General features: G+C 66.1%; 59 protein-coding genes and 3 pseudogenes. 33 read left to right on the top strand and 29 right to left on the bottom strand.

The window, feature by feature from the left end:
- From sufB to fdxA, 6 genes are all read left to right on the top strand, one after another.
- Positions 1–1,326 (top strand): Fe-S cluster assembly protein SufB (gene sufB / locus E3T25_RS08545; RefSeq protein ID WP_134371451.1); only part of this gene is annotated, 1,326 nt, incomplete at its 5' end.
- Entirely contained in the window at positions 1,327–2,559 is a 1,233-nt protein-coding gene (gene sufD, locus E3T25_RS08550; protein ID WP_420898238.1) for a Fe-S cluster assembly protein SufD, read from the top strand.
- A 279-nt stretch (positions 2,560–2,838) separates the two neighbouring features.
- Positions 2,839–3,165: a non-heme iron oxygenase ferredoxin subunit gene (locus tag E3T25_RS08560; protein WP_134373658.1), complete on the top strand. Its 327-nt coding sequence runs from the start codon at positions 2,839–2,841 to the stop codon at positions 3,163–3,165.
- 76 nt (positions 3,166–3,241) lie between these two features.
- A complete protein-coding gene (gene sufC / locus E3T25_RS08565; RefSeq protein ID WP_104193716.1) occupies positions 3,242–4,006 on the top strand; it encodes a Fe-S cluster assembly ATPase SufC in 765 nt (254 codons plus the stop codon).
- Positions 4,003–4,362: a metal-sulfur cluster assembly factor gene (locus E3T25_RS08570; protein ID WP_104193717.1), complete on the top strand. Its 360-nt coding sequence runs from the start codon at positions 4,003–4,005 to the stop codon at positions 4,360–4,362. Before sufC ends, E3T25_RS08570 begins: the two co-directional genes overlap by 4 nt.
- A 45-nt stretch (positions 4,363–4,407) precedes the next feature.
- Entirely contained in the window at positions 4,408–4,731 is a 324-nt protein-coding gene (gene fdxA, locus E3T25_RS08575; RefSeq protein ID WP_104100575.1) for a ferredoxin, read from the top strand.
- A 34-nt stretch (positions 4,732–4,765) separates the two neighbouring features.
- On the opposite strand, the gene E3T25_RS08580 is transcribed toward fdxA, so the two are convergent.
- From E3T25_RS08580 to E3T25_RS17950, 3 genes and pseudogenes are all read right to left on the bottom strand, one after another.
- Positions 4,766–5,260 carry an aldehyde dehydrogenase family protein gene (locus E3T25_RS08580; protein ID WP_134373660.1) on the bottom strand — a complete coding sequence of 165 codons (495 nt, stop codon included), beginning with the start codon at positions 5,258–5,260 and terminating at the stop codon, positions 4,766–4,768.
- A 157-nt stretch (positions 5,261–5,417) separates the two neighbouring features.
- Positions 5,418–5,906 (bottom strand): annotated as a pseudogene (locus E3T25_RS17945) (IclR family transcriptional regulator); the annotation flags it as partial.
- Positions 5,907–5,949: 43 nt separating this feature from the next.
- Positions 5,950–6,279 (bottom strand): annotated as a pseudogene (locus tag E3T25_RS17950) (hypothetical protein); the annotation flags it as partial.
- Here E3T25_RS17950 and E3T25_RS17430 point away from each other — a divergent pair.
- Positions 6,170–6,979 (top strand): MFS transporter, encoded by an 810-nt coding sequence (locus E3T25_RS17430; protein ID WP_478213430.1) that lies wholly within the window; start codon positions 6,170–6,172, stop codon positions 6,977–6,979. The pseudogene E3T25_RS17950 and the gene E3T25_RS17430 overlap by 110 nt on opposite strands.
- Positions 6,898–7,167, top strand: a complete 270-nt coding sequence (locus E3T25_RS08595; RefSeq protein WP_241980754.1) for a metal-sulfur cluster assembly factor — start codon at positions 6,898–6,900, stop codon at positions 7,165–7,167. The genes E3T25_RS17430 and E3T25_RS08595 overlap by 82 nt, the downstream gene beginning before the upstream one ends.
- Positions 7,168–7,227: 60 nt before the next feature.
- Here E3T25_RS08595 and E3T25_RS08600 read toward each other — a convergent pair whose 3' ends face one another.
- Together E3T25_RS08600 and E3T25_RS17435 are read right to left on the bottom strand one after the other, a co-directional pair.
- Positions 7,228–8,907 carry a molybdopterin-dependent oxidoreductase gene (locus tag E3T25_RS08600; RefSeq protein WP_241980756.1) on the bottom strand — a complete coding sequence of 560 codons (1,680 nt, stop codon included), beginning with the start codon at positions 8,905–8,907 and terminating at the stop codon, positions 7,228–7,230.
- 829 nt (positions 8,908–9,736) lie between these two features.
- Positions 9,737–10,060 (bottom strand): OsmC family protein, encoded by a 324-nt coding sequence (locus E3T25_RS17435; RefSeq protein WP_241980758.1) that lies wholly within the window; start codon positions 10,058–10,060, stop codon positions 9,737–9,739.
- Positions 10,061–10,444: 384 nt separating this feature from the next.
- Between E3T25_RS17435 and E3T25_RS08610 the strand changes: the two genes are divergently transcribed.
- Both E3T25_RS08610 and E3T25_RS08615 read left to right on the top strand, forming a co-directional pair.
- The gene (locus E3T25_RS08610) at positions 10,445–11,095 is read left to right on the top strand and encodes a TetR/AcrR family transcriptional regulator (protein ID WP_134373666.1); all 651 of its coding nucleotides are present in this window, start codon (positions 10,445–10,447) and stop codon (positions 11,093–11,095) included.
- 59 nt (positions 11,096–11,154) lie between these two features.
- On the top strand, positions 11,155–12,753 hold the full coding sequence (locus E3T25_RS08615) for an ABC-F family ATP-binding cassette domain-containing protein (protein ID WP_104102190.1): 1,599 nt from the start codon (positions 11,155–11,157) through the stop codon (positions 12,751–12,753).
- 77 nt (positions 12,754–12,830) lie between these two features.
- Here the strand turns inward: E3T25_RS08615 and E3T25_RS08620 are convergent, their stop codons facing one another.
- From E3T25_RS08620 to E3T25_RS08630, 3 genes are read right to left on the bottom strand one after another with little or no spacing between them, the layout of a single operon-like run.
- A complete protein-coding gene (locus tag E3T25_RS08620; protein WP_134373668.1) occupies positions 12,831–13,670 on the bottom strand; it encodes an SURF1 family cytochrome oxidase biogenesis protein in 840 nt (279 codons plus the stop codon).
- The gene (locus E3T25_RS08625) at positions 13,667–13,915 is read right to left on the bottom strand and encodes a hypothetical protein (protein ID WP_104102184.1); all 249 of its coding nucleotides are present in this window, start codon (positions 13,913–13,915) and stop codon (positions 13,667–13,669) included. The genes E3T25_RS08620 and E3T25_RS08625 overlap by 4 nt, the downstream gene beginning before the upstream one ends.
- Positions 13,912–14,208: a DUF3099 domain-containing protein gene (locus tag E3T25_RS08630; RefSeq protein ID WP_104169946.1), complete on the bottom strand. Its 297-nt coding sequence runs from the start codon at positions 14,206–14,208 to the stop codon at positions 13,912–13,914. The genes E3T25_RS08625 and E3T25_RS08630 overlap by 4 nt, the downstream gene beginning before the upstream one ends.
- Before the next feature lie 138 nt (positions 14,209–14,346).
- Here E3T25_RS08630 and fabG point away from each other — a divergent pair, with 138 nt between their 5' ends.
- On the top strand, positions 14,347–15,057 hold the full coding sequence (gene fabG, locus E3T25_RS08635) for a 3-oxoacyl-ACP reductase FabG (protein WP_104102181.1): 711 nt from the start codon (positions 14,347–14,349) through the stop codon (positions 15,055–15,057).
- On the opposite strand, the gene serB is transcribed toward fabG, so the two are convergent.
- Together serB and glgC are read right to left on the bottom strand one after the other, a co-directional pair.
- Positions 15,054–15,701 carry a phosphoserine phosphatase SerB gene (serB, locus tag E3T25_RS08640; RefSeq protein WP_134373670.1) on the bottom strand — a complete coding sequence of 216 codons (648 nt, stop codon included), beginning with the start codon at positions 15,699–15,701 and terminating at the stop codon, positions 15,054–15,056. The genes fabG and serB overlap by 4 nt on opposite strands.
- Positions 15,698–16,942 carry a glucose-1-phosphate adenylyltransferase gene (gene glgC / locus E3T25_RS08645; RefSeq protein ID WP_104102176.1) on the bottom strand — a complete coding sequence of 415 codons (1,245 nt, stop codon included), beginning with the start codon at positions 16,940–16,942 and terminating at the stop codon, positions 15,698–15,700. Before glgC ends, serB begins: the two co-directional genes overlap by 4 nt.
- Positions 16,943–17,022: 80 nt before the next feature.
- On the opposite strand from glgC, the gene glgA reads away from it, so the two are divergent.
- The 3 genes from glgA to E3T25_RS08660 all read left to right on the top strand — a co-directional run bounded on the left by glgA (position 17,023) and on the right by E3T25_RS08660 (position 19,484).
- Entirely contained in the window at positions 17,023–18,204 is a 1,182-nt protein-coding gene (gene glgA, locus E3T25_RS08650; RefSeq protein ID WP_134373672.1) for a glycogen synthase, read from the top strand.
- Positions 18,205–18,300: 96 nt separating this feature from the next.
- Positions 18,301–19,083, top strand: a complete 783-nt coding sequence (locus E3T25_RS08655; RefSeq protein WP_104102172.1) for an ABC transporter ATP-binding protein — start codon at positions 18,301–18,303, stop codon at positions 19,081–19,083.
- A 149-nt stretch (positions 19,084–19,232) separates the two neighbouring features.
- Positions 19,233–19,484, top strand: coding sequence for a type B 50S ribosomal protein L31 (locus E3T25_RS08660; protein WP_104102169.1), 252 nt, complete (start codon positions 19,233–19,235; stop codon positions 19,482–19,484).
- A gap of 114 nt (positions 19,485–19,598) precedes the next feature.
- Here E3T25_RS08660 and E3T25_RS08665 read toward each other — a convergent pair whose 3' ends face one another.
- Positions 19,599–20,285, bottom strand: coding sequence for a 3'-5' exonuclease (locus E3T25_RS08665; RefSeq protein ID WP_104102165.1), 687 nt, complete (start codon positions 20,283–20,285; stop codon positions 19,599–19,601).
- A gap of 405 nt (positions 20,286–20,690) precedes the next feature.
- Here E3T25_RS08665 and E3T25_RS08670 point away from each other — a divergent pair, with 405 nt between their 5' ends.
- Positions 20,691–21,590 (top strand): alpha/beta fold hydrolase, encoded by a 900-nt coding sequence (locus tag E3T25_RS08670; RefSeq protein ID WP_134373674.1) that lies wholly within the window; start codon positions 20,691–20,693, stop codon positions 21,588–21,590.
- Positions 21,587–22,723 carry a glycosyltransferase family 4 protein gene (locus E3T25_RS08675; protein ID WP_104102160.1) on the top strand — a complete coding sequence of 379 codons (1,137 nt, stop codon included), beginning with the start codon at positions 21,587–21,589 and terminating at the stop codon, positions 22,721–22,723. The genes E3T25_RS08670 and E3T25_RS08675 overlap by 4 nt, the downstream gene beginning before the upstream one ends.
- Here the strand turns inward: E3T25_RS08675 and E3T25_RS08680 are convergent.
- The gene (locus E3T25_RS08680; RefSeq protein ID WP_134342867.1) at positions 22,711–23,310 is read right to left on the bottom strand and encodes a histidine phosphatase family protein; all 600 of its coding nucleotides are present in this window, start codon (positions 23,308–23,310) and stop codon (positions 22,711–22,713) included. The genes E3T25_RS08675 and E3T25_RS08680 overlap by 13 nt on opposite strands.
- Before the next feature lie 52 nt (positions 23,311–23,362).
- A complete protein-coding gene (locus E3T25_RS08685; RefSeq protein WP_104194042.1) occupies positions 23,363–24,223 on the bottom strand; it encodes a Sir2 family NAD-dependent protein deacetylase in 861 nt (286 codons plus the stop codon).
- Between the two features lie 101 nt (positions 24,224–24,324).
- On the opposite strand from E3T25_RS08685, the gene E3T25_RS08690 reads away from it, so the two are divergent.
- Both E3T25_RS08690 and E3T25_RS08695 read left to right on the top strand, forming a co-directional pair.
- On the top strand, positions 24,325–25,128 hold the full coding sequence (locus tag E3T25_RS08690; protein WP_104102152.1) for a TrmH family RNA methyltransferase: 804 nt from the start codon (positions 24,325–24,327) through the stop codon (positions 25,126–25,128).
- Positions 25,129–25,154: 26 nt separating this feature from the next.
- Positions 25,155–26,387 (top strand): D-alanyl-D-alanine carboxypeptidase family protein, encoded by a 1,233-nt coding sequence (locus E3T25_RS08695; RefSeq protein ID WP_134373676.1) that lies wholly within the window; start codon positions 25,155–25,157, stop codon positions 26,385–26,387.
- 395 nt (positions 26,388–26,782) lie between these two features.
- Here E3T25_RS08695 and E3T25_RS08700 read toward each other — a convergent pair whose 3' ends face one another.
- Positions 26,783–27,571: an SGNH/GDSL hydrolase family protein gene (locus tag E3T25_RS08700; protein WP_134373678.1), complete on the bottom strand. Its 789-nt coding sequence runs from the start codon at positions 27,569–27,571 to the stop codon at positions 26,783–26,785.
- 56 nt (positions 27,572–27,627) lie between these two features.
- Here E3T25_RS08700 and E3T25_RS08705 point away from each other — a divergent pair, with 56 nt between their 5' ends.
- Positions 27,628–29,442, top strand: coding sequence for a DEAD/DEAH box helicase (locus E3T25_RS08705; protein WP_134373680.1), 1,815 nt, complete (start codon positions 27,628–27,630; stop codon positions 29,440–29,442).
- A gap of 89 nt (positions 29,443–29,531) precedes the next feature.
- Here E3T25_RS08705 and E3T25_RS08710 read toward each other — a convergent pair whose 3' ends face one another.
- On the bottom strand, positions 29,532–30,830 hold the full coding sequence (locus E3T25_RS08710; RefSeq protein WP_134373682.1) for a trans-sulfuration enzyme family protein: 1,299 nt from the start codon (positions 30,828–30,830) through the stop codon (positions 29,532–29,534).
- A 106-nt stretch (positions 30,831–30,936) separates the two neighbouring features.
- Here E3T25_RS08710 and E3T25_RS08715 point away from each other — a divergent pair, with 106 nt between their 5' ends.
- A complete protein-coding gene (locus E3T25_RS08715; RefSeq protein ID WP_104102139.1) occupies positions 30,937–31,416 on the top strand; it encodes an Lrp/AsnC family transcriptional regulator in 480 nt (159 codons plus the stop codon).
- Between the two features lie 103 nt (positions 31,417–31,519).
- On the opposite strand, the gene cspE is transcribed toward E3T25_RS08715, so the two are convergent.
- Positions 31,520–31,723 (bottom strand): transcription antiterminator/RNA stability regulator CspE, encoded by a 204-nt coding sequence (gene cspE / locus E3T25_RS08720; RefSeq protein ID WP_035840308.1) that lies wholly within the window; start codon positions 31,721–31,723, stop codon positions 31,520–31,522.
- A gap of 248 nt (positions 31,724–31,971) precedes the next feature.
- Complete coding sequence (locus E3T25_RS08725) at positions 31,972–32,808, bottom strand: DUF3097 domain-containing protein (protein ID WP_104102232.1); 837 nt, start codon at positions 32,806–32,808, stop codon at positions 31,972–31,974.
- Positions 32,809–32,937: 129 nt separating this feature from the next.
- On the opposite strand from E3T25_RS08725, the gene E3T25_RS08730 reads away from it, so the two are divergent.
- The 3 genes from E3T25_RS08730 to E3T25_RS08735 all read left to right on the top strand — a co-directional run bounded on the left by E3T25_RS08730 (position 32,938) and on the right by E3T25_RS08735 (position 34,217).
- Positions 32,938–33,651, top strand: a complete 714-nt coding sequence (locus E3T25_RS08730; protein ID WP_134373684.1) for an SOS response-associated peptidase — start codon at positions 32,938–32,940, stop codon at positions 33,649–33,651.
- Positions 33,652–33,720: 69 nt separating this feature from the next.
- Positions 33,721–33,885 carry a hypothetical protein gene (locus E3T25_RS16745; RefSeq protein WP_158250294.1) on the top strand — a complete coding sequence of 55 codons (165 nt, stop codon included), beginning with the start codon at positions 33,721–33,723 and terminating at the stop codon, positions 33,883–33,885.
- A gap of 26 nt (positions 33,886–33,911) precedes the next feature.
- A complete protein-coding gene (locus E3T25_RS08735; RefSeq protein ID WP_134373686.1) occupies positions 33,912–34,217 on the top strand; it encodes an SMP-30/gluconolactonase/LRE family protein in 306 nt (101 codons plus the stop codon).
- A gap of 9 nt (positions 34,218–34,226) precedes the next feature.
- Here E3T25_RS08735 and E3T25_RS08740 read toward each other — a convergent pair whose 3' ends face one another.
- The gene (locus E3T25_RS08740; RefSeq protein WP_241980759.1) at positions 34,227–34,874 is read right to left on the bottom strand and encodes a DUF1345 domain-containing protein; all 648 of its coding nucleotides are present in this window, start codon (positions 34,872–34,874) and stop codon (positions 34,227–34,229) included.
- Positions 34,875–35,019: 145 nt separating this feature from the next.
- On the opposite strand from E3T25_RS08740, the gene E3T25_RS08745 reads away from it, so the two are divergent.
- Positions 35,020–35,955 carry a DnaJ domain-containing protein gene (locus tag E3T25_RS08745; RefSeq protein WP_104102128.1) on the top strand — a complete coding sequence of 312 codons (936 nt, stop codon included), beginning with the start codon at positions 35,020–35,022 and terminating at the stop codon, positions 35,953–35,955.
- Here the strand turns inward: E3T25_RS08745 and E3T25_RS08750 are convergent.
- Entirely contained in the window at positions 35,942–36,850 is a 909-nt protein-coding gene (locus tag E3T25_RS08750) for a hypothetical protein (RefSeq protein WP_233191465.1), read from the bottom strand. The genes E3T25_RS08745 and E3T25_RS08750 overlap by 14 nt on opposite strands.
- 19 nt (positions 36,851–36,869) lie before the next feature.
- Complete coding sequence (locus E3T25_RS16750) at positions 36,870–37,022, bottom strand: hypothetical protein (protein WP_166785976.1); 153 nt, start codon at positions 37,020–37,022, stop codon at positions 36,870–36,872.
- A 125-nt stretch (positions 37,023–37,147) separates the two neighbouring features.
- Here E3T25_RS16750 and E3T25_RS08755 point away from each other — a divergent pair, with 125 nt between their 5' ends.
- Positions 37,148–37,510 (top strand): hypothetical protein, encoded by a 363-nt coding sequence (locus E3T25_RS08755; protein WP_134373688.1) that lies wholly within the window; start codon positions 37,148–37,150, stop codon positions 37,508–37,510.
- Between the two features lie 348 nt (positions 37,511–37,858).
- On the top strand, positions 37,859–40,087 hold the full coding sequence (locus E3T25_RS08760) for an MMPL family transporter (RefSeq protein WP_134373690.1): 2,229 nt from the start codon (positions 37,859–37,861) through the stop codon (positions 40,085–40,087).
- 8 nt (positions 40,088–40,095) lie between these two features.
- Here E3T25_RS08760 and E3T25_RS08765 read toward each other — a convergent pair whose 3' ends face one another.
- The 5 genes and pseudogenes from E3T25_RS08765 to E3T25_RS08785 form a co-directional block, all read right to left on the bottom strand.
- Positions 40,096–41,238, bottom strand: a complete 1,143-nt coding sequence (locus E3T25_RS08765) for an XdhC family protein (protein WP_134373692.1) — start codon at positions 41,236–41,238, stop codon at positions 40,096–40,098.
- A gap of 34 nt (positions 41,239–41,272) precedes the next feature.
- Positions 41,273–42,010, bottom strand: coding sequence for an SRPBCC family protein (locus E3T25_RS08770; protein WP_134373818.1), 738 nt, complete (start codon positions 42,008–42,010; stop codon positions 41,273–41,275).
- Positions 42,010–42,807: a VWA domain-containing protein gene (locus E3T25_RS08775; protein WP_241980760.1), complete on the bottom strand. Its 798-nt coding sequence runs from the start codon at positions 42,805–42,807 to the stop codon at positions 42,010–42,012. Before E3T25_RS08775 ends, E3T25_RS08770 begins: the two co-directional genes overlap by 1 nt.
- Before the next feature lie 52 nt (positions 42,808–42,859).
- Positions 42,860–42,967: pseudogene (locus E3T25_RS08780) on the bottom strand (FAD binding domain-containing protein); the annotation flags it as partial.
- Between the two features lie 248 nt (positions 42,968–43,215).
- On the bottom strand, positions 43,216–43,902 hold the full coding sequence (locus tag E3T25_RS08785; protein ID WP_134373694.1) for a TetR/AcrR family transcriptional regulator: 687 nt from the start codon (positions 43,900–43,902) through the stop codon (positions 43,216–43,218).
- Between the two features lie 74 nt (positions 43,903–43,976).
- Here E3T25_RS08785 and E3T25_RS08790 point away from each other — a divergent pair, with 74 nt between their 5' ends.
- The 4 genes from E3T25_RS08790 to E3T25_RS08805 all read left to right on the top strand — a co-directional run bounded on the left by E3T25_RS08790 (position 43,977) and on the right by E3T25_RS08805 (position 47,339).
- Positions 43,977–44,969: a nitrilase-related carbon-nitrogen hydrolase gene (locus E3T25_RS08790; RefSeq protein WP_134373696.1), complete on the top strand. Its 993-nt coding sequence runs from the start codon at positions 43,977–43,979 to the stop codon at positions 44,967–44,969.
- Positions 44,966–45,991: an agmatine deiminase family protein gene (locus tag E3T25_RS08795; RefSeq protein ID WP_134373698.1), complete on the top strand. Its 1,026-nt coding sequence runs from the start codon at positions 44,966–44,968 to the stop codon at positions 45,989–45,991. Before E3T25_RS08790 ends, E3T25_RS08795 begins: the two co-directional genes overlap by 4 nt.
- A 134-nt stretch (positions 45,992–46,125) precedes the next feature.
- Positions 46,126–46,626, top strand: coding sequence for a CarD family transcriptional regulator (locus E3T25_RS08800; protein ID WP_104102105.1), 501 nt, complete (start codon positions 46,126–46,128; stop codon positions 46,624–46,626).
- A 404-nt stretch (positions 46,627–47,030) separates the two neighbouring features.
- Complete coding sequence (locus tag E3T25_RS08805) at positions 47,031–47,339, top strand: hypothetical protein (protein WP_104102102.1); 309 nt, start codon at positions 47,031–47,033, stop codon at positions 47,337–47,339.
- Positions 47,340–47,978: 639 nt separating this feature from the next.
- Here E3T25_RS08805 and E3T25_RS08810 read toward each other — a convergent pair.
- The 3 genes from E3T25_RS08810 to E3T25_RS08820 all read right to left on the bottom strand — a co-directional run bounded on the left by E3T25_RS08810 (position 47,979) and on the right by E3T25_RS08820 (position 51,465).
- A complete protein-coding gene (locus tag E3T25_RS08810) occupies positions 47,979–49,382 on the bottom strand; it encodes a ComEC/Rec2 family competence protein (protein WP_134373700.1) in 1,404 nt (467 codons plus the stop codon).
- 341 nt (positions 49,383–49,723) lie between these two features.
- A complete protein-coding gene (locus tag E3T25_RS08815; protein WP_134373702.1) occupies positions 49,724–50,668 on the bottom strand; it encodes a hypothetical protein in 945 nt (314 codons plus the stop codon).
- 278 nt (positions 50,669–50,946) lie between these two features.
- Entirely contained in the window at positions 50,947–51,465 is a 519-nt protein-coding gene (locus E3T25_RS08820) for a hypothetical protein (protein ID WP_134373704.1), read from the bottom strand.
- Positions 51,466–51,899: 434 nt separating this feature from the next.
- Here E3T25_RS08820 and E3T25_RS08825 point away from each other — a divergent pair, with 434 nt between their 5' ends.
- On the top strand, positions 51,900–52,409 hold the full coding sequence (locus E3T25_RS08825) for a hypothetical protein (protein WP_134373706.1): 510 nt from the start codon (positions 51,900–51,902) through the stop codon (positions 52,407–52,409).
- A 101-nt stretch (positions 52,410–52,510) separates the two neighbouring features.
- Here E3T25_RS08825 and E3T25_RS08830 read toward each other — a convergent pair whose 3' ends face one another.
- Positions 52,511–53,086 (bottom strand): hypothetical protein, encoded by a 576-nt coding sequence (locus E3T25_RS08830; protein ID WP_134373708.1) that lies wholly within the window; start codon positions 53,084–53,086, stop codon positions 52,511–52,513.
- A gap of 679 nt (positions 53,087–53,765) precedes the next feature.
- Here E3T25_RS08830 and E3T25_RS08835 point away from each other — a divergent pair.
- Positions 53,766–54,362 (top strand): hypothetical protein, encoded by a 597-nt coding sequence (locus E3T25_RS08835; protein ID WP_134373710.1) that lies wholly within the window; start codon positions 53,766–53,768, stop codon positions 54,360–54,362.
- A 160-nt stretch (positions 54,363–54,522) separates the two neighbouring features.
- A complete protein-coding gene (locus E3T25_RS08840; RefSeq protein WP_134373712.1) occupies positions 54,523–54,768 on the top strand; it encodes a hypothetical protein in 246 nt (81 codons plus the stop codon).
- Positions 54,769–55,294: the final 526 nt, after the last annotated feature.

Below are 55,294 nucleotides of genomic sequence, written 5' to 3' on the forward strand. Positions count from 1 at the left end.
CGCCGCGGGATTTCGCCGGAGGTGGTGACCGATATCTCCAATCTCAAGGGCGAGCCTGAGTGGATGCTGCAGCGTCGCCTCAAGGCCCTCGAGTTGTTTGAGCGCAAGCCGATGCCGACTTGGGGTGCTGACCTGTCGGGCATCGATTTCGACAACATCAAGTACTTCGTGCGTTCCACGGAGAAGCAGGCCCAGACTTGGGACGACCTGCCCGAGGACATCAAGAGCACCTATGAGAAGCTCGGCATTCCCGAGGCCGAGCGTCAGCGTCTTGTCTCCGGCGTCGCGGCCCAGTATGAGTCCGAGGTGGTCTATCACCAGATCAACGAAGAATTGGCTGCGCAGGGTGTCATCTTCATGGATACCGACACGGCGTTGAGGGAGCATCCGGAGTTCTTCGAGGAGTATTTCGGCACGATCATTCCCTCCGGCGACAACAAGTTCGCGGCGCTGAACACCTCGGTGTGGTCGGGCGGCTCTTTCGTTTATGTGCCGCCGGGTGTGCACGTGGAGATCCCGCTGCAGGCCTACTTCCGCATCAATACGGAGAATATGGGGCAGTTTGAGCGCACCCTGATCATCGCCGACGAGGGCAGCTACGTGCACTACATCGAGGGGTGCACGGCCCCGATCTACTCGTCCGATTCTCTGCACTCTGCGGTGGTCGAGATTGTTGTGAAGAAGAATGCCCGCGTTCGCTACACGACTATCCAGAACTGGTCCACGAACGTCTACAACCTGGTCACGAAGCGTGCGACGGCTGCGGAGGGTGCCACGATGGAGTGGATCGACGGCAATATCGGTTCCAAGGTCACGATGAAGTACCCGTCGATTTATCTGATGGGTGAGCACGCTAAGGGGGAGACCCTGTCGGTGGCGTTCGCGGGTCCCGGTCAGCATCAGGATGCGGGCGCGAAGATGATCCACATGGCGCCGTATACGCAGTCTTCGATCGTGTCGAAGTCCATTGCCCGGGGTGGTGGCCGGTCTGGTTACCGCGGTGAGGTGCGGGTGGATGCCACGGCGCACCACTCCGCGAACACGGTGCGCTGTGACGCGTTGCTGGTGGACACGAAATCGCGTTCGGACACGTATCCATCGATCGATATCCGGGTCGATGATGTGCAGTTGGGCCATGAGGCCACGGTGTCGCGGGTCAGCGAGGAGCAGCTGTTCTACTTGATGAGCCGGGGGATGCCCGAAGATGAGGCGATGGCCATGATCGTGCGCGGCTTCATCGAGCCGATTGCCCGGGAGCTGCCGATGGAGTACGCCCTTGAACTCAACAAGCTCATTGAAATGGGCATGGAAGGATCCGTCGGCTAAATGTCCGCCGTCTCTGCACAACTCAATTCCCCACCAACCACCCCGGCATCCACAACGGATGCCATGCCTACTGCGGAGCAGCACGGCATCAAGGAGCACTCGGACGGCCGTTTCGGTTATGTGCCGGTGCAGACCCGGTCGGACCGGTTCGCGAGCGTGAACGTGGCCGACTTCGGTCCCGTCACGGGTCGTGAAGCGGTCTGGAAGCTATCGCCGGTGAAGAAGTTCACCGACCTGACCGCGGGTGTGCTCGACGGGTCGGAGTACCCGGTCGAGTCTTCACGCGTCGCCGGGGTCAGCGTCGCCTGGGTCGATCGCACCGACCCGCGGATCGGTTCGGCCGGGGCGCCCGAGGAACGCGCGTCGGCGAACGCGTGGTCGAGTTTCGAGAAGGCTCTCGCGATCACGATCAGCGGCGAGGAGGCCAAGGAGGTCACGGTCACCCGTGCCGGCCTGGGTTCCGGCGCGCGCGGCGCGCACACCATCATCGAGGCCAAGCCGTTCAGCCAAGCCATCCTGATCCTGGAGAACACGGGTGCGGCCCGGCTGAGCGAGAACGTCGAGATCATCCTGGGCGAGTCCGCGAACCTGACCGTGGTCAGTCTGCAGGAATGGGGCGACACGGCCGTGCACCTGACGAACCACTTCGCCACCATCGGCCGCGACGCACGGTTGAAGCACATCGTGGTGAGCCTGGGCGGCAGCATCGTGCGGGTGAACCCGTCGGTGCGTCTAGCCGGGATCGGTTCGGACACGGAGCTGCTCGGCCTGTACTTCGCCGACGCCGGCCAGCACCTCGAGCAGCAGGTATTCGTGAACCATGTCGCGCCGAACAGTCGCAGCCGCGTCACCTACAAGGGTGCGTTGCAGGGTCAAGGTGCCCGCACCGTGTGGATCGGCGACGTCCTGATCGGGCGGGATGCGGCCGGGACCGACAGCTACGAACAGAACCGTAACCTCGTGCTCACCGAAGGCACCCGGGCAGACTCGATCCCGAACCTCGAGATCGAGACCGGCGACATCAAGGGGGCCGGGCACGCGAGCGCGACCGGCCGCTTCGACGACGAGCAGCTGTTCTACCTGCAGTCCCGCGGCATCAGCGAAGACGAGGCCCGGCGCCTCGTCGTACGCGGCTTCCTCAGCGAGATCGTGCAACAAATCGGCTCCCCCCTGCTCGAAGAACGCCTCCAGGCGGCCATCGAAGCAGAACTCACCGCAACAAAGGACAACTGACATGGCATCCACCAAGATCTGTGGCTTCGACGAACTCGGCGTCAACGAGGCANATGAGCGACCCGAGCTAAGCATCCGCCGCCGGATATCCGGCTCCCCAGGTCGACCAATCGGCCACTCCCCCATTCACCTGCGAAGTCACCGGCGTACGCCGGAGAACGAAAGAGAATTCCATGTCAGTTCTACAGATCATCGACCTGCACGTCAGCGTCTGGACCGACCAGGGCACCAAGCAGATCCTGCACGGGGTGAACCTGACNGCAACAAAGGACAACTGACATGGCATCCACCAAGATCTGTGGCTTCGACGAACTCGGCGTCAACGAGGCAGTCAAAGTCGAAATCGATGGCGTCCCCATCGTTGTCGTCCGCGACGCCGCCGGAGACGTCTTCGCCATCGGCGACACCTGTACCCACGGCGACATCTCCCTGTCCGAAGGTTTCGTCGAGGGCGACACCGTCGAATGCTGGGCCCACGGCTCCAAGTTCTCCCTGAAGACCGGCAAGCCGCTCAACCTCCCGGCCTACGAGCCGGTCCCGGTCTACCAGGTCGACCTGGTCGACGGCGTGGTCTACATCGACCCAGCCGTCACCGTAGCCGTCTGACGCGGGCCCAGTCCCGCACCGGCCGATCGGCCACCCAACTTGTCGGCGTACGCGCCGGAGAACGAAAGAGAATTCCATGTCAGTTCTACAGATCATCGACCTGCACGTCAGCGTCTGGACCGACCAGGGCACCAAGCAGATCCTGCACGGGGTGAACCTGACCATCAACGAGGGCGAGATCCACGCCATCATGGGCCCGAACGGGTCCGGCAAGTCCACCCTCGCCTATACGATCGCCGGTCACCCGAAATACACCGTCGACAGTGGCTCGATCCTGCTCGACGGCGAAGAGGTCACCACGATGACCGTGGACCAGCGCGCCCGCGCGGGCCTGTTCCTGGCCATGCAGTACCCGGTGGAGATTCCCGGCGTCACGGTGACGAACTTCCTCCGCACCGCGAAGACCGCGATCGACGGCAGCGCGCCGCCCATCCGCAGCTGGATCAAGGATGTGCGCGAGTCGATGAAGCAGCTCCGCATGGACAAGTCCTTCGCCGAACGCAACGTGAACGAGGGCTTCTCCGGCGGTGAGAAGAAGCGCAACGAGATCCTGCAGCTCGAACTGCTGAAGCCCCGCTTCGCGGTGCTCGACGAGACCGACTCCGGCCTCGACGTCGACGCGCTCAAGATCGTGTCGGAGGGTGTGAACCGGGCCAAGGAGCACACCGGCCTGGGTCTGCTGCTGATCACGCACTACACCCGCATCCTGCGCTACATCAAGCCGGACTTCGTGCACGTCTTCGTCGACGGCCGGATCGCCGAACAGGGCGGCCCCGAACTCGCCGACCGCCTCGAAGACGAGGGCTACGATCGCTTCCAGAGCGCCGACGTCGCCCGATGAGCCTCGGGACAACCGCACTGCAGTCGGCGGAATCGACCCTGGGCGCGGCGCGGTTCGATGCCGTCCAGGAGGCTCTCAAGGATGTGATCGACCCGGAACTCGGCATCAACATCGTCGACCTCGGCCTGATCTACGATCTGGGCTGGGACGATGAAAACGATGCCCTGATCATTCACATGACCCTGACCTCGGCCGGCTGCCCGTTGACCGAGGTGCTCGAGCAGGAGATCGGCGTCAACCTGGACGGCATCGTCGACCAGTTCCGCATCAACTGGGTCTGGATGCCGCCGTGGGGCATCGACAAGATCACCGACGACGGCCGGGAGATGATGAGCGCTCTTGGATTCAACATCTAGCCAGCCCGTTGCCCCGATTCGGCTGAGTCTGACCGGGGCGTGCCGATGACCTATGTGATCGCCCTGCCCTGCGTCGACGTGAAGGACCGTGCCTGCGTCGACGAGTGCCCGGTCGACTGCATCTACGAGGGTGAGCGCTCGCTCTACATCCACCCCGACGAATGCATCGACTGCGGCGCCTGCGAGCCGGTCTGCCCGGTCGAGGCCATCTACTACGAGGACGACGTGCCCGAGAAGTGGGCCGAGTACTACAAGGCCAATGTCGAGTTCTTCGACGACATCGGCTCGCCCGGCGGGGCGGCGAAATCCGGCGTGTTCCAGAAGGACCACCCGATCATCGCCGCCCTGCCCCCGCAGGTGCGGCCCTGATCCTGCCGCGATCCTGAGCGCACCGCTGTGCCGGCTACGAGCGGATGCGGCGGTGCACCGACTGCGGCTTGAGGTAGACGTGCAGACCCTCCAGGCCGAATTCGACGCCGAGCCCTGAGCCAAGCCGCGCCGCGAACGGGGCGGCATGGCTTGCGGCGAAGAATTTTATCCCGATCGAGCCCGTGTCCACCCGCGAAGCCACCGCGAGGGCGGCATCCTCGTCTGCGGAGAAGACCGTTCCTCCGAGGCCGAAATCCGTGTTGTTGGCGATCCCGATGGCCTCCTCGAGGCGGTCGTAGCGCAAAATCGACAGCACCGGCCCGAAGACTTCCTCCCGGGCGATCCGCATGCCGGGCGTCACGTCGGCGAACACGGTCGGCGTGACGGAGAAGCCCCGGTCGAACCCGCTGGGCACGTCGCCGCCGGTCGTGGCGCGGGCACCCTCCGCCAGGCCCGACCGGATGTAACCAAGCACCGTGTCCCCCTGCGCGGCGGTCGCGCTCGGCCCGAACACGGTTGCCGGATCCATCGGTTCTCAGATCGCGACGGGGTCGATCACCGGGGTGGTTTGCGGGCGCGGGCGGCGGGCTGCAGCGCCGAGTGGGGAGTTGCGCGATTCCGGCCTGGATGCGCTCGGCCGTGCCGAGCAGGATCGGCAGGTTGCGTTCGAGCTGGTGGGCGCGGCTGGTCGGCAGCACGATGCCGAGCCCGCCGACGACGCGGCCGTCAGCCTGGAAGTCCGGAACCGCCAGGGAGCAGGAGCCGAGGCGAACCTCCTCCGAGGCGAGCGCGAACCCCTGCACGCGGATCTTCTCGATCTCCCGGCGGAGCTGCTCGTGGTCGGTCTTCGTGAAGGCGGTGCGGGCGATCAGCGTGCCGCCGAGCACGGCGTCCTGCACCCAGTCCTCCTCGAATGCCAGGATGGCGCGCCCCATGGCGGTGGCGTGCATGGGCAGCCGGCCGCCGACCCGGGGGGCCTGCGGCACACGCCGGGTGCCGTAGACGCGGTCGATGTAAAGTACGTCGGCCCCGTCGCGGATGGCCAGATGCGCGGTCTCCTGGGTGAGGCCGGAGAGGTCCTGCAGGTAGGGGGCGGGCCACGTCGCGCAGCTGCCGCCCCGCGTGCTGGCCGAGTTCCCAGAGGCGCAGGCCGATCTGGTTGCGGCCGCGGGCATCCCGCTGCACGGCGCCCCACTCTTCGAGCTCGCCGAGCAGGCGGCGCACGGTGCTCTGTGGCAGCCCGCTCTCGGCGCAGATCTCGGAGAGCGACCGCGGTGCGGCGGGGTGCGGCACCCCCGTTCTGTTGCCCCCTGAAGTCCCCCCACGTGCGGCAGATTGCGTTTCGGATAACGTGGAGGGTGTGACCCACACCGCTCGCGACCTCGGAATCTCCGCCACTCCAGCCGCCCGGCCCGGGCTGCACGCCTGGCGGAACGCCGTGTTCGCACTCTTCTTCATTGCCGGACTCGCACTGGCCACCTGGATGTCCCGCATCCCGGCCGTGCGAGACGGCCTCGAGCTCTCGACCGCGCAGGTGGGCATTGTCATCTTCGGCCTCTCGGCCGGGTCGGTGATCGGCCTGGTGGCGGCGGTCGGGCTGCTCGCCCGCCTCGGCGCCCGGCGCGCCGTGGTGCTCGGCGTCGCGATCTCCTCGGCCGGGCTCATCACGGCCGGGGTCGGCACGAGCCTGCTGGGGTCCACCGAGCTGGTCTTCGCCGGGCTGGCCCTGGTCGGTTTCGGGATGGGCTCGGTCGACGTCATGATGAACGTCGAGGGGGCGGCGGTTGAGCGGGCGATCGGCAAGACGCTGATGCCGCTGATGCACGCCTGCTTCAGCCTCGGCACCGTGGTCGGCGCACTGGCGGGCGCGGGGGCATCCTTCGTTTCGTTGCCGGTGTTCTGGCACCTGGCCGGGGTTGCGCTTCTCGTGCTCGCCACGGCCGTCGCCGGGGTGCGGTATATCCCGGTGCGAGCGGAGCTCGGCGACGAGCCGGCGACGGCGTCGGCGTCGGGCGCGGAGCCGGGCGTCGCGCCGGGAACGGCGGAGGCCGGGCCGCGCCCTGCGCCGCCGTGGCGNTCTCACCGAATCGAACGTAGGTTAGGCGCATGGTTTCCACGCTGCCCCCGGCGCGCTTCGATGAAATCGAAGAGGCGCTCAAAGACGTCATGGACCCGGAACTCGGTATCAACGTGGTCGACCTCGGGCTCATCTACGACCTGGGCTGGGACGATGAGAACGATGCCCTGATCATCCACATGACCCTGACCTCGGCCGGCTGCCCGCTGACCGATGTCCTCGAGGAGCAGACCGCCGAGGCGTTGGACGGCGTCGTCGACCAGTTCCGCATCAACTGGGTCTGGATGCCGCCGTGGGGTCCCGAGAAGATTACGGACGACGGCCGCGACATGATGCGGGCCCTCGGCTTTTCTATCTGAACTTCCCCTAACGCACGCGAAAACCCCGATCTTCTCCGGAAATCGGGGTTTTCGCGTGCGTTAGATGGACTGCCGATAGCCGAAGAACTCATGGTCGTTGTGGTACCCACCAAACCCCGCACCGATCTCAGAGAAGTCCTCAACGAACTCGATTCCCTTGATCCACTTCACCATCTTGAAACCCAGCTGCGTTTCGTTGCGCAACCGAAGCGGTGCTCCATGCCCGAAAGATAGGGTCTGCCCGTTGAGGTCATAGGCGAGCATGGTCAGTTTGTAGCTCATCTGCTCGATGGGTTGGGCGTCGTAGTACGTGCCACCGTCCGGACCCGCCGCGAAGGAATAGAAAATGACCCATTTCGCCTCGGGTTTCGGCTGCACCAGATCCAGGATCGTCTGCATTGAGATTCCGCCCCACTTCGCGACCCCTGACCACCCCTGAATACAGAAGTGCTGGGTGATTTGATCGTGATGGGGGAGACCCTGCAACTGTGCGAGGTTCAAATCGACGGGGTTCTCGACGAGCCCGTTGACCCGCAGTGTGTAGTCCGCGAAGTTGCCCGCTCGAAGCGCCTGGTATTCCTCGGAGTCCGGGTATTTGCCGTTATGCCAGAAGTACGGTGAAATGTCCTTCTCCGTGTACTGGCCGGGGTTCGCGTCGATGTGTTCAAATAGGCGCTGCGCGCGACCGATCAGCGCGAAACCGACCTTCTGCACCACACGAGGATGCCGATAGGTGAAAGGCGTGGCTGCGAGCCATCCTCCGATGACGACGACCATCGAAGCCGCGAAGATCCCGATGCCGGCCCACGATTCACTGTCCTGAGACGCATACATGTGGTTGAGGTTGCGCAGGGCCCCTGTGGTCATCACCAGGGTGACGTGCACAACGATGAACATGACGAACCAGCAGAGCACGAAGAAGTGCAGCGAACGGGCCACCTGGATGCTGAACACCGAGCTGATTTTGCGGAAGCGGGTCGACAGTGCGGGGGACATGCCGAGGCCGGTGACCAGGGCGAGAGGCGCCGCAATGAAAATGGTGATGAAGTAGGCGATCAGCTGCAGACTGTTGTAGTTGGTCCACCCGCTCTCGGCCGGCCAGTCCAAAGACAGGTACTGAAGGGCGGCCGACGCGGCGTTGGGGACGACGTCCCAGCTCAGCGGGACCACGCGCATCCACTGCCCCGTCGCAAAGATAAGAACACCGAAGATGATTCCGTTGAGCAGCCAGACCGTATCGACGCCGAGGTGCCACCACCGTGCGAGACCGATGGAGTGACGGCGCCCCGGCAGCCCGACACCATCGGGCAAGGTGATTGAGTCCTCCTTCGCCGTGTAGAGCGGATCGCTCGGCACCGGCTTCTGCATGCGAAACCAGTCCTTACCCGGTGTCGAGTGCCGGGTCCAGTACAGCCGCGGATGGTCCGCCATGATGCTGACACCGGACCGGATGATGAAGATCATCATGAAGAGGTTCAGGAAGTGTTGCCAACCGACCCACGCCGGGAACCCGACCGGGGCGTTGTCGGGCAGTGCAGTCGCTCCCGGATACTGGCTCATGAAGTCCTGCACCGCGGGCATCTCCCGCAGCCCCTTGGCAAGGGCGATCCCCACGATCAGCAGGACCAGTCCAATGGGTATCAACCACAGCAGATTGAACCACTTGTCCGTGCCGATCCGCACCCGCGGGGCAACGCCGTACTGGGCAGGGACCCGGCCGGCCCAGTGGTCATCCACCACGTGGTACCGCTTCGTGTCCAGTTCCTCCCGAAAACTTCTCCGCGTCCCCCCTGCTCCAATGTCTGTTGCAGGAATATTTCGATCAATCGAGTTTGTATCCATACCGTCCCCATTTGAGAAGCAGGACGCCTCCCCAACCGTGTCGGGAGTGCGATCTACAGCACCGATATGCCCATCTCCTGCTTGCTGCCTGCAAGTATCCTCCTATTAAACGGAATATATTCCGCATTAATCCGGTTAAGCCCCCGGAGGAGTCGATCCGTGCCCTCGGCTTCTTCATTTGATCCACTCCTGATCCACTCCTGATCCAGTCACGTCGAAGGGGCACCGGCCATCTGGCCGGCGCCCCTTCGACGTGTCCTGGGCGGTGATCCGATCCTGGTCACTCGTCCGATGTATTCTTATTCGTGCCCATTTCCCGAGCGCCCGTCTCAGCGGACGACGCCAACTCAGACGGCTCCCAATTCTCCAAATCGATCAGGGACGGGTGCGGCCAGACGTCGGTCTCACCCTCCTCGAACATGTCGCCCGCAGGGCTGATGGTTTCCTGTTCCTCATCTGAGCCGGACGGGGGAGACCCGTCCGGGTTCGGTTGGGGGTGGTGCGGCTGATTCGTGGTCCATCGTCGACCTCCTCACATTCGTGCAGCGACCGCTGCGGCTGCAGCTGCAGCCGACGGTAGGCCTCCGCCCTGTTCGCCGCGAGACGAGTGGGTGACTGCTTCACGGCGCACGTCGTGGAAGCCGGCGGATGGCCTATCGTGCGCCAGCTTCCACACGGTGCGCCGCGGGACGCGACAGGCCTGACCACCGGTCGGCATCGGATGCGGCTACGCCTTCGTGACGATGACGGACGCGGGAGTGGGGTTCGCGAACAGGTCGAGAACCGGGCAGTGCGCGTCGACGGTTGCCCGCAGCTCCTGGTAGCGCTCATCGGATTCGGGACCGGTGATGGTGATGTGGAGGCGGATCGCTGAGAAGCCGGCCCGCACGTCCTCGCTTATGCCGAACGGTCTCCGCACGTCGAGGTCGCCCTCCGCGGCAATCTCGATCTCGTCGACCTGGATGCCCAGCACCTGGGCGTTGAGGCGGTAGACGACCACCTGGCATGAGAGCAGGGCGCCGAGCGCAATCTCGACCGGGCTGGCTGCCACAGCGTCTCCGGCCAGGGTTCCGGGCTCGTCGGCGGGGAAGACATGCTTGCCGGCCGTGATGCGGGTGGCGACCGAGCCCTCGCCGGCGGCCGTGACCCGGTAGGTCAGTTTCTATTTCGACGCGTCAGCGCTGATGCGCTCACTCCAAGCGGTTCCGGCGGCGCTGAGGCGGCCAGCACGATCTTCGGCACGGGGGGAGAGTGCGGCGGGCGTCTGCACGAGTGTCATGTCTAACCATAGGAGACCAGTCTGGCCAAAGCACCCCGCCCGGTCACACAACGTTATGGCCGAGCGCTTCCGCATGGTTCCCGGGCCGAAATGCACCCCACTAGAACTTCATTCCAGTGTGTAGAATGAAATTCTAAGGAGAAGGGTGAAGTCCTGATGAGCATCAAATCCCGCCGGGAGGCTCAGTCGCGCGAGACCCGCACCTTGATCGTGCGGGCCGCGCTCCAGCTGATGCTCGAGCGAGGATACATTTCCACCACTCTCGGCTCGATCGCCGCCGAGGCAGGCGTCGCGGTGCAGACCATCTACAACTCGGTCGGTGGCAAAGCCGCCGTTCTCTCCGCCGTGCTCGACCGCGTGGCCGCACGTGCACACGAACCGGAAGCCGGCCCCCCACCGCTGCGCAGTCAGATCGCCGAAGCGCGCACGGCCGCCGAGATCGTCCGAATCCTGACCGGCTGGATCGTCGACCTGAACGCCCAGACGTCCGGGGTGCACCGCGTGATTGCCCAAGCGGCCGGAGTCGATGCAGACATCGCGGAGCTGGAGATGCGGCGTTCCGCCCAGCGACTTCTCCAGTACGGCGAGGTCGCGACCGCGCTGCGCTCACGGCACAGCCTGCGCGGGGGAGTGAGCGACCACGAGGCGGCGGCAACGGTGTGGGCGCTCGGGCATCCACAGGCCTACCGGTCTCTGGTCCTCGACCTCGGCTGGTCGGATGCCGCTTACCGGGACTGGCTGGCGAAGGCGCTCCAGGGGGCACTTTCGCTTCCCGGCGCACACCGAGGCGCAACCGATCAAATATAGTGGATAGTTGGCCCGCTTCGGCCAGAAAATTCTACGACTCCCCTGAACGGACTGTTGCTGTGCTGAGTGTGCAAAATCTCGAAATCCGAGTTGGGGCGCGCGTGCTCATGGAAGACGTCAGTTTCCGCGTTTCCGCCGGTGACAAGATCGGCCTGGTCGGCCGCAACGGGGCTGGTAAGACGACACTGACGAAGACTCTGGCGGGTGAGACAGTTCCGACCAACGGCTCGATCGACCGCACCGGTGAGATCGGCTATCTGCCCCAGGACCCCCGCTCGGGCGACCCGGACATGCTCGCTCGGACCCGAATCCTGGATGCCCGTGGCCTCGGCACGATCTCCCTGGGTCTTGCCCAGGCCGGTATCGACATGGGCAGCGACGACCCCAAGACCAGCGCCAAGGCCATGCGCACCTACGGCAACCTCACGGATGAGTTCAACGCGCTCGGCGGCTACGCGGCCGAGGCGGAAGCCGCGTCGATCGCCAGCAACCTGAACCTTCCCGACCGCATCCTCGACCAGCAGCTGCGAACCCTGTCCGGCGGACAGCGCCGCCGCATCGAACTCGCCCGTATCCTGTTCTCGGCCGCGGAAACGATGATCCTCGACGAGCCCACCAACCACCTCGACGCCGACTCCGTGGTCTGGCTGCGGGAGTTCGTCAAGAACTATCGCGGCGGATGCATCATCATCAGCCACGACATCGAGCTGGTCGGCGACACGGTGAACCGGGTGTTCTACCTCGACGCCAACCGCATGGTCATCGACATCTACAACATGAACTGGAGGAACTACCAGCGGCAGCGCGTGGCCGACGCGGACCGTCGTAAGAAAGAACGCGCCAACGCCGAGAAGAAGGCGTCGACCCTCCAGCTGCAGGCCGCGAAGTTCGGCGCCAAGGCGAGCAAGGCTGCCGCCGCCCACCAGATGGTGGCGCGCGCCGAGAAGCTCCTGTCCGGACTGGACGCCGTGCGGGCAGTCGACCGCGTCGCCAAACTGCGCTTCCCCGAGCCCGCCCCGTGTGGGCGCACCCCGCTGATGGCCACCGACCTTTCCAAGAGCTACGGCTCGCTGGAGATCTTCGCGGCCGTGGATCTGGCCATCGACCGCGGCTCGAAAGTGGTCATCCTCGGCCTCAATGGTGCGGGCAAGACCACACTGCTGCGCATGCTCGCGGGCGTGGATAAGCCGGACACCGGAGAGATCGTGCCCGGCCACGGCCTTCGGATCGGCTACTACGCGCAAGAGCACGAGACGATCGACGTCAAGCGCAGCGTGCTAGAGAATATGGTGTCCTCCTCGCCCAACATCACTGAGATGGAGGCGCGCCGGGTTCTGGGCTCGTTCCTCTTCACCGGCGACGACTCGCACAAGCCCGCCGGGGTTCTGTCCGGTGGCGAGAAGACCCGGCTGGCCCTGGCCATGATCGTGGTGTCGGGCGCCAACGTTTTGCTGCTCGATGAACCGACTAACAACCTCGACCCGGCCAGCCGCGAGGAAATCCTCGACGCCCTGGCGCACTATGCCGGGGCTGTCGTCCTCGTGAGCCACGACGAGGGCGCTGTCGAGGCGCTGAACCCCGAGCGCGTGTTGATCATGCCCGATGGCACTGAGGATCACTGGAACAAGGACTACCTTGATCTGATCATGCTCGCCTGATCACCCTTCCTGAGCACAGCACTGCCCGGGCCGACTGGCCCGGACGTTCGTGTCTCCGTGTCCTTCTGACCTGCCGATCATCTGCCGTCGATGAGCTCGTCCTCGATCTCCGAGTCGCTGCGCGGTTTGGCAGCCTGACGGCGGGCTCGCTCGGCGGCGCGAACGCGCTCGTCCGGGTCGTCGAAGTTCACGGCTCGGTACTCCTGCCGGATAGCCCAGCCCAGACCGACGAAGCCCATCAGGGCGAACACGAACCATTGGAATGCGTAGGACAGGTGAGGCCCCTCGTCTTTGACCGGGCGGGTGACCGCCACGGGACGTTCGTCCGGCGTTGGTTGCTCGGAAGCCATCAGCCCGTACGCGCCGGTGTACGTCGGAAGGTCCAGCCGGGTGGACACCTCGTCGAGGTTGATCGTCGCGATCTGGTCGCCCGTGGCCGATCTCCCGGCCAACGAAGGCTCACCGGCCTTGAGCCGGGCGGTGACGGTGACAACCCCCGAGGGGGCGGTTGGCACGGATGCCGGGGCGTCGGGGGTCTGCCCGGTCGGCAACCAGCCCCGGTTCACGATAAAGACCGAGCCGTCGGCGAGTAGCAGGGGAGTGAGAACCTCGAAACCCGGGTTGATATTGAGCGGGCGGTTACGCACGATCAGCTCGTCGTCCGTCAAATACGTGCCGGTCATGACAACGGGCAGCCACTTCTGAGACGCGGAGAACGCGTCCAGACCAGGCAGAGCCTCGGCCAAGGGAACCGGGTCCGCCGCATAGTTGGTCTCCACTTTGTCCATTTCGGAAAGTGCGTCGGAGCGGCGCGCGAGCTGCCAGAGACCGAGCCCGGAGCAGACGGCCGCAAAGAGGATGGTCAGCGCAAGGTATCCGGCCCAGCGCCGGGTGAACGCAAATTTCCAGCCGATCACGCCGGCCCGGCTTCCGGCTCTACAGCCTCAAGGGAGACCGGCAGAGGCGAGACGGCTAATGGGAAGTCTCGGCTGGCCAGGAAATCGCGGAGGTAATCGACGTGAAGGTCGCAGGCCAGCCAGGTCTTCACGCGGTCTTGAGCGTGAATACGGGGATTGCGCCAGTCCAACCGCCAGTCGGCGTTCTCACGACAGCCGGCGCGCGAGCAGTTCGTCGTTTCGAGATCGGCGCCGAGGCCGATCACGTTCCGCTCTCGTCATTGTCCGGTCCACGAGGCGGCGCCCGGAACACCTGCACGGCTCCCGGTCGGACGACCGTGGACGCCACGGCGCTGCCCTGAACGTTCGCGAAGACGACCGCGAAGTAGGGAAGGGCGATCGCGCCGATGGCGCAGACGAGCAGCCACCAGCCCTGGACGAAGAGCATCAGCACGATGCAGACCATCCGGATGCCCATGGCGATCGAGTATTTGATCATCCGGGCACGACGCAGCTCCTCGGGTGATGGGGGGAGCGAGGTGATCGACTGCTGCTTCATGGATGCCATCGATTCGGTCAGTCGGGGGAGTTTTCCCTGTAAATTCTACGTCTCGTCGGACTCAAACGTAGACGCCCTAAACTGGAAAACACGTGCGTACGGCTGTTCGTTCGCTGAGAAAAAGAGATTGGACCCAGCATGACGACTGGCAGAACTGTCCTTGTCACCGGAGGAAACCGCGGCATCGGATTCTCTATCGCGGAGGAGTTCATCAGGCAGGGACACCGCGTCGCGGTCACCGCCCGCTCCGGGGACGGCCCCAGCGGCAGCCTGACGGTGCGCGCGGATGTGACGGACGCCGCATCCATCGACGCCGCGTTCACCGAGATCGAGGCGGCGCTTGGCCCCGTCGAGGTGGTTGTCGCCAACGCGGGCATCACCAGGGACATGCTGCTGATGCGCATGAGCGAAGACGACTTCACCTCGGTCATCGACACCAACCTCAGCGGCGCCTTCCGAGTCGTGAAGCGTGCGTCCAAGGGGATGCTCAAGGCCCGGTTCGGCCGCATCGTGCTGATTTCCAGCGTGGTCGGCCTGTACGGCTCCGCGGGACAGGTCAACTACTCCGCCTCGAAGAGCGGTCTGATCGGCCTCGCCCGTTCGGTGACCCGTGAGCTGGGCGGGAGGGGCATCACGGCCAACGTCGTCGCACCGGGTTTCATCGAAACCGATATGACCGCAAAACTCTCCGAGTCGCAGCAGGCCGACTACAAGCGCAGCATCCCGGCGGGACGATTCGCGACTCCGGTCGAGGTGGCTCGGGTTGTCACCTGGCTTGCCGGGGACGACGCCGGGTACATCTCCGGCGCGGTCATCCCCGTCGACGGCGGACTGGGGATGGGGCACTAACCGCGCAGACCGAGTATCGGCAGGACCTGGCTCAGGTCGCGGGTATCCAGGGCCAGGTCCGCCTGCGCCCTCACGATCGGTTGCGCGTTGAAAGCGATACCCAGACCGGCTGCCCGCATCATCGTGAGGTCGTTTGCTCCGTCGCCGACGGCGACGGTCTGGGGCAGGGCTACGCCCTCGAGGGCGGCCCACTCCCGCAGGGCCGCGGCCTTGGCGGCGGCGTCGATGACGGGTCCGACCAGGCCGCCGGTGAGGCGACCGTCGGCCACCTCCAGCCGGTTCGCCCGCCAGTGATCGAGGCCGAAGGCGGCAGCGAGCGGGTCGAGCACCTCGTGGAAGCCGCCCGATACCACCCCGATTCTGCTGCCCCGGGCGTGCAGGCCGTCGATGAGTTCCTGCACCCCGGGAGTCGGGCGGACGAGCCGCCCGACCTCCGCGAAAACATCCGTGGACAGTCCGGCCAGAGTCTTGACCCGGAGCCGTAGACTCTGCGCGAAATCGATCTCGCCGCGCATGGCCTGCTCGGTCACCTCGGCGACGAGGGCCAGCGAGCCGGCCGCATCCGCGAGCAGCTCAATGACCTCGTCTTCGATCAGGGTGGAATCGGCGTCCAGGACGACGAGGAAACGAACGAACTCGGTCACGGGTGGACGTGGACTCCCTTGCCGACGACGGTGATGCCGGACTCGGTGACGCTGAAGCCCCGTGCGCGGTCCCGCTCACGATCAATGCCGACTTCCGCTCCGGCGGCGACCACCACGTCCTTGTCCAGAATCGCCCGACGCACGGTCGCACCCGGTTTGATCTGCACCCGGTCGAAAACGATCGAGTCCACCACCTGGGCGCCGGAATCGATGGCGGCCCAGGGGCCGAGAACGCTGCGTTCGATGTGCGCTCCCGAAATGACGCAGCCGAGGGAAACGATCGAGTCGATCATGGTGCCGAGGAAGCCGCGTCCGTCCCGGACGAACTTCGCCGGCGGAGAGTTGAGCTGCTGGCTGAAGATGGGCCACTTCTGGTTGTAGAGGTTGAAAACGGGCAGTGCGCTGATCAGGTCCTGGTGTGCCTCGAAGAAGGAGTCGATGGTACCCACGTCGCGCCAGTAGTCGCAGTCGCGGTCGGTGGATCCGGGGACGTCATTGAGCTTGAGGTCGTAGACGCCGGCCTCACCGCGGGACACGAAGTCGGGAATGATGTCGCCACCCATGTCGTGGCTCGAGTCGGCGCGTTCGCCGTCGCGCAGGACGGCCTCGATCAGCGCCTCCGTGTTGAAAACGTAGTTGCCCATGGACGCGAAGACCTCGTGCGGGGCATCGGCGAGGCCGACGGCATCCTTCGGCTTCTCGCGGAAATCACGGATGCGGTCCGGCGTCGCCGCGTCGACCTCGATGACGCCGAACTGGTCGGCCAGACCGATCGGCTGACGGATGGCCGCGACGGTTGCGGCGGCTCCGGAGGCGATGTGAGCCTCGATCATCTGACTGAAGTCCATCCGGTAGACGTGGTCGGCTCCGACGACGACGACGATGTCGGGCTTCTCGTCATGGATCAGGTTGAGGCTCTGCAGGATCGCGTCCGCGGATCCGCTGAACCAGCGCTTGCCGAGGCGCTGCTGCGCCGGCACCGATGCGATATAAGAGTTGAACAGGCCACCAGAAACGTGCCAGGTCTGGGAGACGTGACGGTCAAGGCTGTGGGACTTGTACTGGGTGAGAACCACGATCTGGGTGAGGCCCGAATTGATCAAATTCGACAGCGCGAAGTCGATCAGCCGGTAATGACCCCCGAAAGGAACGGCCGGTTTCGCACGGTCCTCCGTCAACGGCATGAGCCGTTTTCCTTCTCCGCCGGCGAGCACGATTCCAAAGATCTTCTTTGACTGCATGTCTTTACAGTAGGGCCATTCGTCACGTCGATCCAGCACGAGTGGGTGTGCCTCCGGCCAGCCTGCGCTAGCTTTGCCTCATGCGAGTGGATCTGTTGACCAAGGAATACCCCCCGGAGATTTATGGCGGAGCAGGCGTGCATGTGGCGGAGCTTGTGAAGGCCCTTCGCACCGACATCGACGTCTCCGTGCGATGTTTCGGCGCGCTCCGCGACGCCGTCGACACCCACGCGTATGAGGTGCCGGCGGAACTGGCCGGCGCGAATGCGACGCTGGCCACGCTCGGCGTCGACCTCCAGATGGCGCAGGACGTGCAGGGCGCCGACATCGTGCACTCCCACACCTGGTACGCCAACGGCGCCGGTCACCTCGCGAAGCTCCTGCACGGGATTCCGCACGTTGTGACCGCGCACAGCCTCGAGCCGCTCCGCCCGTGGAAGGCCGAGCAGCTCGGCGGAGGCTACCGGGTCTCCAGCTGGATCGAACGCACCGCCTTCGAAGCCGCGGATGCCGTCATCGCCGTCAGCGGTGGGATGCGCCGCGACATCCTGCGCAGCTATCCAGCACTTGACGCTGCTCGGGTGCACGTCGTCTACAACGGCATCGACCTCAAACGGTGGAAGCCCACGGACGACCGGGACACCGTGCGGGCACTGGGCATCGACCCGGATCGACCGGTCGTGGTCTTCGTGGGCCGCATCACCCGGCAGAAGGGGCTTCCCTACCTGCTCCGCGCGGCAGCCCTGCTGCCACCGGAGGTGCAGCTGGTGCTCTGCGCCGGCGCCCCCGACACCCCGGGCATCCTGGCCGAGGTCACGGCCGGGGTCGAGGCCCTCCAGCGCGAACGCTCCGGCGTGGTCTGGATCGATCGCCTCCTGTCGCAGCACGACCTGGCCGCCGTGCTCACTGCCGGCACCGTCTTCGTTTGTCCGTCGGTCTACGAACCGCTCGGCATCGTCAATCTGGAGGCTATGGCCTGCGGGCTGCCGGTCGTCGGGACGGCCACCGGGGGCATCCCCGAGGTGGTCGCCGACGGCGTGACCGGCCGGCTCGTGCCCATCGACCAGGCCACCGACGGAACCGGAACTCCCATCGATGCCGACCTTTTCGTCTCAGACCTGTCGCGCACCCTGATCGAGGTCCTCGCCGACCCGGCCAACGCCGCCGCGATGGGCCGAGCCGGCCGGGTCAGGGCCGAGCAGATGTTCAGCTGGACCCAAATCGCCACCCGCACCCGGGAGATCTACGCCTCACTACTCTGAGTAGGGCTCCGACTAACCGCCCAAACGGGTGCTGCAGGAATGCCCGGCACCCGTTTCGCGTGTCTGGGCATCGGCGGCGGCAGATAACATGGCTTTATGGTCAACGTTCTCCACTTCACCGACGTCTCCGTCGTCCGGGATGGCACACCCATCCTCGACTCAGTGAACTGGAGTGTTGATGACGACCAGCGCTGGGTGATCCTGGGCCCGAACGGCGCCGGCAAGACCACGCTGCTGCAGATCGCCGCCGCCCTCATCCACCCGTCGAGCGGAAGTGCCGTGGTTCTTGACGAACCGATCGGACGCACCGACCTCTTCGAGCTGCGGCCGCGGATCGGGTTCGCCTCGACGGCGATGGCCCGCCGGGTCCCCGCGAACGAGAAGGTCCTCGATGTGGTGATGACGGCCGCGTACTCCGTCACCGGGCGCTGGACCGAAGAGTACGAAGCCATCGATGAGCGCCGCGCCCAGCGGGTGCTGGGCGAGTGGAAGCTCGATACTCTGTCCGACCGTAAGTTCGGCACGCTGAGCGACGGCGAGCAGAAGCGGGTGCAGATCGCGCGGTCCATCATGACCGACCCCGAGGTTCTGCTTCTGGATGAGCCGGCCGCCAGCCTCGACCTCGGCGCGCGCGAGGAACTGCTGCAGCTCCTCGGCGGCTACGCGAGCGAGTCGGGGTCGCCGGCGATCATCATGGTCACCCACCACGTCGAGGAAATCCCCCTCGGCTTCACGCACGTCCTGCTCCTGTCCAACGGCCGCATCGTCAGCGCCGGGCCCATCGCCGACGCGCTGACCGCGGAGTCACTGACCGAGGCGTTCGGTCTGTCCATCGAGTTGCACGAGACCGACGGACGTTTCAGCGCCCGCGCGATCTGACCGCCACCGGATGGCGGTCACAGCCAGTGGATTCTGCTAAACTCGACAGTCGGTCCTTGGGCCGCACGGTTTTTCCTGCCGCACTTGGCGAGTCTGTACTCGCTAATCGAAGCGCAACTCACCAATCGAACAGCAATAAGGAAGTCTTCATGAAGTCTGACATTCACCCCACGTACGCTCCCGTGGTTTTCCGCGACCTCGCGTCGGGTGCGACGTTCCTTACCCGTTCGACGGTCTCCAGCTCCAAGACCATCGAGTGGACCGACGGAACCACGTACCCGGTCATCGACGTTGAGATCTCGTCGGAGTCGCACCCGTTCTACACCGGCAAGCAGCGGATCATGGACTCCGCCGGCCGCGTCGAGAAGTTCAACTCGCGTTACAAGGGCTTCGGCAAGTAGAACCGCGCCATACCGCGGCATCCTGCACATCGAAAGGGCGACCAGCTTCGGCTGGCCGCCCTTTCGATGTTGCTGCTCTGGGTCTGGTGTCGCTGTTGCTCGGGTGCTGCCGGGTCAGCGTTCGGGCCAGCCGCCCGCCGCGACGAACGCGGGGTCGCGTTCGCGGCGCATGTAGGCCTGGAAGCTTTCCGCCTGCTGTACGGACCACTGTGCCTGGAGCAGGTGCAGCTCGCCGACTGTGACCGGCAGGGTCTTCAGATGCGCCCGGGCGATGGCCTGGGCTACTCGGCCGGCCGCGATCGCATCCGCCCCGGAGTCGTGCGCGTCATCGAGGGGCACACCGTAGAACGCACTGGTCACTGCAAGGGTGCGCTTGCCCTTGCGGTACCGGTCGAGGGCCTTGTCGATGACGAGCGGGTCGACCACCGGCGACGGTGAGACCAGCGGGGCAACCCCGTAGCGAATCGACTCGCGGTTGAGCAGGGTGAGGTCGTAGGGCGCGTTGTACGCCACCAGAGGAAGACCCCGGGCGAGGTGCTCCCGGATCGTCGCGACGATCTCGGCCACCCCGTCGGCGGCGACCCGGCCGTTCGCGGCGGCATGCTCGGTCGTGATGCCGTGCACGGTGGTGGCCTGGGCCGGGATCTCGATTCCGGGATCCAGGAGCCAGTCCACGCGTTCGAGCACCTCCCCGGTCACATCGATGATCGCGACGGTGGCCGACACAATGCGGCTCGTCTCCACGTCGATGCCGGTCGTCTCAAGGTCGAAAACGGCGAGGGTGTCACTCCAGTTGCTCATGGGGAAAGCCTAGGGCCGACCACCGTCATCCCCGGGCGCCTCGGGCGTCGGCCCGCTGGCAGGCCGGCCAGCACCGAGTCTTCGATCCGAAAGGCGATCGGGTTGTGGGAATAGCAGTTGAGGTCCGGCTGGTTCAAGAAGAAGCGGTGGTCGTGGAACCGGCGCCGCACGGAGTCGAGGGCCCAGTTCGAGTTCTCCGTGTCTCTGTGGAGATGCGTCCGGCGTAGTCACCGGTCCCGTCGCCGTTGCGGTCTCCGAAGGAGCGCACCATCAGCTCGGAGGACACGGCGCGGCGGTACCAGCGCGGGTCCCGGGTGACGCTTGATCGGGGCGGTGAAGCTCATTGCGTTCCCTCCCGCCCGAGGGCGTCCGGCGATAGCCGTCGGCCGCCCTAAACTTGGGACGATGAATGTTCCTTCGCCCTACGATTCGCAGCTCGTCCGGATCCCTGTCAGGGTCCGGGACGTCCCGGTGCTGGGCAGCGAAACGCGGTATTGGGAGTACGGCGATCCAACCGCGCACACCACCATCGTGATGGTGCACGGCTTCCGCGGCGACCACCACGGCTTGGAGCCCGTGGTCGCCCAGCTTCCTGGATTCCGCATGATCTCACCGGACCTTCCCGGTTTCGGCGAGTCCGGCGTGCTCCAGGGGTGCCGACACGACATCGCGGGCTACGGCCGGTGGCTGGCCGAGTTCGTGGCAGCTCTGGGTCTGACCGGGCGCAGGGTGGTGCTCGGGCACTCGTTCGGGTCGATCATCGTCGCGGCATCCGTCGCAGGGGGACTGCACGCCGACGACGTGGTTCTGGTGAACCCCATCGCCGCACCTGCCCTGGCCGGGCCGCGCGGCATCCTCACCCGCTTGGCGGTGTTCTACTACCGGGTGGCCGCGCGGCTGCCCGAACGGCTCGGCTTTGCCCTGCTGCGCAACCGCGTCATCGTCCGCGTGATGAGCGTGACCATGGCGAAGACGGGGGACCCCGAGCTGCGCCGTTGGATCCACAACCAGCACGACCGCTACTTCTCCGCCTTCGCGGATCGCCGGGTTGTGCTGGAAGCCTTCACCGCATCGGTCGGCTCCGACGTCAGCGAGTTCGCCGGTCGCATCCCGCAGCGCACGCTGCTGATCGCGGCGGAGAAAGACGACATCACGCCGGTCGCAGCGCAATACCGGCTGCAGAAGCTGTTTTTCGATGCCACCCTGCAGGTTATCCCCGACGTCGGCCACCTGATCCACTACGAGGTGCCGGCGCAGGCGGCGGACGCCCTGCGCCGCTTCCTCGGCGAAGGGGAGACGAAGTGAGAATCGTGTTCGATTGCCGCTACACCCGATTCGACCGGCACGACGGCATCAGCCGGTACACGGCCGGGCTGGTCACGGAATTGGGCAAGCTCCACCCGGTCACCATGCTGATCAATGACCACCGGCAGCTCGACCTGCTTCCGGATCTGCCCTGGCAGCTCGTGAGTGCCCCAACCAGCATCCGGGAGCCGTTCATCGCCCTCCAGATCAACCAGCTGAAGCCCGACGTCGTGTTCTCTCCGATGCAGACGATGGGATCCTGGGGCCGGAAGTACCGGCTGCTCCTCACCGTGCACGACCTGATCTACTACCGCAATCGCACCCCGCCGCGGGACCTGCCCGGTTTGCTGCGCCTGATTTGGCGGCTGTATCACCTATCGTGGTGGCCGCAGCGGATGCTCCTGAACCGGGCCGACGGCGTCGTCACCGTCTCCGAGACTACCCGGGACCTGATCCGGGACAACCGTCTGACGCGGCGGCCGGTCACGGTCATCCACAACGCCGCCGACACGCGGTCGACGCCGCCCGCCGGACGTGCCGCTGCGGAAACGGGTCGCCTGGTCTACATGGGCTCGTTCATGCCGTACAAGAACGTGGACACTCTGGTGCGCGCAGCCGCGGAACTACCGGGCCATGAGCTCCACCTGATGAGCCAGGTGAGCGACCAGGAACGGGAACGCCTGACCGCCCTGGCGCCGCAGGCGACGCTGGTGTTCCACAACGGCGTCACCGACGAGGAGTACCTGCGGGTGCTGGGCTCCGCGACCGCGCTGGTCACGGCGTCTCTGGACGAGGGCTTCGGCATCCCGCTCGTCGAGGCGATGAGCCTCGGCATCCCCGTCGTGGTGAGCGACATCCCGATCTTTCGCGAGATCGGCGGCGACGCTGCGCTCTACTTCGACCCGGCCAGCACCGACGCGCTCGCCCTGGCCGTGCGGCGGCTGGGCGCGGGGGAGTGGGCGGCCCGCTCCACAGCCTCCGTCATCGAGGCGGAACGCTTCACCTGGCGCGATTCGGCCCGGCGGCTCCTGGAACTGCTCACCGGCACCGATACCGCGGATGACTCCGGCACGCGGACCGAGACGGCTACGGGCCCCGGCATCGACGCGGAGCAGCCGGTTCAGCCTGTGTAGTGCGTGTTCTCGGCTCGGCCGCGCAGGGTGGCGTCGAAATGCGTTAGCCCCAGCCGACCGTCCCGCCAGACGAAGTCGTGCACCGAGCCGTTGGCGATGATCTCGTTCTGGCGCGGCCGTTCCCCGGCCGTGCTATGGCGCAGCAGGGTTCCGATCACCCCGCCGTGACAGACGACCAGCACAGACTGTCCGGGGCGCGCGGCGGCCAGCAGCCCGAAGGCCGGCAGCACCCGGTCGAGCACCTCCTGGCGCGTCTCGAGGCCGGGAACGGGCACGTCGTCGGGAAAGCGACGCTGTCGTTCGGCGAACGTGAGTCCCTCGATCTGGCCGTGATGGCGCTCGGTGAGCTCCGGGATGACCTCCGGGCTCGGCAAGCCGAGCTCGCCGGCGATGATCCGGGCCGTCTCGTGGGCACGGTCCAGAGGGCTCGTCACGATGGTGTCCCAGCGCCGGGATCTCAACCTCAGGCCTGCCTCGGCGGCCTGCGCCCGGCCGGTCGAGTTGAGGGGGATGTCTGTGCTGCCCTGGATCCGCGTGTGCAGGTTCCACTCGGTCTGTCCGTGCCGCACGATCGAAAGTCTGGTCATCCTGCCGTTTCCGTTGTCGCGGGGGTGGGGGTGGTGGTGGACCGGGCCTGTTTCACGCCGGTGCGCCGGCGAGGCGGTCGGCCAGCCCCGCCAGCGACTCCGACGTGCCCGCCTCCAGCTTGAGCAGTGCCCGGCCGTCGCCCTTGGTCTCGCCGCGGTTGATCACGACGATCGGCAGCTTGCGGCGCCGGGCCTGTTCCAGCAGACGGATGCCCGAGTTCACAAACAGGGACGAGCCGGCGATGACCAGGGCCTCCGCACCGGTGACGAGCGCCGTGGCCTCGGTGAACTTCACCGTCGGCACCAGCTCGCCGAAGAAGACGACGTTGGGCTTGAGCATACCGCCGCAGACCGTGCAGTCGGGAATGGTGAAACCGTCGATGTCGGACACCTCCGCATCGCCGTCGGGGGCTGTGCGCACGTCGCCCGGTGTCATCAGTGTCGGGTTGGCCGCTTCGAGGCGCGCGGCCACACTGTCGCGGCCGAATGCCTGACCGCAGTCCAGGCAGACGACGAGGTCCAACGACCCGTGCAGGTCCACGACGTGCCGCGACCCGGCGCGGGTGTGCAGGCCGTCCACGTTCTGCGTGATGACCCCGCTGATCAGTCCGCTCTGCTCCAGCCGGGCGAGGGACCGGTGCCCGAGGTTGGGCTCCGCAGAGCGGAACCGGTGCCAGCCGAGGTGGCTGCCGGCCCAATAACGCTTGCGCGCCCGCTCGTCGCCGACGAAGGTCTGAAAGTTCATCGGGGTGCGCACGGGGGCACCCTTCCCACGGTAATCGGGAATGCCGGAATCGGTGCTCAGACCGGCTCCGGTCAGCACCGCGATGTGGCGACCGCGGAGCACCTCGGCCACGGCATCCAGAGCGGCGGCAGCGGCGCCGACGGCGACCGGAAGCGTTTCGGTGGTCATGGAGCTCCATCCTGTGTACACCGAGTCTAAACTCGCCGGTTTTCGACTGGGGGAGGGAACTGGCAGGCTGGACGGATCATCCCCGTGAAAGGCGTCCCGCTGTGCAGATCGTCCCCATCGAAAACCTTGACCTGCCCGGTCTCGCCGACTACTCGCGCTTGACAGATGTCGCGCTCCGCCGTGTCTCCGAACCGGCCGGCGGGCTGTACATCGCCGAGTCCAGCAAAGTCATCACCCGAGCCCTCGCGGCCGGCCACCGCCCGCGGTCCGTGCTACTGCAGCAGCAGTGGCTGCCCGACGTGCTGCCGCTGCTCGCGGACTGGCCGGACGTGCCCGTGTACGTCGGCGCGGCATCCGTTCTCGAACGGCTCACCGGCTACAACCTGCACCGTGGTGCGCTGGCGGCGATGCACCGTCCGGATCTGGCGCCGGTGCACGAGGTGATCCGGGACGCGCGGCGCATTGTGATCCTCGAGGACATCGTGGACCATACCAACGTGGGCGCCATTTTCCGCTCGGTCGCCGGTCTCGGCGCGGACGCCGTCCTGATCACGCCGCGCTGCGCAGACCCGCTCTACCGGCGCAGTGTGCGGGTGAGCATGGGCACGGTGCTTCAGGTGCCGTGGACCCGACTGCCGGAATGGAGCGAGGCCGCCCCGATGCTGCACGGGGCCGGTTTTCACCTCGCGGCCCTGGCACTGTCCGACGACGCTGTCAGCCTCCCGCAGTTCGCCGGGAACGCGCCGGAACGGCTGGCCCTGATTCTCGGCGCCGAGGGCGATGGGCTCAGCACCCAGGCTCTCTCGGCCGCCGACACCGTCGTGACGATCCCCATGCTCCACGGCGTCGACTCGCTCAATGTGGCCTCGGCCAGCGCCGTCGCGCTGTACGCTCTGCGCGTCTGAACGCGGGCGCTTGGTAGAGTCGTCGGATGCCACTGACCCGACGCCAAACGTTCCTTCGCCGTCGGGTTGCCTTCGCGGCGGCACTGGTTCTCACCCTGGGCGGGGTCGGCTACCTGGCCGGCACGGGGCTGGCCCCGGTGCCGGCCGCGGCCGTCGAACTGATCGAACCGGCCGCGCTCACCCAGCCGGCCGCCGAGCTGATCTGGCCGGATGCCGGTGCGGGCGCCATCGGTGCGGTCGGCTACCCGGGGCTGCTCGGTTCCACCGGCGACCAGGAATCGATGCCGATCGCGAGCATCACGAAGATGGTCACCGCACTCGTGCTGCTCGAGGAGAAACCCCTGAGCCTGAACGAGCCCGGCCCGGACATCCGGTTCACCGACGACGACGTCGACATCTACTACGACGTGCTGGCCGAGGACGGCTCGGTCGCGCCCGTGTCCGCCGGCATGGTGCTCAGCCAGCGTGAGGCCTTCGAGGCCATGCTCCTGCCCTCCGCGAACAACTACAGCATTTCACTGGCGATCTGGGCATTCGGTTCCGTGGATGCCTACCTGGCGGAGGCTGAAACCTGGCTGGCCGCGAACGGTCTGACCGACACCGCGGTGGCCGACACCAGTGGGCTGTCGCCGGCCAGCGTGAGCAGCCCGGGCGACCTGGTCAAGATCGGCAAGCTTGTTTTGGCCGACTCCGTCCTGGCCGAGATCGTGTCCATGGAGACGTCCGACCTGCCGACCGTCGGCACGGTCACCAACACCAACAAGCTCCTCGGCTCCAACGGTGTCACCGGGATGAAGACCGGAACCACGGACGAGGCAGGCGCCTGCCTCCTGTATTCGGCCGACTTCACGGTCGGCGGCGAGACCATCACCCTGGTCGGCGTCATGCTCGGCGGCGACACTCATCCCGAGCTGAATGCGTCGATCGTGGACCTGCTCGACAGCGTCGAACCCGGTTTCCGCGCGGTAAGCCTGGCCGACAAGGGTGCCGCCTACGCGACTTACGCCACCCAGTGGGGGCAGAAGAGTCGGGCGGTCGCCGCGGAGGCGGCCTTCGCCGTGGTCTGGTCGGACACGCCCATCACGGCCGTTTCGGCGGCGCGCCCGGTCACCCTCGGGGAGGTCGGCGACTCGGCCGGTGCGATCGACTTCCAGGTGGGGGAGACCACGGTGAGCGTGCCGCTGGTGCTCGAGCGCGAGCTGACCGACCCGGGTGCCGCCTGGCGCTTCACCCACCCGGCCGAGCTGGCCGCGGGCTAGTCGCACGTGAGGCCGGGCCGAGCCCGCGCGTGTGGCCAACTCAGGACATCCGTCGCCTGCACTCACCGGCCACTGCGGACCAGTGCCGAACCGGTGACGATGCCCGCCCCAGCCGGTCGGATCTCCTGAGTTAGCCACATTCCGGCCGGATCCGAAGCAGCGCCTGTCGGGTTCGGGCCCACCTCTCGCGCTCCGCCCCGTAACCCCGTTGCCCGAACGAATTCGACGGAGTTTTTTCACAAACGCGGCCGTAATCAATCGGAAACCCGCATTTTCCCCAGAATCTCCGTCGAATTGGTTCGACACCGGACGCTGGTGACCGGACGCTGGTGACCGGACACCGTCGGCCGGACGCCGGACGCCGGGCGGCGCGGGCTCGCCGCCGCTGAGCCGGTCTAGTGCCGGGGCTGGCTGAACGGCCGGGCATCTGGGCGCTTGGGCAGCACGTGGTCGCCGGAGGACTGGTGCCGGATACGGCGCAGAACCCACGGCAACAGGTACTCCCGCGCCCACTGCATGTCCTCCGTGCGGGCCTCCCGGAAGGTGCGCCCTGGCATTGGCTCGGGCTTCCGGGGTTCGAGGGCATTGGGCACGTTGAGATCGGAAAGCACCATCCGGGCGACGGTATGGTGGCCGAGGGCGTTCAGGTGCAGCCGGTCCGCAGACCACATGCCGGCATCTTGAATCTCGGTCAGCGACCAGAGGTCGGCGACGACACAGTCATACTTCGTCGCGACCGCGCGCAGGTTCTCGTTATAGATCGCGATCTTGCCCCGAATACCACGGAAAACGGGGGAGAAGCCCACATCGGCGCCCGTGAACAGCACGATGGTGGCGTTATCGCGACTCAGCCGGAGCACCTGCTCCTCGACCCGGGCGGCGATGAGGTCGGGGTCGGATCCCGGCCGGAGTACGTCGTTGCCGCCCCCGGAGAAAGTGATCAGATCCGGATGCAGCGCAAGCGCCGTCTCCACCTGTTCCACGCTGATCTGGCGGATCAGCTTGCCCCGCACGGCGAGGTTCGCGTAGGCGAAGTCCGGTGTGCCCTGGCTGAGCACCTCGGCGACCCGGTCCGACCAGCCCCGGTTCCCACCCGGACTCGTCGGCTCGGGATCACCCACCCCCTCGGTGAAGGAGTCCCCGAGGGCGATATAGCGGGACCACGGATGCATCGGCGTCGTCATTGCTCCATTCTCCCCCCGCATCACGGCAGTCCGTTCACCGGGTAAGTTCGTATGACGTGAATACTCCACCCCCTTTCGGTCCTGCCCAGGGGACGAGTGCAGCCGAGCATCTCTCGCCTTCGTTCCCGGAGCGTGCCGCGTGGGGCACGGCCGGCAAATTGCGGGCCTGGCAGGCGGAAGCGCTGGAAGCGTATTTCGTGCACCAGCCACGTGATTTCCTCGCCGCGGCGACGCCGGGCGCCGGCAAGACCACCTTCGCCCTGCGGCTCGCCGCCGAGCTGAAGGCCCGCCGACTGATCGACAGCATCACGGTGGTCGCGCCCACCGAGCACCTCAAGCGCCAGTGGGCGGATGCCGCGGCGCGGGCGGGCATCCGGCTCGACCCCAACTTCAAGAACGCCAACGGTCGCTACGGCAACCACTACCACGGCGTTGCCGTCACCTACGCCCAGGTGGCCAGCCGGGCGGCGCTGCACCGTCAGCTGACCCAGTCCAACCGCACCCTTGTAATCCTGGACGAGGTGCACCACGGCGGGGACGCGCTGAGCTGGGGTGACGCAATCCGGGAGGCGTTCGAGCCGGCCACCCGCCGCCTCTCGCTCACCGGCACCCCGTTCCGATCGGACACCTCGCCGATCCCGTTCGTGAGTTACCTGCCCGACGAGCACGGCATCCGTCTGTCCCAGAGCGACTACAACTACGGGTATGGCCGGGCCCTCGAAGATGGCGTCGTGCGCCCGGTCATGTTCATGGTCTACGCCGGGCATATGAAGTGGCGCACCCGCGCCGGCGACGAGATGGAAGCCAAACTCGGCGAGGGTAACACCAAGGACATCACCTCCCAGGCCTGGCGCACCGCCCTGGAACCCACCGGGCAGTGGATCCCCGCAGTGCTGCGCGCCGCCGATTTGCGCCTCACCCAGGTGCGCCACGGCATCCCGGATGCTGGTGGCCTCGTCATCGCCACCGACCAGACCATGGCGCGCGCGTACGCGGCCATCCTGCAGGAGATCTCGGGGGAGTCGGTGACCGTCGTACTCTCCGATGAGAAGGAGTCGAGCGACCGGATCGACGAGTTCGCGCACAACACCTCGCGCTGGATGGTGGCCGTGCGGATGGTGTCGGAGGGGGTCGACGTGCCGCGCCTGGCCGTGGGCGTCTACGCGACCAGCGCCTCCACACCGCTTTTCTTCGCGCAGGCCATCGGCCGGTTCGTGCGGGCCCGGCGCCGCGGTGAGACGGCGTCCATCTTCCTGCCCAATGTGCCCAGCCTGCTCAGCCTGGCCAACGCGCTCGAGCTGGAGCGCGACCACGCCCTCGACCGCAGCAACCGCGACGACGGCGACGACGGCATGTACAACCCCGAAGACGCCATGGTCGCCGACGCCAACAAGTCGGAGAAGGCCTCCGACGACCTCGGCGAGGAATTCACCTGGCAGGCCATCGATTCCCAGGCCACCTTCGACATGGTGATGTTCAACGGCGACGAGTTCGGCGAGCTGGCGGAACCGGGCACCGACGAGGAGTTCGACTTCATTGGCATCCCCGGTCTGCTCGAGCCTGAGCAGGTCTCCGAGCTGCTGCGTCAGCGCCAGCACCGGCAAGCCAAGCGCTCCACCGACCGACGCAAGGATCCCGTCACCGGCGAGGTCGCCCCGGTGGACCCGCCACCGCTCTATCGCACGCTCAAGGAGCAGCGCACGCTGCTGGCGAGGCTGGTGGGCATGTGGTCGAAGCTCGCCGGCGAACCCCACGGCATGGTGCACGCCGAACTCCGGCGCGAGTGCGGCGGGCCCGCCGTCGCACAGGCCAGCGTCACCCAGTTGCAAAAACGGATCGACCTGCTCCGCCGCCGCCTCGGCCGCAGCTGACCCGCGGCGGAACCGCATTTGAGCGTCGCGGGTGCCCGTTCCGGGCGGGAGTGACCCGCTGAACGGCTACTCTCGACCGAATCGGCCTCTCAGGCGACGGCGTCCTGGGGTTCGGCGGCCGCGGTGTTCGGCACCACGACCTTCGCCCCGTCGGGAGTGACGTCCATCACTACGTCCAAGGCGGCGAGGATGTCGGCGAGCAGGTCGTCGACGTGCTCGAGGCCGATCGAAAGGCGCACGATCCCGGCACCGGGCCGGGCGCCGGCCTCGACCGGGCGGTGGGTCAGGGAGGCCGGATGCTGCACGAGCGAGTCCACGCCGCCGAGGGAGACCGCGTGCGTGATCAGCGTGCAAGCCTCGGTGAAGCGCACGGCCGCATCGAAACCGCCCGCGAGGTCGAGGGCGATGATAGACCCGGCCCCGTTCGCCTGACGGCCCAAAAGCCCCAGCGGGTCCTGCCCGGGCAGCCCTGGGTACAGTACCCGGGCCAGTGCGGGGTGACCCGCGAGGCGCTCCGCGACGGCGCCGGCGGTTGCTTGTTGGGCGCGCACACGCACCGGCAGCGTGCGCAGCCCCCGGTGCAGCAGATACGCGGCGAACGGATGCAGCACACCGCCGGTCAGGGCCCGCACCTGGCGCAGGCGCACCATCCAGTGCTCGGGGCCGGAGACCGTGCCGCCCATCACGTCTCCGTGGCCGCCCAGGAATTTGGTCGCACTGTGCAGCACCAGCGTGGCGCCCGAATCGACCGGGCGCTGAAGCACCGGGGTGGCGAACGTGTTGTCGACCAGCACCGGCACGCTGCCGGCCGCCGCGACCACGGCACGGATGTCGGTCAGCGCCAGCGTCGGGTTCGCTGGGGACTCCAGAATGACCAGCCCGGTGTCCGGCCGGATTGCCTGGGCAACCCCGTCGGGATCGACCCACGACACAGTCGTACCGAGCAGCCCGGTGGCGAGCACATGGTCGGTACCGCCGTAGATCGGCCGGAGGGCCACCACGTGGGGCGTGCCGCCGGCCACGGATGCGATCAGCACGGCCGCCAGCGCGGCCATTCCGCTCGCGAAGGCGACGGTGCCCTCGGTGCCCTCCAGGGCCGACAGCGCCGTTTCGAACCGGGCGACTCCGGGCTGCCAGAGTCGCTGGTACACCGCGGAATCGCCCTCGCGGATCGTACCTCCGGTGGCGAGGTTCTCGTAGGAGTCCCCGCCGCACTCGACTCCCGCCAGCGGATTGGTCGTGGAGAGGTCGATCACGGGCACATGCGAACCGGCCGCTGTCAGCCCGGCCATCCCGCCGTGCACGGCAACCGTGTCTGGGTGCGGGGCCGATGGCCGCAGGGCAGGTCCGCGGGGAGGCAGGGGCGGCAGCGGAAGCGTTGGCGTCATGCACAGACACAAACAGATTCTGCCGCACGGCGCAATCATCCTTGCAGACCCTTGCGAATCAGCGAAAGCTTTCGCATAAACTGCTCACGGAAGAAAGAGTAGGCCGATGGAACCGAAGAAAGCCGAAATCGACCGGGTCGACCGGGCGCTCCTGCGTGCGCTGTCCGTCAACGCCCGTGCCTCCGGTGCGGCGCTGGCCGCGGAGATCGGCGTCGCCGAGTCGACCGTGTCGCTACGCCTGCGCCGGCTGCAGCAGCTGGGGCACATCCGAGGCTATCGCGCGAATATCGACCTGGCCGCGCTGGGCGCGTCCCTGCAGGCGTTGATCTCGGTTCGTCTGGTCAAGCACGCCCGCGTGCAGATCGACGCGTTCCGGGCGGCGGCGCCGCACTGGCCCGGGGTGATCGGCCTGTTCCACACCGCCGGCGCCGACGACTATCTGCTGCACGTGGCCGCGGCGGACGCGTCGGACCTGCGTGACTTCGTCCTGCAGCATCTGGCGGAGCATCCGGCGGTTGCGCACACCGAGACTAACCTTATCTTCGAGTACGTCGACGGTGACGGCTGGCAGGACCTCGTCAAATAGTTCGCTTAACGCAGACAACGCCCCTGCCGAAGCAGGGGCGTTGTCGAAGCTCGTGAGCTATGCGACTCGGAAAGCCGCCTCGCTAGTTGAGCAGTTGCGAACTTTAGAGGGCGCGGATGTTCTCGGCCTGAGGACCCTTCGGGCCCTGGGTTACCTCGAACTCGACCTTCTGGTTCTCGTCGAGCGACTTGTAGCCGTTCGATGCGATCGCGGAGTAGTGCGCGAACACGTCGGCGCTTCCGTCGTCGGGAGCGATGAAGCCGAAGCCCTTTTCAGCGTTGAACCATTTCACGGTACCTGTTGCCATTATGAAACTCCTCCAGGAGTGTTAGAAAGGCCCCGACTTTCGAGGCCGTTCGTCGCGGTATTCGTCGTCCGCTTCCGAAAGGAATACGCCGCGGCGACCGGGGTCACCGCGTTATAAGACGTGCAAGCACTACAACTACTGAGATAACCCTAGCCCACATCGCCGCGGTGCATCCAGATTCCGTGCCAATTCGGTTCCAAAGCGTTACGTTGATTGCAGGTTATGACCCGATCAGGGCGCACCCTGCACTACTCGGTGGTGACGAAGTCGATCAGCTGCTCCACCCGGCCCAGCAGTTGCGGCTCCAGATCGGCGAATGTGCGCACCCGACCCAGGATCCGCTGCCAGGCCCGGGCGATATCGGCCTGGTCCTCGTGGGGCCAGCCGAGGGCCTCGCAGATCCCGTGCTTCCATTCGATGCTGCGCGGAATCGCGGGCCACGTCGTGATTCCCAGGCGGTTCGGCTTCACGGACTGCCATACGTCGATATATGGATGCCCGACCACGAGCACATTCCGGCCGTGCGGTCCGCGCGCCACGGCGTCGGCGATCCGGCTTTCCTTCGATCCGGGCACCAGGTGGTCGACCAGCACCCCGACCCGCCGGGTGGGTCCCGGGCGGAACTCCTGCAGGAGCTCCTCGAGGTTGTCGACGCCCTCAATGTACTCGACGACGACCCCCTCGATCCGTAGATCGGCTCCCCAGACCTTCTCCACAAGCTCGGCGTCGTGCCGGCCCTCGACGAAGATGCGGCTGGCTCGGGCCACCCGCGCCGGGGCATCCCGCACGGCCATCGATCCCGAGGCGGTGCGGGCGCGGCCCTGCGGCGCCGCCCTGACCGGGACGACGAGCACCACCGGCTCGCCGTCAATCAAGAATCCGCCGCCGAGCGGAAACAGGCGCAGTTGACCGTGGCGGTCCTCCAGGGTGACGATCTTCTTCTCGATCCGCACCACGGCACCGCAAAAACCGGTCGCGACCTCTTCGACGACCAGGTCGGGCATGGCTTCCTGCGTCGGAATGACCTTCCGGCCAGCGTCCCGCCAGCCGGGGGAAAGTACATCCGCACTGTACCGATCCTGCATGTTCCGCTCGTCCATTGACGATCTTCCTCGCTCCTGCGCCTCGCCGACACCGGAATCGACGCTAGCGGATGGCCGGCACGGTCTGCGCTCTCAGGCCGGGGTGTCGGCGTCCGGTAGTAACCTGCCTCCATGTGCGGTCGATTCATCATCACAGACACGGCGTCCGATCTCGCCGCGATGTTCGACGTCGAGCACGAGGGCGAGAACCTGCCGGAACCGTCGTGGAACATCAAACCCACCGAAAAGATCCCGATCGTGCTCGAGTCAGCCAAGGCCGGGCCGGTTGTGCGCCGGCTCGAGGGCGCGCGCTGGTCCCTGGTCCCCTCATTCGCGACCGAGCTGCAGTCGTCCTTCGCCACCTTCAACGCCCGTGCCGAAACGGCGGCGGAGAAGCCCACCTTCAAGAGTTCGGTCGCCTCCCGGCGCGCGCTGGTCCCGGCCACGGGCTACTACGAGTGGCACACGGACGGCACCGTGAAGACTCCGTACTTCATCCACTCAGACGACGGTCTTCCACTGGCCTTCGCCGGCCTCTATTCCTGGTGGCGCAATCCGGCCCTGGCCGACGACGACCCGGCCCGGTGGGTACTGTCCGCGACGATTCTCACCCAGGACGCCGAGGGTCCCCTGGCCGTCCTCCACGACCGGATGCCTGTGATCCTGGCGGAAGAATGGTGGGACCAGTGGCTCGACCCCCATACTCCGGGTGACCAGGCCCTGGTCGACGCCGCGGTGGCCGCCGCCCGGGAGACCGTCGGGAGCCTGAGCTATCACGAGGTCGCCCCGGTGCGCGGTGACGGTCCGGAACTCATCGAGCCCGTCGGGGCGCCGTCGACGGTCTGACGCTCGACCGGGTACGCTCGACTCATCGGCCCGGCGTGCAGTGCGGGCATCGCTCGAAAGGATCGCACCATGAACGCCGTCGCCTTCACCGTCGCAATGGCCATTTTCGTCTTCGGTCTCTGGCTGTTCGGGTTCGCGTTCGAGGTGACGGCCTGGCAGTTGCCGATCTTCCTCAGCGGCATCCTCTGCGTTTCCCTGGCCGTGGCCATCCCGGTGCAGATCCTCCGCGACTAGGTCGCAGCCCCCGGTACCATGTCGGCTTGATCGCGGCGGCCCTCCGGCCCCGAAGTGTCGGCGGATCCGTTCTCGCGCTCGAACGAGGGTTCGCGCTCGAAGACGCCGCGGGAACGGTCACCAAGCTGGACGTGCTCTCGAATGTTCCCGGCCTGGGGATGAACGAGGGCGGTTGCGACTCGGATGGCCGGTTCCCTGGCCTATTTCCCTGTGCCGGCTTTCCGGCCGCGGCCGGCTACCCCGACGGGCTGACCGTGGACGGCGACGCTGGCGTGTGGGTGGTCGTCTTCGGCGGGAGCACTGTGCGCCCGGTCCGGGAGTTTGCCGACTGACGGGCCTCGTCAGCGCAACAGGCCGGCCACCAGGTTGATCAGGGTAGCCAAGATGAACGAGCCGAACAGATACGAGAGCAGACTGTGGCGCAACGCCGTCATCCGAATTGCGTGCGTTTGCAGACTGGTGTCTGACACTTGGAAAGTCATCCCGATTGTGAAGGCCAGGTAGGCGAAATCCCCGTAACTCGGTGGCACCGCCTGGTTGAAATCCACCCCGCCGTCGGGCCCGGAGTAGTAGAGCGAGGCATAGCGGAGCGTGAACAGGGTGTGCACCAGAATCCAGGAGAGTCCGACGCTGAGCACCGCCGCCGCCGCCAGGATTCCCCGTGCGGTGACCGAGCTGGTGTCGGTCCCCACCAGCAGGAACACCAGAGCGCCGAGGCTGCCGAGGCTGCTGAGAAGAATCAGGATGTCGGCGGCACCTCGGGACGAATCCTCCCGGGTGGCATGGCTGGCCGTGTTCTGGTTGTCCATGGGGCCGATGGTGATCCACACCCAGGTGACATACGTCACGCAGGCGGCCGCCCAGCCCGCGATCGGAGCCAGGGTCCAACTCCCGCACAACCCGGCCAGAACAGCGACGACGACACCCACCGCGAACATGCCGATAAGTCGGGTACTCGAGCGGTGGAGGCGTTGGCCGTGCGTCGTCATATGCTGATCGTGCCATGAAATCGGGTCTCTGCGGGCCGAGGCCCGGGGCGCATCCGGTGTTATGCCAGCCAGGGTCGGTAGTGTGAGGGAACGATTGGCTGGCTGTTCCATTGCCGGCCGCACTAACGCTGAAAGAGAACGCTGGATGTCAGATAGCCCGACCGCGGCGTCGCCCTACGAGGTACTCGGCGTCAGCCCGTCGGCAAGTGACGACGAACTTCGTCGTGCCTACCGTCGCCTGCTGCGCCACACGCATCCGGACGTCGGCGGAGACGCCGCCGCCTTCCACCTCGTTCAGATCGCGTGGGAGCGGGTGGGAACCCCGGAGGGGCGCGCCGACTATGACCGCCGCCGGTACCCGGACGCGTTCCCCGAGCCGGAGCGCCCCGCCTACGCCTCCGGAGCCGGCCGTGGGCAGGCCACGCAGGCTGGGCCGCGCGCGCGCATGTACGGCCATCCGGGTGGGGAGGCGCGCCAGCGTTACCTCGAACTGCTTCGGGAATGGGCCGGGCGCGGAACCTCTATCGATGACCCGTATGCCCCGACGCTGATCCGTTCGGCGCCGCGGGAGATCCGGCATTGGCTGGCGAAGGCTCTGGCCGAGGAATCAACGGCGCAACTCGTCTCCGCCCTCGGGATCGGCTTCACGGCCTGGCATGATGTGGCTGCCGGCATGCAGGGCGGCAAGGTCGATCACGTCGTGCTCGGCCCGGCGGGACTGTTCGCGGTCCTGTCCGAGGACTGGGGCGGGCCGGTGCAGCTTCGGCGCGGGGAGCTCGTCGGTGACGCCCTCGGCCCCGATGTTCGTCCGATCGAAGACGTCGAGGGTGTCGTGCGGGCTCTGGCGAAGTCGCTGCGGGTGAGGTTCACCGCTGTGCTGGTCGTGCTGCCCGACGAGGCCCTGACTGACCCTTTGACGGTCCCCGGACGTGGCCGGCGCCCGACCGTGATCACGCTGCCGAGGTCACGGCTGATCGGGGTGCTGCGCAGCGGGCTGCCCGGAATGGACCGCGGCAGCTTCGAGAAGGTGTTCGAGTTGCGGAGCCGCCTGCAGGACGGCATCCGCTTCAGTTCGGAGTAGCCGCTTCGCGCAGGCCCAGCTTGTCGGCCCAGTACCGGAGGAATTCTGCGCCGGCCGCGTCGTGGATCAGGGACCCCTCTACGATCACGGGGTAGGGGCGCTCGAGGATACCGTCGGACGGCCGCACATCCACATGCGAGACGTCATAGCCGGCGGCATGCAGGTGGTCGGCCATCAGGTAGTCGCTGCGCGAGTCGCCGACCGAGCGCCAGACCCGGGGGAGTGTTCCCGATTCGGAGAAAAAGGCCAGCGCCCGCTCCGCGCCGCGGTCCTTATCCAGGGTGACCGACTCGATGTCGGTCGAGATGATCGTCGGGTCGATCCGGAATCCCACGGTGCCGGCCTGGTCCGGAACGACTCGATCACCGAAACGGATGCCCAGCCCGAGTTCAACCATCACCCCGAATGCGGCCTCGTTGAACTCCACCGCGGCGGCCTGGTACCGGCCGTGGTCGGCATCCGTGCGCTGCTCGACCGAGACCATGGCCTGCTTGGTCTCGTCGAAGAACATCGTGTCGCTGAACCCGTCGACGACGAGGTTGCGCAGCATATCCACGGCGGCGGTCGGCAGGGCCACGCTGTCATCGACGACGATCTCGCCCATCCCCGCGGCAGTGATCGGGAACCAGACGGCTCCCTTCTCGCAGACCCCGTACATGCGCATCGACTCGGGCAGTCCGGCTGCGCGGAGGGGCGCGACAACCTTCTCGCGGATGAATGTCGACGACCGCCCGGTGATGAATGCGATCGGAACGTTGGCTCCGGCCAGGCTGATCAGATCCGTGATGATGCTCGGTATGGCGATGGTCCGGGACACCGGACTGGCGATCGGCCCGTCCACGTCGAGCAGCAGGCCGAGGGGGGAGACGGTATCGCGCATACCCCAGTGTTTCATGGGCGGCCCCTTCGACCGGTCAGCGGGCTTCGACCGTCACTTTCCCGTTGGCGGTCGCCGCGGTGATGGAGCGGCGGGAAGAGGAGTCGCTCGGGACCGACCCGCTGTCACTCTCGCCGTTGGTCGCGCGGGCGTCCACCCGGTAGATCACCCCGTCCGCCGGCAGCCCCACCGTGATCGCACCGTTGGTGCTCCGGGCCTCGGCCGACGTCGACGGGTCGAGAAAGTCGAGTTTGACGCAGGGAGTGCCGTAGCCGACGAGGCTACCCGGCCCGGGAACGCCTATCCTTGGTCAAGATGATTACCCGACGAATCGCCGCCCTGCGCCTGGATATCCCGATCGAAATGGCGCAGCGCCACGAACTGCCCTCCCGGATGTCAGAGGCTGAATTGGCCGAGATCGAGCGCAACCCGCCGGTGTGGCTCGTGCAGTCTCGGGCCAACCGCACCGGCAAGAAGCCGGTCTGGGTGGAACTACGTTGTGATGTCTGCGGGTTCTCCGAAGCCGCGCGTCCCAAGAAGTGGTGGCCCGCCTTCACCTATCTGACCTGTGACTACCACGGATCCGAGGAACTCCCAGATGCCGCCGCCGGCCTCAGTCGCACCGAGGTCGACGGCATCGGCAACGCATTCATCGGCATCGTCGACGAGGCACCCTAGGTGAGTGTGAGTCCTGGTCGTCTCCGGTCTCGAACCAATTCGACGGAGATTTTAGGTCAAACTCCCGTTTTTTAGCCCGCGGGCGCTGTTTAGAGCAGAATCTCCGTCGAATTCGTTCGGGATGAAGTTGTCGCAGAGCCCCGGACTCGACCGACAAGGATCTTGCGGCGCACGTTCGTCCCAAGTGGCAGCGATCAGGCCAACCCGGACTATACCCCCATAGGTATACGGGGCATAACTCCGAGCGTACACCTCCCGCGGTGTGTCCCGGCACCCGACAGGTGTCGGTCCGTCGGCGCCGGGTGGAGTAATTTGGCGGTAGCCGCCTGAGACCGGAGGACTTCTGCCATGCTGCGCACACTGGGCATTTTGATCGCCCGTCACCGGTTCACCTCTCTGCTGCTCTGGGCGCTCACGATCGCCGCGTGCGTGGCGACGGCACTGATCGGGGTGACGGGGGAGAACCTTTTCCAGCGGCTCTCCAGCGCCGGACCCACCGTTGAAGGCGAGGCCAGCCAGGCAGCCAATCTGCTGCAGGGCACCGAGGGCGCAGACACGGAATCTCTCTCTCTGCTGATCCACGACGTCGACCTGTCCGCCCCGGACCTGGGCCTGATCCTCACCGCGGCCACGACCGACCTGTTGGAAGTCGACGGGGTAACAGAGGTCATCAACCCGCTCGCCATCCCACCACTCCCTGACGGCTCGCCGAACCCGGCTGCGATGCCTCTCCTGGTGCCCGACGGCACCGGACTGTTGCTGAACGCCCAGATGGTGGCACCAGACGGTGACCTCAGTGATGACCTGCTGGGCGAGGTGGAAGAACGGCTCGGCGTGGCGGCCGACGAGGTCCGGCAGCTTGAGCCGGACGCCACCGTGGAAGTCGGCGGAACCCCGCTCCTGGTGGAGTCCCTGGTGGCGGTCGCCGAGGCCGACCTGCAGAAGGGCGAGCTGATCGCGTTGCCGATCGCCCTCCTTGTGATGCTGGTCATCTTCGGCGGATTCCTGGCGGCCGGCATCCCGCTGATCGGGGCGTTGGCGTCGATCGCCGGCGCTCTCGGGGCCCTCTTCGGCTTCAGCTACCTGATGGAAATCGACACCACGGTGCTCAACGTCATCACCGTGATCGGGCTGGGGCTCTCCATCGACTACGGGCTCCTGATCGTCAGCCGGTTCCGCGAGGAGTTCCGGGCACTCGTGGAGCGGGCCGGCGACAGCGAAACGCGTACGGAACGTCACGAGCTGATGCTGCAGGCGGTGGGCATCACGGCGGACACGGCCGGCCGCACGGTGCTCTACTCCGGTCTGACCTTCGCCATCGCCACGGTGGGCCTGCTGGTCTTCGAACCGACGATCATCCGTGCCATCGCCATCGGCGCGGTCTCCGTGGTGCTGATCGCCATCCTGACGGCGCTCGTTCTTGTGCCGGCTCTGCTCGGGTACTTCGGCGAACGGTTGCTGAAGCCGGGCCTGCTGACCCGCATCCCCGGCCTCGGTCCCCTCCTGACCCGTTTCGGCGACGTCGCCCCCCGGGAGGGCGTCTTCTCCCGGCTGACTCGCCGCGTGCAACGGGCGCCCGTGCTCGTGGCGCTCGGGGGCATCGCCGTGCTCCTCCTGCTCGGCAGCCCCGCGCTAAACATCAACGTGTCCAGCGGCGGCGCCGACGCCATCCCGAAGGCCTCGACCCAGTACGGGTTCGTCACGGCGCTGAACGACCACTTCCCCCTCGCCACGGCCCCGCTGGTGCAGCTCGTCTCGGACACCGATGAGGCGTCCGCCGCGGCCTTGGCCGAGGAGGTGGCGACGCTGCCGAACGTCACCGGCACGACACCACCGGCCCTGGTGAACGGGCATTGGGTGTCGCGCGTCGACGTCGACCAGAACGCGGGCCCGGCCGTTGTGCGGGAGATCCGGGACTACCGGCCCGACTTCGACCACTGGGTCGGCGGCATGGATGCCGCGTCGGTCGACTATGTCGACTCATTGGTCGCCGGCGCGCCCTGGGCTGCCCTGATCATCGCCGGGGCCACGTTCCTGCTGCTCTTCCTGATGACCGGTTCCGTGGTCATCCCGCTGACCGCCCTCGTGATCAGCGTCATCTCGCTCGGCGCCTCCGTGGGCATCCTGGTCTGGGGTTTCCAGGAGGGAAATCTCGCAGGCCTGCTCGATTTCGATGCCGATACGATCGCCGGGGTGGACCCTCTGGTTCTGACCCTCGTGCTCACCTTCGGCTTCGGCCTGGCCATGGACTACGAGATGTTCCTGCTCGCCCGGATCAAGGAGCACTACGAGGCGGGTGAGGCCACGCGGCTCGCTATCGAGACGGGTCTGCAGAGCTCGGGCCGGATCATCTCCTCCGCGGCCCTGATCATCGTGATCGTGTTCGCCGGGTTCGCGACCGGCAATCTGCTGCAGATGAAACAGATCGGCGTCGCCCTCGCCGTGGCCGTGCTGCTGGACGCGACCCTCGTGCGCACCATCGTGGTTCCCACTGTGATGACCTCGCTCGAGAAGGGCCTCTGGTGGGCGCCGAGGTGGTTGCATCCGATCTACGCCCGCTTCGGGATGCGGGAGTAGGGCGGCGGCTACACCGAGGTCGGCTCGTCCAGGTCGTCGTGGTGGATCCGGTCGGCCAGGCTGCCCAACGGCTCTCCGGTGCCGCCCCACTGCTCGGCGATGATCTCCGCGGCGATGGACACGGCCGTCTCTTCCGGGGTTCGGGAGCCGAGATCCAGCCCGATGGGGCTGTGCAACCTTGCCAGCTCCGCCTCGCCCACACCTGCCTCGCGGAGCCGGGTCAGTCGGTCCTCGTGAGTGCGCCGAGACCCCATCGCACCGATGTAGGCGAACGGGCCGCGGGTCAGGGCCACCTTGAGGAGCGGCACGTCGAATTTCGGGTCGTGGGTGAGTACGCAGACGACGGTGCGCTCATCCACGAGCCCGGCCGCGACCTGCCCGGCCAGGTAGCGGTGCGGCCAGCCGACGATGACCTCGTCGGCCTCCGGGAACCGGGCCGGCGTGGCGAAGACCTCGCGGGCATCGCAGACGGTGACACGGTAGCCGAGGAAGGAAGCCAGCCGGGCCAGGGCGGCCGCGAAATCGATGGCGCCGAACACCAGCATCCGTGGGCGCGGGGCGTAGCTGTTGACGAAGACCCGCATGCCCTCACCGCGTCGTTCACCGTCGGGACCGTAGGTGAGGGTGCGGTTGCGTCCGGCGGCCAGCAGCCCGCGAGCATCATCGCCGATGGCCCGGTTCGCCCGTTCGGAGCCCAGATCGCCGTCGAAGCCGTGCGGCCGGATGATCAGGTGTCGGCCTAGACGGCTGGGATCGGGGTGCGCGATCACGGTCGCGACCCCTACCGGGGCCGATCCGGTGATGTCCTGCTCCACAGCGGCCAGCTCCGGGAAGCTCACCTGGCTGACTGGCTCGACGAAGACGTCGAGGATGCCGCCGCAAGTCAGACCAACGGAGAAGGCGTCGTCGTCGCTGATGCCGTAGCGCACCAGCACCGGCCGCCCATCCTCGATCACCTGGGTCGCGAGGTCGTAGACGGCACTTTCGACACAGCCGCCGGAGACCGAGCCGACCACCTCCCCGTCGGCGGTGACCAGCATCGACGCGCCGGCAGGCCGGGGGGCGGACTGGAAGGTGCGCACGACGGTGGCCAGGCCGGCAATGCCGCCGGCCTGCCATCCCGTCAGCAGCGGGTTCAGAACCTCACGCACAGGTGGTGACCCTTCCGGTTTCGCTCATCCGGGTCTACCGACCGCCGGCGCGGCGGCCGATCCAATAGGCGACAAACGCCACCGCTGCGATCACGCCGAGTAGCCTGGGCAGGCTGCTGAGCTGATCCATCACGATGCCCTTGGCCAGATCGAGCGCGTTCAGGCTGGTCTCGTCGGGCGGCTGCGGCGCCCGGGAGGTAGGCGCCGTCGTGAGGGGCCGGGCCGGCGGTGCGGCGGGCGGAGCCGTCGCGGTTCCCGTCCCACTGACCGTCTCGGCGGTCTTCCCGGTCGTGGCCCCGGCAGCAGGCACCGCCGGTTCCGGAGCCGGACCCGTGACCATGGCCTGCAGGTTCTCCGCGAAGAGGGCCATCATCTGGTCCGTGACGCTGCCGATGATGCTGCGCCCCACCGCGGCCACCTTGCCGGAAAGCGCCACCTCGGCACTGACCGTGCCCTGGGTCTCGCCCTCCGCCTCGACGAGGGTGAGGGTGGCCGTAGCCTGCGCCCTGCCCTGACCGCGGGTCTCCTGAGCGCGCCCCTCGAACACGGCGCGGTGCGTGGTCGCATCGCGTTCGAGAACTGTCATCTGACCTCTGTACTGAATGGTCACCGGACCCAGTTTCACTTTCATTCCGACCTGATAGGCGTCATCCGAAAGCTTGTTCAGCACCTGTGCCCCCGGAACGTAGCCGGCGACACGTTCGAAGTCCATCAGAGTCTTCCACACCTCGTCGATCGGTGCGACGACGGAGAACGTGCTGTTGATGTCCATCAACGGGTCCTCGTATTCTCGTGTGGGTACGAACGGTCGGCGCGAATCGCCGCCGCCACTTCTGCCAGGGCCGCATAGCTGTGCCCGCTGACGAACGCGTCGACAAAGGGCAACGCGGCCGCCATGCCGCCCACCACCGGCTGGTAGTGCAAAGCGATCTTCCTGGGGTTGACCCAGATGATGCGGTAGGCCAGGCGCCGCAGGCGGGCCATCTGGGTGTGCACCGATTCCGGGTCGTCCAGCGCCCACCCATCCGAGATGATCACGACGACGGTCCCGCGGGCGAGGCCACGTCGACCCCAGGCATCCGTGAAATGGCGGATGCTTTCTGCCAGCCTGGTGCCGCCTGCCCAGTCCTGGGTGCTGGCGGCAGCCCGTGCCAGAGCCTGGTCCGGGTCGCGCACCGCGAGCTGACGGGTCAGCCGGGTTAATCCGGTCGAGAAGATGAAGGCCTCGGCCCCCGCGACCGCGCCCTGCAGGAGCGACAGGAAAACCCGCGTGTACGGCTCCATCGTCCCGGACACATTGCACAGCAGGATCAAACGGCGCAGTCGCGTGCGCCGGCGCCGGTAGACCAGGCGCACCGGTTCCCCGCCGCTGTGCTGCGCCGCCCTGACCGTGCGGCGCAGGTCCAGCCTCGGGGCGCTCCGGGAGCTCTTCCGGGTGCGGCTGCTGACGCGTTCCGGCGTGGCGAGGGCGATCCGGCGCACCAGGCGACGCATCTGGGCGACCTCGTCCGGAGCCAGGACCGGCGGCTGGGGCAGCGGCGCCTGGTCCGCCGCGATCGCGCAGCACAAAGTCCAGTTCGAAGAGCTTGTTGATGTCGATCAGCCACTCGGGTCTGGCCAGACGGAGCTTCATCATCGGCTGAAGACTCTGCCCGCCCGCGATGACCCGGGACTCCGGACCATGGCGCTCGAGTCGGGTGATCGCATCGTCGACCGTGCTGGTGCGCACATAGTCGAGAGAAGCTGGATCGTGTCACATAGCGCTCCGGGGCCGCCGGGTTGTCAACGCAAATCGGGACGGCTCCGGGCCGCCGGGGATTCGGCCGCCGGGAGCGACCGTCCCGCAGCGGAGAACGTCGAGGGTTCAGTGGCGGTCCCGCAACGGGAAAGGCCCCGGCGACGAATCGCCGGGGCCTCATGCACTGTCTCAACCAGCGCTCGTCCGTTCACAGCAGAACCATGACCGGAAGTATGCGCCTAGCATACAGGCACGGTGATCGGTGCCGGGGGATGGTCAGGTTCGGGTCGGCGGCCGGAGTCGTCCCCGGGCCCGAGGGCCCCGGAGCGCAGCCCCAGCTCGTGTTCGGCGACGGTGCGCACGAGACCGCGCAGCCGCCGTGCATGGCCGTAGCGCACGATGGCGTGCGCGTTCAGACCGTCGATGATCGCCAAAAGCTGCCAGGCGACGGCGTCCGGGTCGATCGCCCGGAATTCGCCGCGCGCGCAGCCGGTGTTCAACAGGACGGCCAGGAACGCCTGCCAGGCGTCCATCTGAACGCCCACCTCCACGGCGAGCGCGGGGTGGCGTCGGCCGAGGCTCCAAGCGTCGAGCCAGACCGCGGTCACGGTGCTGCGTTCGGGTCCGAGCAGAGTGTCGATCAGCGTCTGCAGGGCCGCCACGGCTGTCTCGCAGGGCGCCAGCTCCTCCGCCACCTCGCCGATCTCGGCGGCCACGATCGCCCCGAAAGTGGAAGCCACCAGGGAGTCCATGCTCGGCTGGTAGTGACTGACCAGGGCCGGGGTCACCCCGATCCGGGAGGCGACCGCACGCAGTGTAAGGGCCGACAAGCCCTCGTCAAGGGCGATCTCCCGGGCGGCACGGGTGATTTCCGCCGCCCGCTCGATCGGTGCTTTGCGCCGCGATGCGCTCGGATCGGTTGACATGAAACCTGAGTCTATATATCTTTAGCCAACGGTTATTGATCAAGTGATCAATTATTCCGCAGAGAGGTCTCGTCATGCTCGTGATCAACGCGCCCGGCATCGCCGAACCGCTGACCCGAACGTCGAGCGAGGCCCGGCCGCCGCTCCGGGTCGGGCTCGTGCAGCACCGCTGGCACGTCGACGAAAACGCGCTGCGCGCGGAGCTGGCCGAGGGCATCCGTCTGGCCTCCGATCAGGGTGCCCGCGTCGCCTTCCTGCCCGAGCTGACGCTGCGCAAATACCCCGGCAACGCACGGGCACAGGGTGTGCCGAAGCTGACGGCCGAGGACCTGCTGACCGGACCGACCTTCGCCTTCGCGGCTGAGCAGGCCAAATTGCACGGCGTCGTCGTGCACGCCTCCCTCTACGAGAGACCGGACGCAGAGGATGCACCGGAGGACCCGCGTGGTTACAACACGGCCATCCTGGTCTCGCCGACCGGTCGGCTGCTCGGTCGCACGCGCAAACTGCACATCCCGGTCACCGAGGGCTACTACGAGGACACCTGGTTCCGACCGGGCCCAGCCGAGGACGCGTATCCCGTCTATGCGCCGGAGGAACTGGGCGGTGCCCGGATCGGGCTGCCCACCTGCTGGGACGAATGGTTCCCCGAGGTGTCGCGGCTGTACGGCCTCGGTGGCGCCCAACTGCTGGTCTACCCCACAGCGATCGGCTCGGAGCCCGGCTTCCCCACGTTCGACACCCAACCGCTCTGGCGGCAGGTGATCGTGGCCAACGGGATCACCAGCGGCCTCTTCATGGTGGTGCCCAATCGTCACGGCGACGAGGGCGACCTGACCTTTTACGGCTCCTCTTTCATCTCTGACCCCTACGGTCGTGTGCTCGTGCAGGCTCCCCGTGACGAGTCCGCGGTGCTGGTCGCCGACCTCGACCTGGCACAACGGGAGAAGTGGCTCACGCTGTTTCCCTTCCTGGCCACCCGACGGCCGGACAGCTATGCGGGGCTGACCACGCCGGTCGACCCGGCTCATCCGTTCGGTGCGATGGTGACGTCGGGGGAGTCGTGACCTGGCTGATGCCGGCGGAGACCGCGCCGCAGGACCGGGTCTGGATGGCATTCCCGGTGGACGGCTACACGCTCGGCACGGATGCGTATTCCGCCAACGAGGCGCGCGGCACCTGGACCGCGGTTGCCCACGCGGTCCTCGAATTCGAACCCGTCACCATGGTCGTCGACCCGGCCGAGGTGGCGACCGCTCGGCGGTACCTCTCCGCGGAAATCGAAATCATCGAGGCACCACTTGACGACGCCTGGATGCGCGACATCGGCCCGTCCTTCGTGCTGGGTGATGACGGGCAGCTGGGGGCGGTGGACTGGGCATTCAACGGTTGGGGTGCCCAGGATTGGGCGCGCTGGGGCAAAGACATGGAGGTAGGCAGGCTCGTCACCGCCGCCTCTGGCGCGAGTGCGATCTCCTCGGTGCTCGTGAACGAGGGCGGCGGCATTCACGTCGACGGCGCGGGAACGGTGCTGGCCACGCAGACCGTTCAACTGGATCCGGGCCGGAACCCCTACGTCGACCGGGCGAGGATCGAGGCCGAGTTCGCCCGTACCCTCGGCGCCACCCGCCTGGTCTGGCTGCCGCGCGGCCTGAGCCGGGACCAGCAGCGCTACGGAACCCGCGGCCACGTCGATATGGTGGCCGCCCTCCCGTCGCCCGGAACGGTGTTGATACACGCGCAGAACGACCCGGCCCACCCGGACTATGCCGTGACCAGGCAGCTCCGCGCCGTTCTCGCCGAGGAGACGGATGCGGCGGGCCGGCCGTTCACCATCGTCGACCTGCCGGCACCGGCCGCACTCACGGACGAGGACGGCTTCGTGGACTACAACTACGTCAACCACCTCGTCGTCAACGGCGGCGTGATCGCCTGCGGCTTCGGCGAGGAACGGGCCGACCAGGTCGCCCGGGAGATCCTGGCCGCGGCGTATCCGGGCCGAACGGTCGTGTCGGTCGAGGCGCGGCCGTTGTTCGCGCGCGGCGGCGGCATCCACTGCATCACCCAGCAGCAGCCATCGGCCGGGTAGTACGCCGCGCCACGCTTGCTGCCGCAAGGTGAACGTTCAGGGGACTGTGGCACGATTGACAGGTTGGCCGCCGGGAATTCGGCTAGTCGGCGCCACCGGGACGCCGCATGCAGCACGATCTGAATCGAGTCAGTTTGAAGTTCATCGTTGGGGAAACCCTCGTCTATCCGCACCACGGTGCGGTCACCCTTACCGAGCTCTCCACCATAACGCTGAAGGGCGTCGCCCAGCCGGCGATGACGCTGCGCGTGCATTCGTCGCAGCTCACAATCCAACTTCCCATCGCGAATGCGGGGCTTGTTGGAGTGCGTGACGTCATCGATGCCGCTGGGCTGGAAGAGGTCTACAAGGTTCTACGCGAGCCGTTCACGGAGGAAGCAACGAACTGGAGCCGCCGGTTCAAAGCGAATCAAGAGAAGATGGCGAGTGACAGCGTGACGCGCGTCGCCGAAGTCGTCCGGGACCTGTGGCGCCGCGAACAGGACGGCGGCGTGTCCGCCGGTGAGAAGCGGATGCTCGCCAAGTCCCGTCAACTCCTCGAGTCTGAGCTGGCGCTGGCGCTCGGCACATCACCGGAAGACACCGTCCTGGCTTTGGACGAGGTTCTCTCCGGAGCCCTCACCGAAGCGGTCTAGCCCCGCGCGGCGGTTCGACGCCCAAGCGATCCACCGACACGACGACGTGTAGGATGCCTTCCACGAGTGGGTACTCGGGCCGTCGATGATCTACCTCCGCCCGTGCTTTCCGCGTCCCGGTACATCCCTGACGAGGTGCAGGAGAACTAATACCGGCTCCTGGTCGAGAAATTGCGGCCGAAGTCCGTCAACCGACTCCTCGAAGTCGGATGCGGATGCGGCTGCGGCTGCGGCGCTTGGCCTGCCTGAGGGGAACGAGCGGTTCGCGCGGTCATGGATGGCCCTCCGAATGTGTCTTCCGCCCGTTGTCCAGATAGCCACCGAGGAGTATCTTCCGCAAAGGTGGGGCGGGACGCTGGCTCATCCTATGCCAGGCGGGTCGTCCCTTGTTGAGAGGATTACTCATGAAACGCATGGTACTGGGGTGCGTTGTCGCACTCGGACTTGTTTTCGTCGGCGCCACTTCGGCTCAGGCTGGAGAGACCAGTGGCAATGGCAGTCCGGTCCCGGGCGCAACGAACGCGAGTTCGGCGTGCGCCTATTCGGGCCGGGACCTCCCCGATGCTGAGGAAAACCAGCCGCCCCAATTCAACGACGACTTCGTCACGGACGGGCGCGTGCAGAGCTACGGGCGGTTCGTCAGCCACGGCTTCAAGGATCTGGTGCCCAGCCCGGGCGAAGCCTGCCGCGGCAACGTGACGTTTGAGGAATAGGCTGCCTAGCCGCGACCTCGGGCAACTGCGAGCACAGCCCCTACGATCTTCCCTTGGGCGCTGACCTCTGGCCGCGACGCGGCCGGTCAGATGGCCATCATGATCGTGAGGGCTTCGCGGTTGCCCCCGTCACGGTTGGCGACGGGGGATGCGTCGAGGTTCACCGTGCGGTCGAAGACCCTCCGGGATCGACGGTCCCGTCGAGGATCGCCGGCATGAGGTGTGCGATCTAGGCGCGCACGGGAGAGGGCCCGATGACCGGTTGACAGTAGGTGGCATCAACCAGTCCTTCAGTGGCGCTCGCCTGCGGGAAAAGCGGGCGGCGCCGAGCATGTCGGCGGTGAGGCTGCCGCCGGCGGACCTCCGATACGGGGTGATGGCGAGGAGAACGTTCCGGCCGGAGAAACGTTCGACCATAAAAAAATAGGCCGCGCAACCGGTATCGATTGTCGCGACCTATTTCCACATGACGAGTCGGAATGATCCGAATCTAATTTATGTGGGTGGTTCGGGAAATCCAAATTCGCCTGTGACCGCTGGGAAGTCGCGGAACGTGCCGGACGACATTCCAGCGATTAACTCCAGCTTTTCCACGACGAACATCGACGACTGGGTCACGCACCGGCGGTGTGGACTGCCCTATCGGACGATTTCCATATCATTCACGCACTCGAGCAGGTGCTTCGGCAGCAACGGTCTCCGACGCCAACCCGCCGCAACCGACGCTCGGGCACGCTGCGTGTCTCCCAAACCGGTGGCGAGCGCATCGAATTTGGCAGCTGCGTACGGAACGACCATTGGACCGTGGCGCCATCCCTGACGGGCACTATCGTGAACAGCCTTCGGATGCGGATGACCAAAACTGTTTGGAGTCGCGAACGAGTAGAGGAGCCTCGCATACTTCTCGGCGCGTGTCGTTCGAGCCGGAATGACACTTCCAATCCGAGGTTGCTTGGCACCATGGTGCGAGGCCGTTACCGCTGCATAGTCGACTGGAGTAGGTGAAGCCGGTATGGCATCGTAGGACGCATCACCCGTGAGCAGCCACTCAAGCTCACGCTCGATGTCTCGAACACGCATTGCCAAGCCGCTGTCGTTCCGGTTTCGTCCTGTACACGGCACGAGGCTGAGCCGTTGATCCGGGCCGGCATGTTGCTTGACCCATCGAGGGTTTTCCCATTGAAGCGAAATCTCTACGGCTTTTTTCGAGGCGTAGATGAGGATGTCTCCATGAGCATGGAGGATGTCAGAGGCCAGTTTCGTGTGGCTGGGTCCGATTCGCTGGCGTGGCGCGATCCAGACATGGGCCAGAAATCGGGGTTCCAGTCTCGCTCCTGCCCAGTGATCCGTGTCCCAGTGCGACAAGACGATCGGTTGGCCTCTGCACGCGCAGAATGAAAGGTTGGGTGGCGTTGAACCTGAGTGCCTTCCCATCCCTGCTCCGACGTCGAAATAGAGCCTTGGAGTGCCAGTTGTGTCGATAAGAGCGTTGGCTCCGCCTTGTCCCACGTCGATGGCGAGCATCTGCGAAAAAGCCGGAACTTCTCCAAGAGCCTTTTTGATTTTGACCTCGTCAGCGTTTGGCCAACTTCCCATGTCAAATATGCGCTTCAACGCCGGTGAGAATCTGCTTTCTCGTAGGTGGCCTATTTGGACATTCACTCCTTCCGAGTCGAAGAGGCCCTTCATGCCGGCATCAAAGAGCACGGCAGGGACACCATTTGGGTCCCCCGTCTCAAATTCGAGCCACGGAAGCTTGGCACCCAGGAGGGACCGAGACACTCTATCTTTCGCAGGAGAACTCACCTCGATTCGAACGATTGGTGCGTCGTCGAGGGGGTTCGGGCCGGACGGGCCGGATTCGAATAGTCCGCGCCAGTAGTTGTGCGCTGGCCCATCAGTAGATTCCAAATTCGCTGTCAGCGCGAACACACCCGACTCAAAACCGCGCCAATCGGCTCGGATGGCGTCGAGGACTACGGTCGGCCCAGTCTCGTCGTCGGCCGCAACCTTGATTTCCGTACGCGCGAAGTATCTGGTCACTAGTGTTTCACCCCTCGATGCCCGGAATTGGAGGGCAAGCCAGACGCGATTCATTGGAGCGCCACTATCGCACCATACAGTCCTTCCGCGACAGCGGTTGAGCGTGGATCCGCCCGTGGACAGAAAGAAACAAACCCAGATCGTGGCGCGATTCTAGTTCGCGGCCAAACTTGCCCGATAGTCGGACCTCGACGCACGCAGATTCGGTTCCAATTCGCGGCCGTTCCGAAGTCTTGGGCGGGTGTCATTGGGACCGCTCAGGGGCACGGCTTCGCTGTCGTGATGGTAGGGGCCAGGTCCTACTTCCATTCGACGGGAAATGATTGTGGCAATGACATTGCCTAATCTTCGCGCGCGTCGTTCTCGTTCTGGAGAGCCGTGTAGGACAAGGTCGGAGGCTCGCTTGCATCTTCGACCTCGGTCCATGTAACTCGGGACCGGCGCCCATAGAGATTCAGCGCTGTCTCCAACGCCTCGATCGCGCGCTGAGTGACCAGAGCGACCGCCGCAATCGACGAGGTCATCCGTATCTGTGCCGATTGGTTTTCAACGTCCACGACGGCCTCGCTGCGCTCCATCGCCTCGACGAATGCCCACTGTTTGCCATGGCTCAGACCCGACAACAACTTCCACCAAGCAAGCAGGGCCATGCGTGCGCTCGTGGGAATAGCTGGATCAGCTGTGATTGCTACCTCTGCTTTCTTGACCGTGTCGCTGTAAGTCACAGTGGTGAATGGGAAGTCGGCGGGATCTCCGAGGCTAGGGCGAGTCGCGATCAGCGCGCGGATCTCGGCCTGCGCGAGGGACTTCGACCGCGAGTTGAGGTTGCCCAGCGATATTTGAAACGTGTCGAAGTATTTCGCGTCTTCGACAGCCACCATGTAGCTTCGGCGTAGCCGCTCATCTCGGCTGACGGGCTCCAGTAGGTAGATGGCAAGCGAAGCGCTCTCGAGGGCGGCTCGGATCATCGGATAGAGCGCGGACATCGGGAGCGCTCCCGTTCCAGCGAGGACCGACTCCAGGATCGTTTGCACGGCCAGAAGGGCGTCCACCGATGCCGACATGGCCGTGCCGTGCAGGCTGCCGGTGCGCCATCGTCCGAGGTAACGGTCATCAAGTCGAAGGCTGCTCCTGTCGTCAACAACAGCGAAGAACTCACCCTTCAGCTTCGCTTCGGCGCTCGCAATGCGGGAAAACAGCAGCCGCAGAAGCGCGACGCCCACTTCCTCGGTGTCAGGGCTGATTGCGCGGTTGAAATCGAACTGGGGCGGGTTCGGAATAGTCACCCCTGAGAGTAGACCCACCTGAGATGATTGCTCACGCTGTTCACCCAGCTGCCACGCCTACTTGCCTTGCCCCGCTGCCGCGTCACTCACAGACGTGATGATTGACGCCGCCGTGGTGGCCCAACTTGCAGAAACCGATGATATGGATGGAAGGGCGAGCTGAACTCTTGATGCCGTCGGGCCCGTCGGCAAAGCCTCGATAAGCTGCACGATACCGTCGCGATCCCTGTTGGAATCGAACAGCTGATTGGGTTGCAACTCCGTTCGATAGGCGAGGTTCAGTTTGTGGTCGGCTCGCCTTGCTCGTTAAATTCGCCGAGGCGCTGCTGCAGGCCAGGCATATAAGCATCTGGATTCGACCCGATGACGTCCAAGTGTTTTCCCAGCGTCGCGGCGAGGTCCCGAACCGTTTCTTCGAACAGCATTTGCACGCGGTTCGCGTCTTCAATCATTTCGATCTCGGTCTCCAGGCCGTCCCAAGCATCCGACCACTCGCTGAAGAAATGGTGAGCGAGACGATTTCGTTCGCCCACTGCCATGGTCAGTTTCTCTTCTAAGATCGGGTCCCGCGCCAGGGTACGGAGCGCTGAGAACACAGTCCCCATTGTCGAGGTCGAGAGCGTATCGACGGCCCGGTCGAGTTCAGCTTGGGAGGCGAAGTCCTTCAACGTCACCTGATGCACGTTGACTAAGACTCGAAGCCAAAACTCCAACGCCTGCGATCCGTGCATAGCTCGGCCATAGGCAGCGAAGACCCTCTCGTCGCCGGCCGAGTGACTTTGTTCTTTGGAGGACATGGATTGGCGATATCGGTTGACCTCGTGGACGGTTGCTTTCAAGCATCTCGCGATCCGTCATCATGGGGCCATAACAGACATAGTTTGGTGGAACTTCGCCTCCACTCTCGGTGTGGCCGGCGCCTAGGCAGTCCGCACTCTGGACCCGGGGTAATGCCCTTGACCGCAAGCATCACATGCCTATTCGTTACCGGAAATCGGGAGCCGGGCAGAGAATCCGCCGCCAGACCTTTCAACCGTGGAGCAGGAGGGGCCTCACCTCGAAACTCATGGCAGGCTCTGGAGTTGAATCGCCTGCTCGATAGGGCGCCACCATGCGTGCATGCTAGCGAGACGATCGGCGGCTGCCCGTCTCAGTGCCAAAGGCCGTGAGTGCGACCTGGAACAAGGGCGATGCTGCATCCGTTGCGAGCGGCACTCGATACGTTTGTCCAATGAACCAGAGCAGCATCATCAACCTTGGCCTCCTGCTCATCACCGCGATCGGGGTAGGTGTCACCGCATGGCAGGCGGTCGACGCGCGTCACGCCCGGGACGATGCCCGTGCTGCCAGGGACGCCGCACAGGAGCACGAGACGGTCGCCCTCCGCGCATCAGCCGATTCGGCCTCCGCCGCCGCGCGGTCGGCGGAGGCGCTCGAACAGAGGAACGCGATTGAACTTTCGAAGATCGCGACCGACCCCTGGTCGCTCAGCAGTATCGGGAGCAAGTACGAACTCCGCAATATCTCGAAGGACGTTATGCATGTCGTGTCGGTTGACGAGCTCGGCGAGGGAAATGACATCACCCTTTTTGAACACGATCTGCAGGATGTCGGGCCGGGAGAGTCGATCTACTTCGACTACAGCAAGACATTCGCGAGCCCGGCAAGCACAACACTCCACGTGAGTTGGGGTGACCCGATCACCGGCGCCCGGACTTCCTGGCGCCGCACGCTCTCATGATCCCGCTCTGACTGACGAGCGAGTCGCTTATTGATTAGAAGGGACATATTCCGCCACTGCCGCTTGAGCCTTGCCCTGGCCCACGTTCTGGCTGGTCGCCGTCACCAGAACGGCAGGGAGTCGTTCCAGGGATGGTCCGGGGGAAGTCCAACGCGTGGGTCGAGCGCCAATTCGCGCAGTTTGGGCGGCAACAGAATCGGAGCATCGTAGGCAGATTCTTCCAACAGCCCCCACTGGTCTTCGTAGCCGGCCCATGTCCACATTGAAACGCGCGCGCGATCGACGCCAACGTTTCGTTTTCCCTGGACTGCATCCGGGTCGGTGAGCCAGTCCTGATGGACTATCCACGTCGCAGCGGCGACTACATTACGCGGAATGATGAATGACCGTGGCCGCTCGTGTGGCTCCTGGGGAAGGGCGACGAATACGAACCACTCACGGCTGGTCTGAGCAGGCAATTGCGCCTTGGGGGTGACCGGCCAACTCGTCTTCGGAGTGACACCATTCGCCGATTTCACTTGGACCTCGATCATGGTCCTCGAATCGTCGGCACGCACGGCGAGGATATCCGTGCGTTCAAGGCCATCGCGGGTGAGAGCGGCGCCCCAGTTCAACCGGCTCAGGACCGAGCAGACCCAATGCTCTCCAGCGGACTTCGTCATCTTCGTGTCGACCATCACGCCAGTATGGCCGAGTTCGATTGTGCGACCTGCCGAACTGTGCCTCGGTGAGGGTGGTCGGCCTTCTGGTTAGGGACAACTGGTTGCGCAGATGCTGCCTGAACGCTCATCGAATCACGGCGTATTCCGGTAAGTTTCGGACATGGGGTTTTCGGTGAGGCTTGCGCCGGGCGTGCGAATCAGAATGAACAGCCGTGGGGTCCGCGCGAGCATCGGTACCCGCGCCGCACGGATCCATGTGGGCTCGGGCAGAACAGGATTCTCCACGGGGGCGGGTCCCTTCAGTTTTTACACTTCGCTGAGCGGATCGCAAAGCCGGTCGCGTGCGCGGTCGTCGGGTCCCACGCGTCGTTCCCCGGCAGCGACTTCGCGCGCTTTGGAAGCGTCGGCTCGGTCGGTCGCGGCTAGTGAGCGCCTCCTGTACATTCAGGAACTCGTCGACCTGGTCGCCAGCCTGACGAGCCTGCATTGGGCCGATTTTCAGTCGAGCTCAGCGCCGGTTGCCCCGCCAACGCAGCTAATCGATGAAGCTGCCGTGTTCCTACGCCACCGCCAGGCTGCTCTCAAAGGGGTTGGGATTCTCGCATGGTCGCGCAGAGCGCAAGCCAAACGCGACGGCAGGGAGTCAGCTGCTCGCGAAATAGCAGCCGCGTGGGCAGCCGCCGACGACGCCAGAATGGCACAACAGGAGGATCTCGACCAGGTCTGGTCCGCTCTCGGGGCCAACGATCCGTACACGGTCATGCACGTGCTGGAAACAGCCTTCGAGGACAACGACGCCATGGCAGTCCCGCTCTCCGTTGACGGCGCCGAAGCCAGTGTTCTCGTGCTAGTCCCGCCGTCGACAGCGATGCCGTCGAAGTTGCCGAGTGTCACTCCCGGCGGGAAGCCGACGCTGAAGCAGGCGACGAAGCAGGCTACGGCGACACTCCATAAGGAGGCGGTCGCGGGCTTCACCCTCGTCACGGTCAAGGAAGCATTCGCCCAGGTACCGGCACTGCAGAGCGTGCGGGTCGTAGCCGTTACTCGGTCGGCCCCGGACGCGTACGGAACGATCAGCGCGCAGGTGCTCTTGGCGGCGACGTTCGAGCGTTCCCGCCTCGTTGGGGTTCGGTGGCGTGAGACCGGCGCCATCCAGATTGTCAACGAGGCGTCGTCGGAGCTGGCCATCCGGCAGAGTGGCTCGGCCCAGGCGCTGACGCCCTTGGATCTGTCCACGGAGCCGGAGCTTGACGCTCTGATCAAGAGCGTGGATCTCACCGAGCAGGACTAGCTCGCGCCAGCTCGCCTGTGGGTGAGTCTATGTCGACCGATCCGACGCTGCGGATTGTGCCGGACCAGAGACTTCTCGCGCCAGGACGGGGCTCACCCCGGCACCGTGCTCCGAGTCCTCACCACGCCCGCTCAAACCCCACCTTGGCTAGTGTGTCCGTATGAGCTCCGAATACAAGACCCCCAGCGACCTCCTGGAGGACGAGCGCCGGAAGCGGCGGGCCGAGGAACTGCTCCGGATCATTCCCGGCCTCCCCGCAGACCAGGCCGCGCACGCCGTCGACCGCTGGTGTTCCATGCTCGGGTCTGCCACGTCGATGGAGGAGGTGGACCGCAGGACGTTCGCGGATTTCCGGGCTGGCCTGGGTCTCGGCTCTGACGGTGGTTCCGCGGGGGTCTTGACGTAATTCCGCCTTATCGGCCATCTTGCCGGTCATGGCACATCTCGCAAGCCCGCGCCGCCGAGTATCTTTTGCGGCCACCGCTCGCAGACTGTGCCGCGTTCCGAGGAAAGACCGCCATCGCGGATGGGAATCACGGGGATCCGCGGACGTGCCAGCCGTGCATGCCGGACCCCGGCCTGCGCTGAGAATCGATGCCTCGTTGCAAGATCTCTCTGGCCACCTCGCTGTCGTTCGCGGGGCCCGCGGTGCACAGCGATCTTGGCGGAGCCTAGCACCGGCCGTGTGCGCCTAGACTGGGGCCGGGTCAGGCCCGCCGGCATATGCATCGACCGGTGTCGGGTCGTGCTCGTACGGTCCGCTGCCGCGCCGCGGACGACACGACTGGCGGAAGGCCGATCGCGCACCGACGGCCAACACGAGGGACAAAATGGGGGACGACTTGTCGAGCAGCCCGCCACCGCCACCACGCGTAACGCCGCCGCCGCCGCGACCCTCGCCCCTTTCCCCGCCCCGCGTGTCCCCGCCTCCG

The organism is Cryobacterium sandaracinum, assembly GCF_004403415.1.
GTDB classification, from domain to species: Bacteria; Actinomycetota; Actinomycetes; order Actinomycetales; family Microbacteriaceae; genus Cryobacterium; species Cryobacterium sandaracinum.

What these genes read in the sequence shown, in the direction of transcription:
- E3T25_RS08680 (WP_134342867.1), bottom strand. Translation starts at nt 23,310, where the DNA reads ATGACCAGACTTTCGATCGTGCGGCACGGACAGACCGAGTGGAACCTG.
- sufD (WP_420898238.1), top strand. Translation starts at nt 1,327, where the DNA reads ATGTCCGCCGTCTCTGCACAACTCAATTCCCCACCAACCACCCCGGCA.
- glgA (WP_134373672.1), top strand. Translation starts at nt 17,023, where the DNA reads ATGCGAGTGGATCTGTTGACCAAGGAATACCCCCCGGAGATTTATGGC.
- E3T25_RS08745 (WP_104102128.1), top strand. Translation starts at nt 35,020, where the DNA reads ATGTCAGATAGCCCGACCGCGGCGTCGCCCTACGAGGTACTCGGCGTC.
- E3T25_RS08835 (WP_134373710.1), top strand. Translation starts at nt 53,766, where the DNA reads ATGGCACAACAGGAGGATCTCGACCAGGTCTGGTCCGCTCTCGGGGCC.
- E3T25_RS08665 (WP_104102165.1), bottom strand. Translation starts at nt 20,285, where the DNA reads ATGAGCAACTGGAGTGACACCCTCGCCGTTTTCGACCTTGAGACGACC.
- E3T25_RS08725 (WP_104102232.1), bottom strand. Translation starts at nt 32,808, where the DNA reads ATGCAGGATCGGTACAGTGCGGATGTACTTTCCCCCGGCTGGCGGGAC.
- glgC (WP_104102176.1), bottom strand. Translation starts at nt 16,942, where the DNA reads ATGCAGTCAAAGAAGATCTTTGGAATCGTGCTCGCCGGCGGAGAAGGA.
- E3T25_RS08710 (WP_134373682.1), bottom strand. Translation starts at nt 30,830, where the DNA reads ATGACGCCAACGCTTCCGCTGCCGCCCCTGCCTCCCCGCGGACCTGCC.
- E3T25_RS08760 (WP_134373690.1), top strand. Translation starts at nt 37,859, where the DNA reads ATGCTGCGCACACTGGGCATTTTGATCGCCCGTCACCGGTTCACCTCT.
- E3T25_RS08750 (WP_233191465.1), bottom strand. Translation starts at nt 36,850, where the DNA reads ATGAAACACTGGGGTATGCGCGATACCGTCTCCCCCCTCGGCCTGCTG.
- E3T25_RS08785 (WP_134373694.1), bottom strand. Translation starts at nt 43,902, where the DNA reads ATGTCAACCGATCCGAGCGCATCGCGGCGCAAAGCACCGATCGAGCGG.
- E3T25_RS08630 (WP_104169946.1), bottom strand. Translation starts at nt 14,208, where the DNA reads ATGAAGCAGCAGTCGATCACCTCGCTCCCCCCATCACCCGAGGAGCTG.
- E3T25_RS08755 (WP_134373688.1), top strand. Translation starts at nt 37,148, where the DNA reads ATGATTACCCGACGAATCGCCGCCCTGCGCCTGGATATCCCGATCGAA.
- E3T25_RS08685 (WP_104194042.1), bottom strand. Translation starts at nt 24,223, where the DNA reads ATGACCACCGAAACGCTTCCGGTCGCCGTCGGCGCCGCTGCCGCCGCT.
- E3T25_RS08570 (WP_104193717.1), top strand. Translation starts at nt 4,003, where the DNA reads ATGAGCCTCGGGACAACCGCACTGCAGTCGGCGGAATCGACCCTGGGC.
- E3T25_RS08715 (WP_104102139.1), top strand. Translation starts at nt 30,937, where the DNA reads ATGGAACCGAAGAAAGCCGAAATCGACCGGGTCGACCGGGCGCTCCTG.
- E3T25_RS08700 (WP_134373678.1), bottom strand. Translation starts at nt 27,571, where the DNA reads ATGACGACGCCGATGCATCCGTGGTCCCGCTATATCGCCCTCGGGGAC.
- E3T25_RS08825 (WP_134373706.1), top strand. Translation starts at nt 51,900, where the DNA reads ATGAACCAGAGCAGCATCATCAACCTTGGCCTCCTGCTCATCACCGCG.
- cspE (WP_035840308.1), bottom strand. Translation starts at nt 31,723, where the DNA reads ATGGCAACAGGTACCGTGAAATGGTTCAACGCTGAAAAGGGCTTCGGC.
- fabG (WP_104102181.1), top strand. Translation starts at nt 14,347, where the DNA reads ATGACGACTGGCAGAACTGTCCTTGTCACCGGAGGAAACCGCGGCATC.
- E3T25_RS08610 (WP_134373666.1), top strand. Translation starts at nt 10,445, where the DNA reads ATGAGCATCAAATCCCGCCGGGAGGCTCAGTCGCGCGAGACCCGCACC.
- E3T25_RS08770 (WP_134373818.1), bottom strand. Translation starts at nt 42,010, where the DNA reads ATGGACATCAACAGCACGTTCTCCGTCGTCGCACCGATCGACGAGGTG.
- E3T25_RS08595 (WP_241980754.1), top strand. Translation starts at nt 6,898, where the DNA reads ATGGACCCGGAACTCGGTATCAACGTGGTCGACCTCGGGCTCATCTAC.
- E3T25_RS08580 (WP_134373660.1), bottom strand. Translation starts at nt 5,260, where the DNA reads ATGGATCCGGCAACCGTGTTCGGGCCGAGCGCGACCGCCGCGCAGGGG.
- E3T25_RS08670 (WP_134373674.1), top strand. Translation starts at nt 20,691, where the DNA reads ATGAATGTTCCTTCGCCCTACGATTCGCAGCTCGTCCGGATCCCTGTC.
- fdxA (WP_104100575.1), top strand. Translation starts at nt 4,408, where the DNA reads ATGACCTATGTGATCGCCCTGCCCTGCGTCGACGTGAAGGACCGTGCC.
- sufC (WP_104193716.1), top strand. Translation starts at nt 3,242, where the DNA reads ATGTCAGTTCTACAGATCATCGACCTGCACGTCAGCGTCTGGACCGAC.
- E3T25_RS08655 (WP_104102172.1), top strand. Translation starts at nt 18,301, where the DNA reads ATGGTCAACGTTCTCCACTTCACCGACGTCTCCGTCGTCCGGGATGGC.
- E3T25_RS08830 (WP_134373708.1), bottom strand. Translation starts at nt 53,086, where the DNA reads ATGGTCGACACGAAGATGACGAAGTCCGCTGGAGAGCATTGGGTCTGC.
- E3T25_RS08805 (WP_104102102.1), top strand. Translation starts at nt 47,031, where the DNA reads ATGAAACGCATGGTACTGGGGTGCGTTGTCGCACTCGGACTTGTTTTC.
- E3T25_RS08660 (WP_104102169.1), top strand. Translation starts at nt 19,233, where the DNA reads ATGAAGTCTGACATTCACCCCACGTACGCTCCCGTGGTTTTCCGCGAC.
- E3T25_RS08840 (WP_134373712.1), top strand. Translation starts at nt 54,523, where the DNA reads ATGAGCTCCGAATACAAGACCCCCAGCGACCTCCTGGAGGACGAGCGC.
- E3T25_RS08740 (WP_241980759.1), bottom strand. Translation starts at nt 34,874, where the DNA reads ATGACGACGCACGGCCAACGCCTCCACCGCTCGAGTACCCGACTTATC.
- E3T25_RS08820 (WP_134373704.1), bottom strand. Translation starts at nt 51,465, where the DNA reads ATGTCCTCCAAAGAACAAAGTCACTCGGCCGGCGACGAGAGGGTCTTC.
- E3T25_RS08560 (WP_134373658.1), top strand. Translation starts at nt 2,839, where the DNA reads ATGGCATCCACCAAGATCTGTGGCTTCGACGAACTCGGCGTCAACGAG.
- E3T25_RS08790 (WP_134373696.1), top strand. Translation starts at nt 43,977, where the DNA reads ATGCTCGTGATCAACGCGCCCGGCATCGCCGAACCGCTGACCCGAACG.
- E3T25_RS08730 (WP_134373684.1), top strand. Translation starts at nt 32,938, where the DNA reads ATGTGCGGTCGATTCATCATCACAGACACGGCGTCCGATCTCGCCGCG.
- E3T25_RS16745 (WP_158250294.1), top strand. Translation starts at nt 33,721, where the DNA reads ATGAACGCCGTCGCCTTCACCGTCGCAATGGCCATTTTCGTCTTCGGT.
- E3T25_RS08695 (WP_134373676.1), top strand. Translation starts at nt 25,155, where the DNA reads ATGCCACTGACCCGACGCCAAACGTTCCTTCGCCGTCGGGTTGCCTTC.